Raw genomic sequence first — 57,671 nt, 5'->3', positions numbered from 1 at the left:
GTAAGTGACCCAATTCTCCCTATTATGTGTTAATCCATGCATAGGTTCATTGTGCTCTATGCAGACGCCATCGCTCTGACCTTCTTCCAAAAACAGTTAGGGTTATCCCTCCGAAACAGGATAACCCTAACGTTACTAATTTGCTTGCATTTTCTCTGGTAACTCGAGTATGGACTCTATCAATGTGTCGAGTTTTGTCTCCACACGATGTAACAAATAAAAAGTTACAGCAACAGGAAACCCGACATCCGTGATGAGTGCGATCCAAGTTTGTTCCATAACGCTAGCTCCTCTCTATTTAAAAGTGTATAGTTTGGAAGGGAGTCGCTGTGATAGCAACTCCCTTCCTTTTTTTCTTACAATTCGATATCCTCTACATTACGCTCTACAAGACGTGCACTCTTGATTGCAACTAAATCCCCACCGCTTGAGAAGAACGCATTTTGCGCGATGATGGTATCCATTGCAGCATTAATTGCTACAACATCAACAGGTTCCACTGGGCTATCAAGGGACACTGTTACCACTTTACCTTCTTCATTTTCGAATTTAAGCTCAAGTACCTTCATGAAATTCACCTCCTGTCTGCTAGAATTTTTACAGCATCATTAGTCTGCTGTAATTACTTCCGTGTCGTTACGTTTCACTTCAAATAATGGTAATTGTTGAAGTGGTGCTAACGCTTGTGCGATCAATAGAATCTGATCAGGAGTTGCATTTGTTTTTACATTGTTGAATGACTTTGTCTTGAAGACTTGTTTTCCACTGATTGGATCTACACCATTGTCGAACACTAACTGCATACGTGAATCAGTTCGTAATGCTTGTGCCATGTGTATCACCTCCTTTCACTACTATTATCCAAAGTTAGGAGTGAAAGGTTGGGTTTTAATTTGATAAAAGCATAAAAAAACAGGAACCCGTATAATACCTGCTATTTGGCATATACTAATTCCTGTTTCTTTATAAATTTTGTTTTTTGTCGATAAGCCTTTGTAATCGATTAATAAGTGGCCTTCTTCCTTTTAAGACGACACCAGTTAATTCTGCAATAATTTGGATTGCAATTAAAACTGCTACAAATACGATTAATGAGGCTAGCATTGTCGCACTACTGAAGAGAATTGCCATAATACCGAAAAATGCACTGAATAGGTAAATAATTAATACAGCACTTCGATGGCTAAATCCTAAATCAATGAGTTGATAATGGATGTGTTTTCTGTCAGGCGTACCGATACTTTGTTTGTTAATAACCCTTCTTATAATTGCAAATACAGTATCTAATATAGGTACAGCAATCACAATAATTGGGATAATAAAACTAAATAAAGCAACATTTTTAAATAAACCTAACATAGAAATAATAGCAATACTATATCCTAAAAATAACGCACCCGTATCTCCCATAAAGATTTTTGCCGGATAAAAGTTATGGTATAAAAACCCTAAGCAACTTGCCACAAGAATTGTAGCTAAATACACGACTACCCATTGTGCATCCATTACTGCCATAATTAAAATACTTGTTAATCCAATTGATGATACACCTGCCGCTAATCCATCTAGGCCATCAATAAGATTTATGGCGTTTGTAACACCTATAATCCAGAAGAAAGTAATTACATACGCAAATCCCTCTAATTGAACTGTTCCGACAAATGGAATTGTAATCGCATTGATTAACAATCCAGACCACATCACTATAGCTGCAGAAGCAATTTGACCAATTAGTTTTTGATATGGCTTTAATGTGAGGAGGTCATCTAATAAGCCTGTGACAATGATGATTGCCCCACCAATCAAAATTGCTGTCATGTGTGGATGACTTGGTTGCAAATAGAGCAATCCTGCAATTACACCTGTAATGATTGCTAATCCACCTAAATACGCTTTTGTACCTTCATGTTTTTTTCTTTCATCTGGTTGATCTATTGCATTAATTTTAAAAGCTAATCTTCGGTAAAGTGGAGTTGTTCCAAGTGACACAACTCCAGCTATAATAAACGCGAGTACTAGCTCAAGTATACTGTACATATTGACACCTACTTAGGTTAGTTTCTTAATTTTACGTCATATTATTCGTTACTCACAGAGTAATTTATGGAGGTTATAAAAATAATTAATCTCTTGTAAATAAATCACGTGTATATACTTTTTCTTGTACATCACGTAGTTCATCTGTTAAACGATTAGCAACAATCACATCTGATATCTGTTTGAATTCATCAAAGTCTTTGATTACTCGTGAATTATAGAATGAATCTTCTTTCATAACTGGTTCATATACAACAACTTCAGTTCCTTTTGCTTTAAGTCGTTTCATGATACCTTGGATAGCTGATTGTCTGAAATTGTCGGAATCAGTTTTCATCGTTAATCGGTAAATTCCAACAATCGATGGTTGACGAGATAAAATACTATCCGCAATATGATCTTTTCTCGTTCTATTAGCATCTACAATTGCGCCCATTATATTATTTGGAACATCTTTATAATTTGCCAATAATTGTTTTGTATCTTTCGGCAAGCAATAGCCACCATAACCAAAAGAAGGATTATTATAGTGGTTCCCAATTCGTGGATCCAGACTAACTCCTTCAATAATTTGCTTTGTATCTAATCCACGCACTTCAGCATACGTATCTAATTCATTGAAGAATGCTACACGCATTGCTAAGTAGGTATTCGCAAATAATTTAATTGCTTCTGCTTCTGTGGAGTTCGTAAATAAAATTTCGATATCTTCTTTTATTGCACCTTCTGCCAGTAAGTTTGCAAATACTTTTGCACGTTCTGATTGTTCACCTACAATAATACGTGATGGATAAAGATTATCGTACAATGCTTGACCTTCACGTAAAAATTCAGGAGAGAAGATAATATTTTCTGTATTGAATTTCTCTCTTAATTCCAATGTATATCCTACTGGTATAGTTGATTTAATTACCATTACCGCATTGGGATTAATAGAAAGTACTGTATCTACTACATTTTCTACACTTGATGTATCAAAGTAATTCTTATCTGGATCATAATTGGTTGGTGTTGATATAATCACATATGTTGCATCCTTATAAGCAACTTCTGGGTTTGTTGTAGCATGTAGATTTAACTCTTTTGTAGCAAAAAAATGTTCAATCTCTTTATCAACAATTGGTGATTTTCTTTCATTTATCATATTTACTTTGTCTTCCATTATATCTAGTGCGATTACTTCATTATTTTGAGCTAATAAGATAGCATTTGACAAGCCAACATAGCCTGTACCTGCAACAGCGATTTTCATAAAATATTACTTTCCTTTCTTTCTATATGGAATATTTGATTTCAAACAATACTTTTTTAGTATAGCATATATTTGTACAAATAATGAACACAAATAATCCCACACATATTCCACACTTATTATAGTTATATTACAATACAATTATAAATTTAAAATTTAATTTACGTTAGTCATATATTGTAGTAAAATGTAAATTAGTTTGTAATCATAATGGGGGAAGGTACATTGAATCAAATCAATAAGGAATCAAAATCAAGAATTATTGTTAAGAAAAAAAAGAAAAGTAAAAAGAAAAGAATATTTATATATATCCTAATATTTTTGTTATTAGTCATTGGTGGAATTACAGCATATGTCGTGTCATTATGGAATAAAGCGGAAGACGTTGCAAACGAATCCTATGAATCGGATGGTAGAGAAAAATCAGACTACAGAGACACTATTGTAGATCCAGCAAAAGATCATGTGTCTATTTTATTCGTTGGTATTGACTCTAGCGAAAAGAGAAACAATGGCACTCATGCATTATCTGATGCTCTTATCCTAGCTACATTAAATATTGATGATAAGAGTGTAAAAATGTTGAGCATACCAAGAGATTCTTATGTGTATATGCCTGATACAGATGAATACGACAAAATTACACATGCACATGGAAGAGGTATAAAAGCAACTATAGAAACAGTAGAGAATTTACTAGAGGTTCCTGTTGATTATTATGTGAGGCTAAATTTCAATGCATTTGTTGATGTTGTTGACTCATTAGGAGGAATTACAGTAGATGTCCCTTATGAATTTAGTGAGCAAGATTCTAATGATTCGAAGAACGCAATTCATTTGGAAGCAGGGATTCAAGAATTAAATGGAGAAGAAGCTTTAGCATTAGCTAGAACAAGAAAATTGGACAACGATATTGAACGTGGAAAAAGACAACAAGAGATTATGAAAGCAATCGCGAAAAAAGTTGCTAGTGTAGACTCATTATTAAAATTAGATGAGAGCATGGAAGCAGTAGGTAAGAACATGTCTACTAATTTAACATTTTCTGAAATGCAAAGCTTAGTGAAATATGGATTATCTAGCGAACTAGATATAGAGACTCTCAACTTATCAGGTACGGATTTATGGACTAACCGTTATTACTTACAACTTAATGAAGAAGATTTGCTTAATGCAAAAGCTATACTTAAGAATCATTTAGAACTTGAAGGTACATCAGATAATTTAGAAAATACAACTGAAGTTCAATAATAGATTTATATGAAAAAAAAGCACACTTATTAGTAGTCGTTATACTATAAAGTGTGTTTTTTCATATTTAGAAGGGTTTAACCAATAAAATTGTTGTTCAATCCTTATAATGGTATAAACATAACATTAGCAGTAAATAATTAATTTAAATTGTACATTAGACTTGTAAATGTTTAGAAGCGTATAGGGTGATTTTATAACGCAGAATTCACAGTAATAATTATTCTCAAACAAACAATCCGAACTAAATTAATAGTTCGGATTGTTCAACAGTTAAAAACTTTATATTTCATTTGAAATTTTGCTTATTCAGTACGGAAATAGAAAGCTTCAAAATCATCATAATCTTTCGATGAGTGACGATCTTTTACATGAATACTAAATTTATATTCTCCCACTTCTGTTGGAAGCCATTTAAATGTATCATTAGTGGAATAATCATTTAGTACAACCCATTCCGTTTCATTAGGAGGAAGTACCCAATACTTATATTGACGTTCTGTTCCACCCGTCGCATCTGCCTTAATTGTGATTTCCCCAGTTGTTTTATCGTAATTATGGGTTACTTGTGTCATTGATACTCCATCTACTATCTCGTAGAAGAAAGCTTCGTAATCATCATATGCTTTTTTAGATTGGCTATCCTTAACATGCACACTTATTTTATATTCGCCAACTGTTTTAGGTATCCAATTATATTCATTAGATGTAGAATAATCCTTTAATACCTTCCAGTTTTCTCCATCAAAAATGTGGAATTTATATAACTTGGATGAACCACCTGTTGCAACTGCTTTTAAATTTACTGTAGTATTAGCAGCTTGTGGACTAGTATGATTTAGTTCTACTCTATTAAATACAACCGGATTATCTTTGATATTATAGTATATCGCCTTATAACTATCATATTCATTAGATGATAAACGATCTTTCACATGAACTACAAGTTTATAGTTACCATCCTTAGGTTTCCAGTTTAATTCATTGGACGTACTGTAATCTCTTAGTACCTTCCATTCCTTACCATCAAATACATGGAATTTATAAAGTTTTTCATATCCACCTGTGGCGTTAGCTGTTAATTTTATCGTTTGACCTTCAAGTTGAGGACTTTGATGATCCGTGCTTAAATTAGTAGCAACGACTGGTTTAGTTAATACTCTATAATACATTATACTGTAAGTATCATATGCTCGATTGGAGTTCTCATTTTTTCCATGAATACTGAATTTATAATATCCTGGTTTAGTTGGTGTCCAAGTAAGTACTTCTTCTTTACCATAATCTTTTAGGACTGTCCATTTTTCGCCGTCATAAACGCTAAATTTAAATTGACGATTCTCCCCACCATTCGCATTTACATTTAATGTAATCGTCTCATTTATATATTGTGGACTTGTGTGGCTTACAATAATATTATTGATTTTTAAAGGCACAGGATTAATTGTATAATTAATCTCATCCGTTACTATTGTTCCCCCAATTTTTTTATAAAGCTTTAATTTATAGTTGCCAGATAAAATCGGAATCCAATCAACATAATTCACTTTGCTATAATCTCTAATGACTTTCTCATTGCCATTTAAAATATAAGAAAATTTGTACTCAGCATTTTCAACATTTACTCCTGTTAATCTGACAGTTGAATAGACATCTTGAGGAGAAACTTTACTTGCTGTTAAATCTATACGAGTTTTGATTTCAAAATAACTCCATATATGTTCATCATACTCATCATTAGAAGTATTATCCTTCACATGAACACTTATTTTATAATTCCCTGGCTTAGAAGGTTTCCATACTGTTGAGTTATCTGATTGATATTCAGTGATACTTATCCACTCTTTTCCATCATAAACCCAGAATTTGTATTGTTTTTCACTTCCTCCTGTTGCATTAACTGTTAATTTAATGTCCGTATTAATTAATTGAGGTGTAGATTTACTAAAATCTAAACTATTAATCTTAATTGGACTTAACACCTTATAATAAAAAGCTTTATACGAATCATAACTATTTGTAGAATTACTGTCTTTTACATGTACACTTATTTTGTAATTTCCTTCTTTTGGCGGACTCCAATTAAACTGCGAATTAGTAGAGTAATCTCTAACCACTTTCCATTCTTTACCGTCATATACATTATATTTGTACATTAATGTTTTTCCACCTGTTGCACTAGCATTAAATTGAATTGTTTTATTTTGAATTTGTGGACTTTGTTTATCCATTCCAACTGATGTCATATGAACTTCTTCCACAATTTCATATTCAAATGCTTTGTAAGAATCATAATTTTTATTAGATCCTGCATCTTTAACATGTACACTTATCTTATACTTACCAGCTTTTGTTGGTCTCCAAGAAAAGCTACTTTTAGACGAATAACCTTGCGCCACAATCCAGTTCTTTCCGTCATAAATATTGAACTTGTACTGAGGATTACTACTTCCTTTTGAAGAAGCTGTTATTTTAATTGAATCATTCTCTTGTTGTGGGCTAGATTTATCTGTACTTACACTAGTCATCTCCGCGCTGCTAGCAATACTAAGAGAACTAAGTATATCTTCAGCTACTAACTTCGCAGTTTTATTTTGTATAGTTGGATTCGATATTTTTGCTAATTCGGTTGGGTTGGATACAAAACCATTCTCCATTAGCACTGAAGTCATATTCGTATGTCTAGTAACATATAAATTATGATCTTTACTTCCAGTAGAAGTATACATTCTGTTATAACCTAAACTTGCAAGACTATTAGCAATTTTCAATGAAAGTTCTTTACTTTTTTTTGCTACAGGTAATGGTGTTTTATCATCGTATGCGATTGCATTATTCATACTAATCGAGTATGTGGAACCATTCGAAGCTCTATACCAGAACATACTAGGATTTCTTGTTTCTTTCACATACGGATACGTTCTTCCTGTAGACACATTCTTTACATAAGCATCCCCACCCATATTGAGGTTAGGTCGATATGTACTATAATGTGTACTAATACCATTTGCACTTTTACTACTATTTGCGTCATGATGCACGCTTAAAAATACGTCTGCATTTAAACCATTTGCAAAATTTGCTCTTTCTTCAAGTGAAAGATACCGGTCATTCGTTCTTGTCATAGTTACCTTCACGCCATATGACGTGAGGTAACTATATATTTTATTGGAAATTTGCATATTTAAATCTGCTTCTTCATATGTTTTTCCATATAAGAAACCAATGGCACCAGGATCTTTTCCACCATGACCTGGATCAATCACAACATGCGGTGCACTTGCGGATATACTCTTATCAAATGTCGGTAATGTCCATATACCCAATACAACAACAAATGATAAGACTATTTTCAAATAATTGAAATTCAACTTGTAAACCCTCCAATTGTTACTCTAGTTGTTTAGACAAATCGCCTTATTTAGTAAAGAAAAATGCTCCATGATCATCATAAGTTTTTGAAGAATTAATATCTTTCACATGCACACTAAACTTATATTCACCTGCAACTTCAGGAATCCATTTAAACACTGAATTTGTTGTGAAATCTTGTAATGCTATCCACTCACTAGTATTTGGTTGCAAAACAAAATATTTATATAGGCGCTCTGTACCACCTGTTGCAACTGCTTCAATAGTTAATTCTCCTGTTTCTGCATTAAATGAGTGGTTTACTTTTGACATACTTACCGAGTCTACAACTTGATAAATGAATGCCTCATAGTCATCATAAGCATTTTTAGAATCTTTATCTTTTACATGAATACTAAATTTGTATTCTCCTGATTGATTAGGGGACCACGTATATTCATTTGAAGTACTGTAATCTCGTAAAACCTTCCATTCTTTACCGTCATAAACATTAATTTTATACAATTTAGTAGAACCACCTGTTGCATTGGTTTTTAACGTAATTGCTGTATTCTCTGCTTGTGGACTAGCATGGGATAATTCCACACCTTGAATATTAACAGGCGTACTAACTATGTCGTAAAAAATTGCTTCATAGCTATCATATTCATTTGATGAATTTCTATCTTTTACATGTACTACTAGTTTGTAATTTCCATTAGATGGAGTCCAATTAACCGTATTGGACACATCATAGTCTCTCAACACTTGCCATGTCTTTCCATTAAATACATGGAATTTATATAATTTCTCGCTTCCACCTGTAGCATTTGCTGTTAAGCTAATTGTTGTTCCTTCTTTTTGTGGACTTACGAGACTTGGTACTAAACTAGTTACTCTAACAGGTACATCAGTTATATTGTAGTAAATATATGTGAAGCTATCGTATTCTTTTGTTGAATTACGATCTTTAACATGTACTACCAATTTGTAATTACCATTTGAAGGTTTCCAATCATATACATTAGAAGTATTATAATCACGCAATACTTTCCATTCTTCACCATTGTACACATGGAATTTATATAACTTCTCGCTTCCACCTGTAGCATTTGCTGTTAAGCGAATGGTTGTTCCTTCTTTTTGTGGTGTTGCTAGATTTGTTGTTAATGATCTTGCAATAACATCTTTAGAATAGATTGTATAATTAAATACTTTATAGTGATCGTATGCGTTCTGAGACCCTGCATCTTTCACATGAATACTAAATTTATAGTCTCCCTCAACTGTAGGGTTCCACGCAAACGTGTTGCTAGAGGAGTAATCTCTCAACACTTTCCATTCATTACCATCAAATACATTAACTTTGTATTGCGGGTTTAAGCCACCTGTTGCTATGAATTCAAAGTTAATTGTGCTATCTGTGTATTGAGGGCTATTTACATCCATTTTTATATTACTCAATACAGGTGCTTCTACAATGGAATATTCTAATACAGAATAATCATCATATGGTTTTAATGAATTCTGACTTTTCACATGTACACTAAATTTATAATTTCCTGCTTTTGTAGGCTTCCAATCAAATGTAGGGCTTGTATTATAATCTCTCGCTACAATCCACTCATTACCATCAAATACATTAAATTTGTATAACTTTGTTCCATTACCGATAGCATTTGCTGTAAGTCTAATTTCTGTATTGGTAGTTTGTGGACTAAGTTTATCTGTAGAGACATTCACAATGTCTACAGGTTCAGCATCAACTACATAATCAAATGTCTTATAATCGTCATAAGCTTCCGTTGAATATTTGTCTTTCACATGAATACTAAACTTGTAGTTTCCTGGTTTTGTAGGTTTCCATGCATATGTGCTCTCAAAAGAGTAATCTTTTAATACCTTCCATTGTTCACCATCATACACATTGAATTTATATAACATTTCATTTCCGCCTGAACCTACTGCATTAATATTAATCACTGTTCCTTCAATTTGTGGAGAAGGTTTATCAGTAGATACGCTTGCCAATTTTACTGGTACTTGTAATAAAGATTGATCTGTTACAATAAGAGTACCTGGATAATAGAAGTTTAATATGGAAGAGTAATTCTCTTTATATGGATTATAACGACCTTCTAGTGCACCACCAGCCATTACGTATGCACCAAACTGGCTCATACCAATTCCATGACCAAATCCCCCACCATATATTGTAAACATCGTGCTACTATTCCCTACAGATTTAACATAAGGTCCATACATAATGGATGAACCAACTATTGATCGAATAGAATAGGAACGTTGTATTAGATCATAGTCGAATTCTTCAATCTTTCCATTTTTCATTCGATAAGTATTATTCGCTTTATTTTTCAATATATATTTAAAAGAAATCTTACCTTGCAGTACATCCGTATCTGAAAATTCAGTTGTAAAGGATACGTTAGTAATCTGCGTAATCTTCATCTCATAATCTTCATTTATTAGATTATTATTTTTCATCCAATTCTTAATTCTTGTAACAATTCCTCTGTCATCAATCTCTGCAGCTTGATTCCACCATGATCCAGGATTAGATGTATTGTATTTAGATAAATCGATTTGCTTTTTGGTTAAAGAAAAATTCCAATTCACTCTATTATTATTAGGACTTGCACCTTGACTAAGAGCATCATACGGGTCACTTCCACCTTTTAAATAAGAAATTAGCGAAGTGTAACCAGATAATGAACCCCATGAATTCACATTAGAAAGCTTCTTTCCTCCATTAGAGGAAGTATACACAGCATTAGATTTTATTGATCTACCGTTATACGTAATGATTTGTCCTTTAGTTTCTTCAACAGCTTTTGTCGAATTTTGATAACCATCGTTGAGTCCCCAAGTATATCCCTCATAAACTTGATAACTCACTGTATCATTGATATTCGATGAGTTTAAATAATTTGTTGCATAAGTTCTAGCTGCTACTGCTTGTGCTTTAAGTGCCTCTAGAGGCCATGACCTATACATTTCAATAGGTACAACCCCTTTTAAATAATCAGATAATGGCAATGTATTACTTGGTCTAATATAGCCATTATTATCTATTCCAAAAGTCATTGTACCTAAATATGCTCGGCCATTAATCAGTATATAATTGTCTCCACCATATACTTCTGGTTCTACTTTAAAAGTTGATCCATAACTTTTCACACGAGTGTTATTTAAATATAAGTTTAACGAGTTTCCTTCTTTTTTTATTGTATAATTCTCACCAGATTTAAGAGCATAATTATCCGATGCTACCGAATGTTCTCCGCTAAATTGCATAGTGATTTGTGTTTTGTTTCCCAAGAAATTTACAAGTTTCACTGTGATTAAACCAGTGTTTGCAGAAATAGGTAGCGAAACAAACAAAAATAAACCACTAAATATAACCAACGATAATAATACTTTTTTCAACATTCAACCTCCTAATCTTCCATTAATTATGGTAAAATAGACTCAATTTATAAAAAATGATAATTTCTTATTTTCATATATCCTAATCTATTTTACTCAAAAACTATAATAACACACTCTTCTAAATCCTTCCATACGTCTTTTAATTTTATAGACAATTTTTTTCAAATTATTACTTTTTAATTATATTTCGTTCGACATTGAAGCAATAGAAAAAACCCATAGATTTAGTAGAAATCTTTGGGTTTTTACCTTGCATATTCATTTATACAAATTATTTAGTATCTAGCAGTAACTGTGCAAATTTGAAATCTACCTCATTATCTATATCAATTGAATGTTTTTGATCCATTATATATGCATGACATTTATTATAATAGAAATTTTTATAGTTTAAAAAATAATTCACCTTAGCGAGGTAAATTGCTCCATTTAACCTATAATACGAAGGTAAGTCTTGTCTTCTCATCGTCCATGCATCTGAATCAAAAAAAGTATCCATGCTTAGCGTCTGATCTAAAGTATTTGTCAATAATGGGGAATGTTCTACTTCACACACACTTACAATTGCATTTGCTTCTTTTTCAATCAATAAATCAGTAGCAGCTGCAATATCCGTTTTCATACGTAAAGGAGATGTTGGTTGTAAGAGCATAAAACAATCATATTCTCGCCCCATTTGTTTTAATCGATTAATAGTATAGAGTATGACATCTGTACTAGTAGCCTCATCAGTAGATAGTTCACAAGGGCGTAGAAAAGGACAGCTTGCCCCATATTTTCTAGCTATTTCTGCATATTTTTCAGAATCAGTAGAGACGAGTATATCATCAAATATTTCACTTTCGACTGCTGCTTCGATTGTATGTGCAATCATTGGTTTACCTGCTAATTGTTTAATATTCTTATCAGGCAATCCTTTAGAACCACTTCTTGCAGGAATAATTGCTAATATCTTTAAACCTTTATACATATTAGATGGAATCCTCCGATTCTATATCATAGAACTGTTTTTTTATTTCAATGCCCTTTTTAAAGTGAAAATGAATTGCTTCAAGTATTTTTTCAGAAACATTTCCTTCACCGTACGGACTATTAACCTTTTGTATTTTTTTAGAAACTTCTACAGAAGTAGCTTGTTTAATTGTGTGTAATATATCTTCCTTTTCTGGTTTACAATTATACACAGAGTCTGCTTGTATTCTTCCTTTTTGTCTATCACCAATGTTAATTGTCGGAACGTGAAAAGATGGAGCCTCTAAGATACCACTTGAAGAGTTTCCTATCACTAAATGGCAATATTTCATTGCACTTAAATATCGAAGTTGTCCCATTGAATCAAAAGCAATTACGCGATCTTTATTCCGTGTCACATATTGATCAATTAATTCATTAATACTTCGTCCATCTGTATCTGCATTGGCTTTTGTAAAAATAAATTTCCAATCTTTCAATTGATCAATTGCTTCTAATAAGTTTGTAAATTGTTGTACAGTCGTGCTGTTTTCTAAAGTCACTGGATGAAAAGTTACTAACGCAAATTGCTTATCTAACTCAAATTGTATACTTTCTTCTAATTTTTCTTTAGATAATAAAGAAAGTGTTTTGATATTCTCAATGCCTATGGCTCCTACATTATATACTCTGTCAGGATTTTCTCCTAATTGAATTACTCTATTTCTATATGTATCCGTACTTGTGAAATGAAGATAGCTCATCTTAGTAATCGAGTGACGAAAGGCTTCGTCAAAAGCACCTTCAGTCGTTTCTCCTCCGTGCAAATGCGCTATTGGTATTTTAAGAACACTTGCTACACTAGCAATGGATAACATTTCAAATCTATCACCCAAAATGATTAGCAAATCAGGACTTAATCTCGCTAAGGATTCAGATATACTAATTGTAGCTAAGCCCATTGATTTACATATCCCAATTCCAGAATCTGAACTCAATAATATTTCTACCTTATCGTTTACATGAAATCCATCTTCTTCAATTTGATGATAAGTAGATCCAAACTCTGGTGATAAGTGCATTCCTGTAGCAATGATTTGTAATTCTAAGTTTAAATCTGCTTGAATTCTTTTCATTAAAGGATACAACAACCCATATTCTGCTCTTGTACCCGTGACTACACAGATTTTTTTGGTCATAACTGTATCAGCTCATCTTCCTCATAATCTTTAGTTGCAATAGTCCCAATAATTTGATCCCAATTCATTGGAGAAATACCATCTCCTGGTCTTTTGATTGTGAGATTATCTTCCGTTAGCACTTCACCTTTTGTAATCTTCTTGTTTGCCACAATACTTTTCCGTACAATTTCTTTATTACTTTTCTCAGAAACAGATGGTTGCTTTATGCCGTTACCCAATGCTAATTCTACATTACGTATCTTTTCAACCATTTCTTTCAATTCCATTGGATCGAGACTTGCTGCATGATCAGGACCTTCCATTTCCTTATCTAACGTAAAATGTTTCTCAATAACCTTCGCGCCTAAGGCTACTGCTGCTACGGGGATTTCAATTCCTAAAGTATGGTCAGAATAACCTACATCCACCTGGAACGATTGCTTGATTGTATTCATTGCTAATAGATTTACATCTTGCATAGGAGTTGGATATTCTGTATTACAATGTAAAACTGTAATGTTAGAAGCACCATTCTTCTTTAATACTTCTAGAGCCGCTTCAATTTCTCCAAGAGTAGCCATCCCTGTAGAAATAATAATTGGCTTATTTAATTTTGCTATTTTTCTCAAATAAGGAAGATTAGTTATTTCACCTGATGGAATTTTAAATAAATCAATACCTAATTTATTTAAATCATCAATACTTTCTAAATCAAACGGAGAAGACAAAAATAAGATACCTTTATTTTCAGCATACTTTTTTAATTCTATATGTTTGTCCATATCGAGTTCTAGCTTTTTTATCATATTAAATTGATTTTCATCCGCATCCGTTGTCTTAGATTGATATGCTGCTTTCTTAGCCGTTTTGGTTACTAGCTTTTCTGCTTTAAAACTTTGAAATTTTACTGCATCTGCTCCTGCCTCACTTGCAACATCAATTAGTTGTTTTGCAAGTTGCATATCTCCATTATGATTTACGCCTGCTTCAGCAATTATAAATACTTTACTCATTTGATCCTACCTCCTTGCATGGATTTCCAAATGCTTTTTTATTATCATCAATATTTTTAACGACAACACTACCTGCACCTATTAAGCAATAACTACCAATTTGTACACCCTGAATAATAGTTGAATTCGTTCCTATATGTGTACCTTCTCCTATAAACACTCCGCCACTAATAGTTGTCCCAGGAGCAATATGACAATAAGACTCTATTGTAACATCATGTTCCACTATCGCTCCTGAATTCACAATTACATGATCACATAGTGAAGCATTGACATTAACAATCGCACCTTTTCCTATAAAGATTCCACTACCTAATGTAGTGGAATCTGAGACAATAGCTGTAGGATCAATAATGTTTGGCATATGAAATTGCTCATTAATTATTAACTGTGATATTTTATATCTTAATCGTATATCTCCAGTACTACCAATTGTATTAAAAGCATTTTGAATTCCTTTTTTACGATATAATGCCATATCCTTATCTTCGCCAACAATTTCGACACCTAATATACTCTTACCGATATTATCTTTTGTGTCTAATATACCGACAATATTAAATTGATTGGTAGCTTGTATGGAATCAATTACACTTCGGCAATGTCCACCACCGCCAATTAATAAAATATCTTCCATTACTTAACCCCTAATTTTTCCATCATTTTTTCCATTTCTTTAAATTCGCCCATATCTAACCATGAATTTTCACTCACTGGATAAACTCCAACTTTTTCATTATTTCTTATATACAGATTAATTAAATCAGTAATATGGAAAAATTGTTCTTCAGGAATATCATCTAAACAACTTGCTTCCAAAATATACATACCTGTATTAACTAAATAATCATACTCAGGCTTCTCCATCATTTCTTTTACTTTACTATCTTCATCTAGTTTTACAATTCCATATGGGATTGTATAGTGTTTTAACGATGTAATTAAAGTAATTTTATTGTTACTTTCTTTATGATACTTCATCATATCTGCATAATTACCGTCAATTAAAATATCGCAGTTACTTACAAAAAACGTATCTTTTAGTTGATTCTTCAACATATATAGACTACCAGCTGTACCCAATGGCTTTGTTTCTTCTACATAATCTACTGTATAATCTTTTTCTAAATCCTCAAAGTACGCTCGTATCATATTCTTTTTATAATTTACCGTCATATAATAGGATTGACACCCAAATTCATGAAATCGATTGATGATACGTTCAACGATTGGTGTTTCCCCAATTGGAATTAAAGGTTTCGGAATGATCTTCGTATAAGGTGCTAATCTAGTCCCTTTTCCCCCAGCCATAATGACAACTGGATTTTTTAAAGAATTATGATATCGTTTCGTTTGAAAACGATCATTCCAAAAAATTATGTCCTTCACTTCCATGTAATCATCTACAACAGGAATAGCTTCAATCATTTTAGATTCTAATATTTCTTTAGCACGATAGCTTTCTCTTTCATTCACATATTTAGGAGATTGATTCATCACTCGTTCAACAGTGTCATTTAAATCTCCATTTTTTAATATCCAACGTCTTATATCACCGTCAGTCACAATTCCTTGTAATTTGTTCTTTTCAACAACTAATAATATCTTTTTCGCCGTCTGATCTAGTTTTTTAATTGCATTTTTTATTATCTCATCTCTTGAAACAAAAATTTCCTGTAAATCCATAGAATCTCCTCTTTTCATGTCTACTTAAGATTCCTTATTTCATTAATTACTTGAAGCACATCTTCCTTCGTTAAATTTGAGCTACATGGAATATTTAATATTTTTTCTATCCATATACTAGCGTTTGTAATATGATACGATTGTGCATTCTGATAAGGTTTTTGCTCGTGAATCAGACCCCAAATTGGACGGGTTTGAATCTTTTTCTCTTCTAACTTCTTCAGAAGTGTATCACGACTTAACGAGAATTTAGATTCATCAATTACTAATGAATAAAACCAGTAATTGGGACGAATATCCTTATTGAAATTTAAAATGTCTAATCCATCAATTGATTGAATATGTTCTTTATAGACATTATAGTTTTCTTTCTTTGTTTCGATAAAAGATTCTAACTGTTCCAATTGCGCAACACCTAATGCTGCTTGTAAATTCGTCATCCGATAATTATAACCAATTTCATTATGGACATAATACAACGTATCATCTTTCGCTTGTGTTGATAAGTATCTAGCTTTATCGGCCATTTCACTATCTTTTGCAACAAACATACCTCCGCCGCCTGTTGTAATAATTTTATTACCATTGAAAGAATATACACCAAAATCTCCTATTGTTCCTGCATAGCTTCCTTTATACTTACCATCTATGTAATAAGTACCTAACGCTTCTGTTGCGTCCTCAATTACTTTTAATTGATATTTATTTGCGATGTTCATAATTTCTTCCATATTAGCCATATTGCCAAAGACGTGAACAACTATTATTGCTTTGATAACTCTTTTTGTATTGTTGTTCACTAATCCATCACTTGTTAATTGACATTCTGTTTGGCAAAATTGCTCTAATTTAACTGGATCTAAACACAATGAATCATCGCAATCCATAAATATAGGATTAGCGCCTAAATAGCTAACAGGGTTTACTGCTGCAATAAAAGTCAGTGTCGGAACAATTACTTCATCATTATGTTGTACATCCGTTAATGTTAATGCCAAATGCAGACCAGCAGTTCCACTTTGACAAGCTACAGCATTATTTACTCCTACGTATTCTGCAATATTCTTCTCGAATTTGTTGATAAATGAGCCCCCTGTAGAAACCCATTCATCATTTATTGCTTCTGATACATATTTTAATTCGTTTCCTTTTAGATTTGGCACGGATAAAGGAATCATTATTCAGTCTCCTTTAAATATTGTAAATATCTGTTTTATATTTATCTAAATTATTTCTTAACCATTCAATCGTTTCAGCGATACCTGATTCTAAATTGTACTCTGGACGCCAATTAGTTAATTGCTTTATTTTTTCATTCGAACCTAACAATCGATTCACTTCGCTTTTTTCTGGTCTTAATCGTTCTTCTTCCGTAACAATTTTAGCATTAGGATTAATTTGGCGAATTAATTCGTCTGCCAATTGACCAATTGATATTTCATCTTGTGTAGCAATATTTATTTCTTCGCCAATAGTATTTTCAGATTTAGCTATTTCTATAAATCCACGTGCTGTATCCTTTACATAATTAAAGTCTCTAGTTGGAGATAAAGAGCCTAATTTAATTTCTTCGTTTCCTGCTAGTAGTTGTGTAATAATTGTAGGTATTACAGCTCTTGCAGACTGTCTCGGACCATATGTGTTAAAAGGACGTACAATTGTTAATGGTGTTTGAAAGCTTCTGTAAAAAGATTCTGCAATTCGATCTGCACCAATTTTAGTAGCTGAATACGGTGATTGACCTTGAAATGGATGTTTTTCATCAATAGGAACATATTGAGCAGTACCATATACTTCTGAGGTAGAAGTTACTAGAATTCGACTCGTATCTAAATCTCTAGCTGCTTGCAATACATTTAATGTACCTTTTATATTCGTATCCACATAAGAATCAGGTGAATGATAACTAAATGGAATCGCAATTAATGCCGCTAAATGATACACCTCATCGATACCCTTCATGGATTCTTTCACCCCATTAGGATCACGAATATCTCCTGTAAATACTTCAATTTGATCTAATACTTTTTTATCTAATGTATCTAACCATCCCCATGTATTAAAAGAATTATAATAAGCAAATGCTCTTACATCATGTCCTGCTTTCACTAATTCTTCTGTCAAATGGGAACCAATAAATCCATCCGCACCTGTTACTAATACTTTTGCCATAAAATAACATCCTCTCAATCATTAATTTTTACTTACTCGCATTCTCCATGGCATTGGATAAACGCGTTGTGCTAATATCCATGATAATATAAAAGTAATGAAGAACGACAATGTAGTTGCTTGTGCAGCTCCTAATGTACCATTCCATTTAATAAACCAATAATTAAATATAATATTTAATATAGCAGTTACAAATGTTAAAAAGCTCAATATTCTTGTCTTTTTCACATAGAATATCGGTCCACTAATCATTTTGTACATACCATTAAATGCAAAACCTAAACTTATCCAGAAAATAAATTGTACTGAATCAACAAACGCTTCGCCAATAAAAATGTCTACAATATATGGCGCTAATAAACTTAATAGTAATGTAATAATTATAATTAATATGAAGTATATATAAGATATCTTCACAATTTTCACTTTAATCTGATCTGTACCCTTTTTAAGATTGCTAAATAGATATGGTATCCATGCCTTATTAAATGAATCTTGTAGTAACTGTATAATCATACCTATCTGGTAAGCAACTGTATAGATACCTGTTTCACCTACACCAATCATATTCGTAATAAAAATTCGATCTGTCATCGTGATTAAAAATGCTCCTAATGCATGCGGGATAAGTGGAACTCCATAACTAACTATATCTTTCGCATATGCATTATTATAAGTAAATCCGACACGTTCTCTTTTTATTACAATGATAATGCCGATAATTGCAAATAAAAGAATCGCAATAACTTGACCATTTACTCTGCCTTGCCAGCCTTGTGACAAGCCAACTACTAACAATAAAGAAACACTGACATTCATAATTGTTTGTGAAATTTGGAATATCCCAAATAATATAGGTTTCTCCCGTACTCTCCACAATGTCAATGTAATTTGTATCAAGCTATTTCCTAAACCTGCCACAACAACAATTAATAAATATTGTTGTGGAAATGCTGATAATTCTGAAATAACATCAGAAAAAATAAGAAATATCAGCAACACTGCAAAAGAACTTGCCACTAGAATATACAAAGCTGTTGATAAATATACACTAAAATCTTTATCTTCATCATAGAATTTTCTACTTATTGACGCATTACTATTTAACCCCATGAAAGGAAGCACAATTCCTATTAAGACACCGAACATTGAAACAATCCCGTAATCAGTAGGTGTTAAATAAACAGTTAGTATTGGCAATAAGAAAAATGGGATTGCACTATTAATGATATTAGCAAAAGTGTAAATTCCAGAATTCCTAATTAAACTTGAATTTCTCAGTTTTTTTATCATGTTTATACATCTTCATTTCTATTTTATTAATGAAATTTCTCTAATGATTTGCACTCTTCATAATGCTCTATATCTCTATATTTAAATACTTTCGCTGGATTTCCTCCTGCAATACCATACTTAGGAATATCAGATACTACAACAGCACCTGCTTGAATAATCGCACCTTCCCCGATTGTTACTCCACCTAGTATTAATACTCTTGATCCAAGCCATACATTATCTTCTATCATAACATTTTTTGTTATATATGTAGAATCATAAGGTATGCTATCCCCTTTATCATAATTGTGAAATTGTGTGATTATCAGACAATCTGTTCCAGAATGAAAGTTATCCCCAATGGAGACAAGTCCTTTCCCTGTTATCTCCATACCATTAAAATGACAATTCTTTCCTAATTTTGTGTTTGATGTCAGGAAAGTTTTATTATTAACATAAAGAGGTTCAACATATTCCTTTATCGTACGTTTCACCTTCTTAGTATAAATAAACCTTTTTAATTTCTTTATATATTTTCTCATCTCATTACCTCTTTTATGAGTTATAAAAAAACAATTAATACTATTCAATACCTGCAAATAAGTCATTTATTTGAATATGATTATCTGTTTTTTGATTTTTTAGTAAATAATCAATTGTTTCTGCTGCAGTATTTACTAAAGGTACATGATGTTTATCATGTAGTACTTTCATCATTTCGTAACTTGGTAGTGTTACTATAATAGGCTTCACTTTAAAAGCGATTGCCTCAAAAATAGCTGTGGAATTTACACCAATTACAAAGGTTGACTGTGCAAATAAGTCATATAAAGGTGTTTCATTTTCGATTACTGTTACATTTGGTAATTTCTCCATCTCTACCAACATATTGTATTCTTTCTTCCAACGACCAAATTCGCCAGGATGTAACTTATATACAAAGCGATATTTAGGAAGTTCTTTTGCTACTAGGAACATCATGTCTGATAACTTTTTTCCAATTGTCCCTTGTGAAATAATTGTTACTTGATTTTGCTCTTTATTCACTTTCATTTTTGAATATGAATCAATATGTTCTTTTAAGTAGGAATATCCAATATAGTTTTTTTGAGTATTCTTCGGCAATCGAGTAATATCTTCCCAAAATTTACCGAACATAAGAATTTCATCAGGAAAATAAGGAACATCATTATTGTACGGAAAGTGATATCCGACATGAAATGGCCCCATCACACCATGTTGAAACTCGATAACTTTTATACCTAGCTTTTTAGCTGCTGCTACGTATGGTTTAAGTGTATAAGAAACAACAACATATAATCTCAGTGGTTTCTTCATTTTTAAGTACCATTCGAATACACTAGAGAGTGATACAAATTCAGTGTATTTATTTTTTGCAAGTTTACTAATATTAATTTTTTCATTAAAAACACTTTCAAAATCGCGTTCTATTTTCTCTAGAATAAGTTGAATATCTTGTGATAGTTCGATTTTCTTGAATTTTTTCACTACACTGTTAGTTACAGAAAAAAAGTCCATGGTTGTATTTGTAGAGATAGAAGATTTATTGTATTTGCCTACATATTTTCTCTCAAGTAACAGATATTTCTCTTTCTTCATATCTTTGAAGAAAAAATGTGTGTATGGATCTATTTCCATGTCTTTAAAAAGAACTTTCCTTGGATGATCAATTATTATATTATCTCTTTGTTTTTTCAATAGAGGATTTTTAAAAATAGCATTCCAAAACGTCTTAATTATCCTTGATAATTTTTGAGTTTTAGGGGTTTGTAAATGGACTGTTTGAATTTTTTGTTTTTTACTTACTAACTCCAAAAAAACGTAGAACCTAATTATATTCCAAATATAAACTTCTTGATCTTTTAGTTGTTGCAAGTTGTATTTCTTTTCAAAAGTGTAAAATCTATCCACCAGTTCTTCATAATTTAAATCTTGCTGCATATAAAATACCTCTTTCTATCGACACAAATAGTATTCTCTACCATACAAAATGTAATGATTATACCCTATTATATATTTTCAATAAAATCTTCTAATACACTCAATAATTGAGCCCTTTTCGAATTAAACGGTTCAGGATTAAAATCTTCTATTGCTTTAATAACACTCTCTAATTCTTGATCATCGTTCCAAACAAGTACGTGGTTGTTTTGTTCAAAAACTGATGCTAATTCTAATTGGTGATCATCATTATGTTCACCGTATTTTTTCAAGCGTGGTACAGCTATTACTTTCTTTCCTTTTTTTAATCCTGTTATAACTGAACCTGTTCCAGCATGAGTTATAATTATTGATGCTTTGTCATAGAGCTCATCCATTTCTTCATACGTCACAAAATCTTTAATTTTTAAAAATTCACTTTCAAATGGAGTATTTCCTGCCTGTACTAATATATCCTCTTCAATAACATTCCTTTTTTTTAATTTCTCTAATTCCACCAATAACCTCTCGAATGGTAATTCATGGGTTCCTAACAATACTAATATCAATAGATTGTCCCTCCGTATACTGCTTTAGGATAAAATTGTTTCATTGATTCCCATTGAACAATAAATAAATCTGCTATCGGATATATTAATTTACCAGAAAGATTTGGGCTAGATGATTTAGCAAAACTTTCAATATAAATTACCTTTTTTCTGAACAATTTTGCGATATAACACATAGGTACTGCAGTATGTGCGCCAGTTGTAATTATTACATCTGGCTTCTCTTTAAGGAAAATAAAAAGCGATTTTATAATATTGAAGGAAAATTTAAACAAGTATTTAATCGGGTAGTTTCTACCACCATATACCAAAAAAGACATCGGATGCTGTTTTTTCATTTCCTTTGTTATATAAGAACTCTCTGTAACTATATGATAGTCATAATTACTAAATAGCGGTTCTAATTGTAATAATTGAGTCAAATGTCCACCTATGGACGAAATTAGTAATAGTTTCTTTTTCCTCATTATATAACTCCCTATTGTATTATAATATCTTTTTACTAAAGTTCTGTAATATTACAATACCTTTTTAATAAAGAAATAAATTCTTTTTAGTATTTTTCTAATTTTGTAATATATAGTTAATTTGATTTTTGTAAATCCAGTAATAACGTATATCTCTTTTAGTTTCTCTCTTTTGTATTTTTTATCTACATGTATATTTGATAAAATACTAAATATTTTTTCTATTCTTTTGATAATTAATCTCTGCTCACTCACTGATTGATATTTTTCAAACAATCTCTCCATCTGCTTTAGCACAGTTAAATAAGAATCAAAACTTTTTATTGATGCTGTATCCTTATATGTCGTCATAACAGAGTTCTCTCTATAGCGTCTTTTGTAATAATCTTTAGGATCATATTTCACACTACTAACATTTAAAAAAACTTCTAATGTAAAGAGCTCGTCTTCATATAAGATTCCACTAACAAACCTTATGTTCTTTTGAATAATGATTTCTTTTTTCACAATATACAAACAAGGTGATGTGGAATAAGCTACTAGATTTTTTTCTAAAAATTCATTTTTATTATATACTCGATTAGAATCAAAATATCTTTCAAAATTATATTGATTTTTAACAATATTATAATTTTTATCTGCTGAAAATGGTTGTGCTGAAAATCTAATTAAATCAAGAGCATCTCTTTCCATTGTAGCAATTAAGTTTTCTATTGTATCAGGTAAAATATAGTCATCTGAGTCAAGAAAATATAAATATTTTCCTTTTGAATTATCAATACCTATATTTCTACACACTGCTTGTCCTTTGTTACTTTGTGAAAACATGTAGAAATTATCATATTCCTTATTATATTTTTCTAAAATCAATTTACTATTATCTGTACTACCATCATTGATCATTAATACTTCTAAATTCGGATATGTTTGATTTAAAATTGAGTTAAGACATTCTTCTAAATAATCTTCTACATTATATACAGGAATAATAATAGATACTAATGGTTTCATATATAAAGCCTCTTCCAATTTATTGTTTTACTTTATAGTAAAAATCTTTTACTACAATAAAAAATATGTCTTTTACCTTTTTGTTAGTAATTGTTTCTCTATATATACGTAATTTTTCTCTCGTACCGAATGATTGATTAGAGATTCCAATTCTTAAATTTTCATCTAATATTATCATAAATTTATCTTTATTAAATATACTATTTGAATTTGCCCATTCTTTCAATTTATTTATAACTACAGGAATATTATCAATATTCTGTATCGATTTTGGATTTTGAGAAAAAATTTGATTATAAATAAATTTTTCTTCTTCTGTCAGGTTAATTCCATAATAATTTAATAAGTCCTCATGTATTCTACTTATAAGTTTATTTCTTTTTTCTAATTTCTCTTGTTTTGAAACCTTTGTAATGTTCTCATGTCCTGTTCTGTATTTTAACAAGTAATCTTCAACCACTTCAATTTTTCCAACTTTGGACAATTGCGCCCAAAATTCATAATCTTGGGATACAAAAAAATCTTCATTGTATGACAAATTATTCTCTTTCACAGTAGAAATTCTCACCATTGAAGATGGATTAGAAATAGGTGTAAAATACAATAACATCATTTTTATTTCATCCGCTTTAGTATATCTCACAGAGATCTTCCGCTCATTATTGTCTGTAAATTTAATATAATAACTCCCGATAGCATCAATATCGGGGTTATTTTCTAAATAGTTTACTTGTGTTTCAATTCTAGTGGGCATTGCAATATCATCCGAGTCCATAATCGCCATATATTTCCCTCTAGCTTCTCTCAATCCTACATTTCTAGTATATGGTATTCCTTTGTTTCCTTTATTCTGTAACAACCTTATTCTTGGGTCGTCAATTGACTGTATAAGTTTTACCGAATTATCAGTAGAACCATCATCAACTAATAAAAGTTCAATATTATTATATGTTTGATTCAATATACTGTTGATTGATTCTTTTAAATATTGTTCACTGTTAAAAACAGGAATAAATATAGTTACTAGTGGTTTTTTCATATCAACACCTCTATCTATTCATTACAATTTTTTGATGAAGTGGCTACTATCGTATACAAGTACGAAAAAATAACAGCAAAGTATATTCCTGAAGAAGGGTTTAAAAATATATGGCCAGCAAAGGCAGCAATCCCTACACCCATACCTAACTGAATAGCACTAATAAAAACACGCGCATCGAATTTCTTAAATTTGTTTTTAAACAAAGAATAAACAATAATTATACCCATTATAAGAAATGGTGCAAATAGTAAAATTGATCCTAATATTCCGTATCCAAAGAACAAATCTAAAAAGTCCATTTCGATTAATTTCAACTTTTCCGGATAATTTCCACCAGGCCCCATACCTAAAATCCATTGCGATAATGGAGCTTCTTTCCAATCTTGTATGGCATTATCTAAAAATTGATCTCTTCCACTTAGAACTTTATTTGTCATGACCTGTTCTTTAATATCAAATTGATTTTCATCTATTTCTTCTTGAGTAGGTTCTTGATTTCCCTCTTCATTCGGTTTTACTTCTTCTACTTTTTTATCATCATCACTAAACAGTGAATCCAAACCAAGATTGTTACCTACTGCTGATTGCGGTACATATATCATCGCGAAAATGGATATTAGTAATAAAAAACATAAATTTAACCATTCTTTTTCTTTTTTAATTAATCTAATTAGAACCACAAATAAAGTTATAGCTATACCTATGATAATCGCACCTAATCCCACTTTAGTTCCTACAGTAAGTAACGACCATATAGTTATCGGTACTAAAAAGAATAATAAAAGCTTATATGCGACCTTCTTACTATTTATCAAATGCAACAATAAAATACCAAAGGATAACGCTAGTAATGCACTTAAATCATTTGCAGAGAAAAACCATCCTGAGTGTCCTTCTTTCCCAGGATAATCATAGCTTGAATTCCCTGTACTTGTCCATTCAGCTAACAACATGATTAAGTTAATTACGAATATATTGAGTACAATCAGCTTCTCTACTACATTTCCCCATTTTATCTTTGATTTTATAGAAATAAACACAGTACTATATATAAGTAACATTTCTATTACATATATGGTCTTAATTCCATAAGTAACTTCTTGCATCAAACTATATGGATCTTTAACTAAGTAATTATTAATTGTATTTGCTACTATAAATAGTGATAATAGTATAATGTATATTAATTTCACAAAATTATTTTGAACTTTATTATTTACTAATAAGTATATTAGTCCAACTCCCATCGCAAATACTCGCACCAGTAGCGAAAAGGAATTTCCAAAGTAAGACACGAAATCTAAAATAGGTTGAATTCCAATAAATGCAATAAAAAATATTTCTATATATCTTGTTATTTTTTCTTTCTCATACCTCTTCTCGAACATTTCTCTCCCCCTAATTTTAAAAAAATGCACATACATTAAAATATTATACATCACTTATATTATAAATTCGACAAAAGATTTAAGTTATTTTTCAATTTTATTAGTATGCCATTTTACATAATACTCTATTCCAAAATACTAGCAATTTCACAAATAAAAAACACTAAAGAAAAACAATGATTCTTTAGTGTTCATTTATAAATATTCGAATTTAGACATTAGTTTTTGGCAGTCTTTTTAAAGCCGATCAACTTCAAAATCGGATAATAATTTTCATGAATTAATCCTGTTAACTCTACAATTAACTCCACAATTAACAATAAACTAATTATAATTACAGCAGCACCCCATAATGTTGCCTCAGTAAATATTACTGCCGATATACTAAACAAAGCCGCCATAATATAAATAATTAACACTGTTTGTCTATGTGAGAATCCTAACCTTAATAAACAATGGTGCAAATGTAATTTATCTGGTGACGATAATGGCTTTTTGTTTACAATTCTTCTAACTATTGCGAATAGTGTATCGATAATTGGTACAGCTAATATAATAATTGGAACTAGTAATGAGAACATAGCAATATTTTTAAATAACCCTGATACCGCTAGTACACTAATCATATATCCTAAAAATAATGATCCACTATCACCCATAAATATTTTTGCTGGATGAAAGTTAAATACTAAGAACCCTAAAGTACTACCTAATAGAATAAAACCTAATAAAGCAATTAGTGGGTTTCCCATAGTAACGGCCAATATAGAAATAGTAAATATAGCTATTGAAGAAACTCCCGCTGCCAAACCGTCCAAACCATCTATAAGATTAATAGCATTCGTTATACCTATAATCCAAATAATTGTAATAGGTATAGCAAAATATCCAAATTCTAATCTATCAATAAAAGGTAATGTAACAAAATCTATTCTAATTCCACCAAGTACAGTAATTGTCGCAGCTATAAATTGACCAATTAGTTTCGTTTTAGGAGAGATTTCCTTAATATCGTCTAAAACGCCTGTTAAAACTATTATTAACGCACCTAACAATATTGGCCATGCTACAATTGTTTTTGATATAAAAAACATACTACCTATAAAGAAGCTTAAAAATATTGCTAATCCTCCTAGTCTAGGCATGATTCTTTCATGAACCTTACGAGCATTTGGTTTATCTGTTGCACCGATTTTAAAAGCAAATTTAATGACAATTGGTGTTAATAATAATGTTATAACAAAGCAAGTAATAGTTGCTAAATAAAGCATATCTCCGTAAACCTCCATATTGGATAATTAAATTTATTTTCATAGTTTACTAATAAAATATTTTACAATATCCTGAAATATTATAAACAAAATCTATATTAAAAGCAACATTTATCCTAATTTCATCGTAAAAACTTAATAATATAACAAAAGAAAACCTATAACACATTATCAAATGTGCATAGATTTTCTTTCTTGTTTCATTCTTATGCCTTTCTAAACTTCCCTTTCACTTTCTCTGATAAATTATCAAAGAACGTATAAATTACCGGGATTAACACCAATGTAAATATACTTGATACAGTCAAACCGAATATAACCGTAATTGCCATTGGTTGTTGTGTTTCGGCGCCTTCTCCGTAACCTAATGCTAGTGGTACCATTGCGAGTATTGTCGTTAATGTTGTCATTAAGATTGGACGGAGACGTGTTTTTCCTGCTTGCATGATTGCTTCATATCTGTCCACACCCCGTCTTCTGACAATGTTAATGTAATCGACGAGAACAATCGCATTATTTACAACGATACCGGCGAGCATAATGACCCCAATGAACGCTGTAATGGATAGTGGTTGACCTGTAATGAATAGTCCACCAAATACCCCAATTGCTGTTGCAGGCATCGAGAACATGATGATAAATGGAAATAGGAAATTCTCGAATTGTACTGCCATTACGGCATATACAAGGAAAATCGATAACACTAATGCAAGAGCTAAATCAGCAAATGCTTCAACCATATCCTCCGCTTGCCCACCAATAGAGTAAGAATAATCATCACTTGGGAAAGACATGCTTGCTAATTTTGCTTCAATATCTTCTGTAACACTTCCTAGATCACGCCCTGAAATGGCTGACGTAACATTTACAGTACGTTGTTGGTTTTCTCTTGTAATCGATGCAGCACTTTGTTTTTGTTCAAAGTCAGCAATCGTTAATAGCGGTAATTGTGTACCTTGTTGATTTTGAATCATTAAATTCTCTAGGTCACTGATGGATTCACGTTCATCTTCTGGATAGACGAGCTGCACATTAATCTCATCACCCGCTTCACGATATTGCATGATCGTTTGGCCAGTGAAGCCGACTTGAATTTGACTCATTACTTCTTGATAGGTGAGACCATATTGTGCCGCCAACTCTCGATTTACAATAATGTTCATCTCTGGTTGTGTTTCTGAAACAGATGTAGATGGATTATAGACACCATCAATTGTACTTATATCTGTAACTACTTGATTCGCTAATTCTTCTAGCACTTCTTGTTCTGGTCCTGTTAATTTAATTTGAATTGGATCACCTGTACTCATCCCACCAGAACTCATTGTACTTACAACAATTTCTGCTCCTGCAATAGATTGCATTGCTTCATCCATTTCCTGAACGATTTCATCTGTTGATTGCTCACGTTCATCTTTTGGTACTAATTGAATTTGATACGATGCAGAGGATGAACCCGACATAATTGCTTGAGACGGATCTCCACTACCAACTGTCACGTAACTTACATCAATCACATCATCATATTGATTGATTTTTTCATTGACTTGTTCTGTTATTTCTAATGTCTTCTCTTCTGCTGTTCCAACAGGTGTTTCGACAGTAACCGCAATCTGCCCTTGGTCCCCTTCAGGAATAAAGGCCGTTCCGATAAATGGCGTTAAACAAACACTACCGATAATCGCAACAACCGTAATCGCAATCGTTGTTTTACGGAACTTCAGCGCTTTTTCTAATACTTTTGCATATCCATTTGATACTTTATTTAAGAAACGATCAAACCAATATCTTCTACCAGTTTCGTCTGTTAATTTGCTTAACAATTTAGACGAAAGCATTGGTACTAAAGTTATTGCAACAATTAATGATGCAATAAGTGAGAACGAAATCGTTAATGCTAATGGCGTGAATAATTCAGATGCAATTCCATCAACAAAGACAATTGGTAAAAATACTACAAGTGTTGTTGTTGTCGATGCAATAACAGCTGGTGCAAGTTCTTTTGCCCCTTTAATTGCGGCATCCTTCAATGAATAGCCACGTTGGCGATAGGATACGATATTTTCTAATATAACAATCGAACTATCGACCATCATCCCAATACCGAGCGCTAATCCACCCATCGTTAAAACATTTAATGTTTCCCCAGTGAAATATAGTAAAACAAATGTTGATACAATCGCAATTGGAATCGATAGACCGATAACCATTGTCGCACGGAAACTTTTTAAGAAAAGTAATAATACGAGTAAGGCGAAAATACCACCAAAGATCATATTTTGGATGACTGAATTAATCGATTGTTTGATAAAGTCTGCTGTGTCCACAACCATTTTCAACTCGACACCATCAGGCAGATCTTTTTGTAATGTATCAATCGAATCAATGATATTATCTGATACCTCTACTGCATTTCCATCTGATTGTTTTAAGACACTAAGCACAACAGCTTCTTTATCATTCACAAGTGTCGTTCCATTTTTCTGTGTCGTATCATCAACTGTCGCGACATCTTGTACTTTGATTTGCGCGCCTTGTGGTGTTTGAATGATGGTATTTGCGATATCATCAACAGAATCAAATGTCCCATCAATACGTAACTGTAAGTCTTTATCCCCTTTTTGGACTGTACCTGCAGATGCAGATTGACTCGCACCACCTAATGCTTGTTGAATGAATTGGATAGAAACGCCATATTGATTCATTGCCTCTCTATTCAGTTCTAGATTAATGACACGCTCCTCGCCACCTTCGATATTGACAGATGCTACGCCACCTTGACGTTCAAAGTATGGCTTCACTTGGTCTTCAGCAATACTTTGTAGTTGCGTTGTGTCACTACCAGTTAATCCCACCCAAAGAATCGGTAATTGATTCGGGTTAAAACGTAAGACGCTCGGATCATTTGCCCCATCTGGTAAAAATGATTTAACTTGGTCCACACTTTCTCTTACTTCTAATAATGCATTATCTAAATCCGTCCCATTTTGGAACATAATAATGACTAATGAAGCGCCCGATTGGGATTGAGATTGAATGGTATCCACACCTTCAATCGAGCTTAACGCACCTTCAATCGGTTCAGAGACGAGTGACTCGACTTCTTGTGGTGCTGCATCTGGATAACTTGTCGCAACAACCGCAATCGGCAATTCAATCTCAGGGAATAAATCAATTGCTAAGTTACGAACAGATACGACACCCATTGCAATAATAGCGAGGACAATCATGATTACCCCAACAGGGCGTTTGACGGCTGTACTGACTAACTTCATGATTATTCCTCCTCTGCTATTTCTATTTTGCTACCATCAGATAATGTTAATTGCCCATTCGTTACGACTTGAGCTCCTTTTTCTACCTCTGCTTCGATGGCAGTATGTGTTGATTGTGTGGATTTTACAGTAACTTCTACTTTCTTCGCTTTGTTGTCTTCCACTACGTAAACAAATGTCTCATCATTTGTTTCGACTAAAGCACTTGTTGGGATTAATTTTGTTTCTTTGACAACAGTTTCTGTGACTTCTACTGTTGCAACAGCACCTGCTTTTAGATTCGCTGATTCATTGTCAATCGATAATTCAATCGCAAAAAGGCCTGTTTCTCCAGCCATTTGTGCAGTATTTTCTACTGTTGCTTGGTATGTTTCTTCTTCATTATTTTGCATACGTACCGTTACTTCTTCGCCTTCTTTAAAAAGGTCTACTTGCACATCTGGTACTTGTAACTGTACTGTCAATGTGTCTAAATCCACAATCGTCGCTAGTGGCTCTTGATTCGATGCAATCGATCCTTCTTTTGCAGTTAATTGTGCAATGGTGCCATCTGCAGTTGCTTCAACCGGGATATTTCCTTGTTGTGTTTGAATTGTTGCAATACTGTCGCCTTCTTCTACTTCATCACCATTTGACACTTCTAATTCTGTCACTTCACCTGCCATTTGAACCATGATTGGTATCGTTTGGTTAGGCATTGTGCGACCATAAAACGTTCGAACAGTATTTAGATTTCCTTCTGTCACTTCACCAACTTCTACTGTTGTCACACGGTCCTCTGCTTTTTCCGTATCTTCTGCATTATTTTCTGAACATGCAGCAAGTGTAATAATTGTAAATACTAACATAATGAGTAATTTACGCATTAGTATTGTCCCCTCTCCTCTATCTTTTGAATAATACTTTTGATTTGTGTAGCAATTGCTTCTTCTTGTTCCAATTTTTCAATCATTGAATAGACGATAATCATTTTCGGATGCATTTTTTGTAATTCTTCTTCGATGACGATGACCGCATCTAATAGTTCTAACTTATTCTCCAAATTACTTCTTTTAATTTTTGTTCTTATTTTCTCTAGTTGTGTATGGACGTTTGAACAATCAAATTGCAGTGTTTGTATATGAAATAGTGGCTCCTCATTTGCCTCTATTTGTTTTTGAACGAGTATATCAAATTGTTGCAGAATATTTTTGGCTAAGTATTTTGGATCAAATTCTAATTTATGAATCGCGATCCATTTAAAATAACTTCCGACTAATCCATCGAGTTGGATTGTTACATCCACAATATATGGTTTGACCTTATCTCCATACATAGCGAGCACTCTCTCTGTCGTCCAATCAAATGTCTGCTTATGTACTTTCGCAACAAGCCCATCCATTTTGTCACCAATATGAATATTATCTCTAAAATGCATGAGCAAATATTCCTTATGGTCACGGAAAAGTGTCATAATTTCTTCGAGTTGACGTTCGAATTGTTTGAATGGGTCACTCTCTGTATCGATTACCTTTTCTAACTTTTCAATAATGACTCGTGTATAAAATTCAAAAATAGAAATGAGTAAGTCATCTTTTGATTCAAAATAAAGGTAGAATGCCCCTTTGGATACATTCGCGGTTCTTGCAATTTCAGAAATCGACGTTGCATGAAATCCCTTCTCAGCAAAAAGCTTCATGCTTACTTCGATAATCTTTTCCTTTTTCTTATTCATAATTTGTAAACCTCGCTTTCCTTCATACGAACGACATAGCCAAATGTTTCACAAATGTATAACAAAATCATAGAATGACCGGTCAGTCAGTATCTGATATGAACTATATCATGATAAGAAATGGGGCGCAAATTATTTGTCTTAAGGTAAGAAATACATAGAAAAAAAGCCCCCTAAGCATAGGAAGGCTTCCGCATTCATTATAATTATTGCTCGTCTTCTTTTTTCTCATCTTCGCCATCAACGGCATCTTCCATATTTTGCTCTGTCTCATCTAGTCCTTCTTCAACAGAGTCACCTAGATTGTCGTCTTTATTTTCCATGTCACCATCTGGTTCTTGTTGCGTCTCTCCAGTTTCATCTGTTGCTGGTTCTTCTTCCATTGGTGCTTCATCATCTGCAGGTGCTTGCTCATCTGTTGGCGCTTGTTCTTCAATTGGCTCTTCTTCCTCTTCATTAGAAGCACAACCGAAAAGTAAACCTGTTGATAATGCAACCGCACCTAACATTTTTACATATTTCCATTCCATTACACATAGCCTCCTTTCCAACGTATCTTCTTCGTTAGGATAACCAGTTTCGGAATGAATTATGCTAGTGGCGAAATTATTTTTTTGTAGATCCCGTCTTTTCCATTTGCATAGATGTACTTGCCGCGAAGAAAGACAGGACCAATGATGCGTTTGCCAAAGTTATCTACTAATTGGATTTTATCTTTTTGCGCATATGTACGACCTTTTTTTCGATATCTAATTAGTTCATTTCCAAGAGCAAGTCCAATTAATCCATTCTCATCAAATGCGAATTGTTGGATGCTCGTCTCCCCTTCGATACGATAGCTCGACTTTACTTTCTTCTTTTCATTGAGTGTGACAATTTTGAAATCATCATAATAATAAAATTGAACATGTGTACTGCTCGTGACATTAAGCGCATAGCTATCGATTATCGAAAACTTCCTCGCACCCCATAATTTCTCCCCACTTTTATCAAATGCAATGACACCATCACTTCCAATTGGCTCTTCCCAACCAAAATTCCCAAAAATACCTTCATCAAAATATCCTACCCAAATCGTATCTGTTTCATCAATTTGCATTTGCTCAATGCCGTCACCAAGCGTAAATGCTGAAATGAGTTGTCCATTCGGATTGTATATTCTTGCATTGCGCTCGATTACTGTACCTTTCTTCTCGCACCTCGATTGAACAAGGAGAATCGTACCATCTGAAAACATATCCACTTCTGTCGGAATAAAAGCAATGTTCTTTATTTCTATTGTATCTGTATTTTCCTCATCTATTATACGTATTGTCCAATTCGCCTTTTTTACTGGCCGCTCAAAATAATCTAGCTCTTGTTGATCTGTTTCAATCAAGATGAGTTTTCCCTCCATTGTGATCTGCGCTGAGATGAAGTTACGTGTTGAGTGATATGGGATTATTTTTGTTAATGTCATCTTCTCCATAGTAAACTCCCTTTCCATAGAAAAAGCATACCAATCTCCTGATGGGGTATGCTCTCTTCTATCTATTACTTCACTGCAAATGTAATCTCAGCTTCACAAGCTAATTCGTCGCCTACTTTTGCGACTGCTTTGCCTTTACCAATTGGACCTTTGATTCGGATAATTTCTACTTCTAGTGAAAGTTGGTCGCCTGGCTTTACTTGACGCTTAAAGCGACATTTGTCAATCCCTGCAAGGAATCCAATTTTCCCTTTGAATGCATCTTTACTCAAGATAGCAACAGCACCTACTTGGGCCAATGCCTCAACAATAAGAACACCTGGCATGACAGGATAATCTGGGAAATGCCCTTGGAAAAATGGTTCGTTGATTGTGACATTCTTGATTCCACTTATTTTGTTTTCTTCTATTTCAGTTATACGATCAACAAGAAGAAAAGGGTAACGATGTGGAATGGTTTCTTTAATTTGTTCGATATCCATTATGTATCTTCCTCCTATTACTTCTCTACACGGACAAAATCAATAATATGTTTCCATGTTTCTAAACGTAAGACATCAAGGGGGCTTCCATCTCCAAGTACACTAAATCCGACAATTAAGCCAATAACTAGTGCAAACAAGCTACAAAATAGAATGATTAGAACTTTTAGCCAGACAGGAATTAACCGGAGAACGTAGACTTTCTCCTTCTTTCGCTGCTTCTTCGTTTCTTTTTTTTCTAATTTTGCATCTTGCCTTCTTTTCTGATTCTTATCGGTTTGAACTGTCTTCTCTTCATTTGACATTAGAAATGGCTCCTTACCTCTTACTTAACGTAATTGATTAATTAATCCTTGCATTTGGTCATGCATAGAAATAGATTTCGCATTGAATTGGTATGCACGCTGTGTCTCAATCATTTCAGTCATCTGTTCTTGTATACTTACATTAGATGCTTCTAATGCTCCAGCTCTTACATTCAATTCATTCACTGGAATATCCTCAATAATTTCCGCTTGGTCGTAGGATGCAAGTGTTAATTCTGACAGTCGATACAGATTATCACCAGTACTTTCTAATAGACGTGGACGAATTGCTTGGACAACACTTAATTGTGCTTCTTGCGTTGCGACACCATTTCGCGTTACCATCACTTGTCCATTCTCCCCGATTTCAAGTGCTTCCATATTGTCTTCTAATAGAATTGGACCATTTGCACCGAGTACAGGATTGCCATCACTTGATACAAGCATCACTTGCCCGTTATCCATTGGACTTAAGTAAAAGTTCCCTGCACGTGTATAACGTGTTTCTGTCGCACCATTCTCTGTTACACTTACTTGAAAGAATTGATTGTCTTCAAGTAAAGCAACATCTAAGTTCCGATCTGTTTGTTGCAACGAACCTTGGGAGAAATTGATATTCGTATGACCAAGTCTCGCCCCAGAACCTAGTCGAATGCCTTCTGGAGTTAATCTTGTCGGATTTGTTTCATCGTTCCCTATTTGTTGCATCAATAAGGATGAGAAATTCGCTGTACGTTGTTTGTATCCATTCGTATTCGCATTCGCTATATTATGACCAATATTGTCTAGCTTCTGTTGTAATTGGGCCATTGTGACAGCTGCCTGTATATTCATCCTGCTCATCTTATTTCACCACCTGTTAGCCTAGTCGGGCAATTTCATTGACTGCTTTGTCTAAACTTCTGTCATATGCTTGTACTACTTTTTGATTTGCTTCAAATGCTCGATATGCTTGCATCATCTCAGTCATTGTCTGACCTGTATCCACATTCGAACTTTCTAGATAACCTTGTTGGATTTCAAATTGTAATCCCGCTACCGCTCTAGCATCTTGAAGAGCGCCTTCTTCTACTTCAAAAAGGTCTTCTCCATTTTTAATTAAATCATTTGCGTTCGCTGTGTATGTAACACTTATTGGTATCTCTCCATTTTCTAGTTGAAGTAACCCTTCAGGTGTCACTGTAAATGCTTGTCCATCAGTATTGATTGGATTTCCGTTCGCATCTAATACATAGTAGCCTTGGTTTGTTGTTAAATTACCTTCTCCATCTACAGTGAAGTTCCCATTACGTGTGTAACGAAATTCCCCATCATTGTTCTGGACTTGGAATAGAACCATTCCTTCTTCGTCAGGTATTGCACCTTGAATGAGTGCCATATCTGTTGTCGTACCTGTCTCACGTAAAGTCCCTTGTGTAAAATCAGGAATTGTTTCTTGGACATAGACACCTGTATTGATTGCGCCAATCTCTGTCATTGTCAGATGCTTTCTATCTGAACTTACAGGCAATTGAGTATTTTCCATTCGTTGTAGTAATAACTCTGGAAATGCGCGTAATGTCGCTTGGTCTTGTTTGTAACCAGGTGTCAATGCATTTGTCATGTTGTTTGATAACACTTCTTGTTTCCGTTGTTGTGCCATCATTCCAGATGTTGCTGTATAAAATCCTCTTAACATAATTCGTCTACCTCCTGTAAGTTATGATGGTCTATGTATTACACAATGGAGCGTTCTAATTTATCAATATTATCCAACATAATGCCTGTCCCTTTTGCAACACAGCTCATTGGCTCTTCTGCTAGCAATACAGGTACTTTTAATTCTTCTGCTAATAATTGGTCAATTCCATGCAATAATGCGCCACCACCTGTTAAAATAACGCCACGATCAATAATATCTGCTGATAATTCTGGTGGTGTTTTTTCTAGGACTGTTTTAGCACTTTGTACGATGACTGCAATCGACTCTCTTAACGCTTCTTCTATTTCCTCTGAATGGATGGTAATCGTACGTGGAAGACCATTCACAAGGTCACGACCACGAATATCAATCTCTTCACTACGCGCTCCTTTGAAAACTGTCGCCACATTGATTTTGATATCTTCTGCTGTACGCTCTCCAATTAATAATTTATATTTACGTTTTACATATTGAAGGATTTCTGCATCGAATTTATCGCCAGCCATTTTGACTGATTGTGCTGTAACAATATCCCCCATAGATAGAACTGCGACGTCCGTTGTTCCACCACCGATGTCTACAACCATATTTCCGCTCGGTTGGAAAATATCCATACCAGCACCGATTGCTGCGATTTTTGGTTCTTCTTCTAAGTACACTTTCTTCCCACCAGATTTCTCTGCAGCTTCACGAATTGCTTTTTGTTCTACTTTTGTAATGTTTGTTGGGCAACAGATTAACATTCTTGGCTTAGATAAGAACCCTTTTACATTAATTTTGTTAATAAAATATTTCAGCATCGCTTCTGTCACATCAAAGTCAGCGATTACTCCGTCTTTTAGTGGGCGAATTGCTTCAATATTTCCGGGAGTACGACCAACCATACGACGAGCCGCTTCTCCTACTTCTAATACTTTACCTGTATTGCGATCCATCGCAACAACAGATGGCTCATCAAGAACGATGCCTTTCCCTTTCACGTGGATCAGCACATTCGCTGTTCCTAAATCTATTCCGATATCTCTTGATAACATAATAATTTGATCCTCCCAGCATAATCATTGCATTGTCATGTACTTTTATATATGAAAAAAACAGATTCATTTCTTATGATTGAACAAAATATCTCTAATTATATATAATAGCACAAAATATTTTTTTTAGTTACTAATTTTGTTGAAAAAAGGAAAATAATTTATCGAGCTTTGTCCATTGTATGTAGTAACAGAAGTTATGTAATAAGAAGAGGATCAAATGGTTGATTATTTGAGCATTAGTGAGTCAGAATGCGGTGATTGTGGAGGTTCTTTTTTACCATGTAATTGATACTTCATCTTCGTTGCCTCGCCACCTCTTAAATGTCTAATTGCTTTATGATGACTAAGTATTTCTTTGACTTCATTCGCAAGCTCTGGATGGATTTCTGGTAGCCGTTCTGTTAAGTCTTTATGCACAGTGCTTTTGGATACACCAAATTCTTTTGCAATTACTCTAACGGTTTTCTTTGTTTCGACAATATGCTTCCCGATTTTTATTGTACGTTCTTTAATATAATCATGCATGCTCCACGCCTCCCTATGTTGTCGGTCTAAGGTGTGAACAGAGACAAGCTAATCTGTTATTCATTTGTAGGGGAGAATGATAGGTGCTAGAAACATCTGTTAAAACAATATTCTCACCTTAGACAATTGTTCATGATTTGTACCATTGTATTAGCTTGTAGCATGCTTTATGCCAATATTTTGGTGGAGATGTTGTTTTAGATGGGTGGTGGATGTGTTGGGTGGGATTGTTTCGGGGACGCGGGGATTCTCTGAGCCACGTGGGGATTCTCTGGACGACGCGGGGATTGTCTGAGCCACGCAGGGATTCTCTGGACGACGCGGGGATTCTTTGAGCGACGCAGGGATTCTGTTAATTGGAAGTTTACAAACTGCTTTTAATTAAATAATTAATGATGGGTTTTAATTAATTTCAACATGGGGGCGTGTGGAATTCGTGCGTCGCTCATTTTATTCCTGCGTGGCGCGTGGATTCCCTGCGTCGCTCATTTTATTCCTGCGTGGCGCGTGGATTCCCTGCGTCGCTCATTTTTTTCCTGCGTGGCGTGTGGATTCCCCGCGTCGCTCATTTTATTCCTGCGTGGCACCCAGATTCCCTGCGTCATCCACATAATCCCTGCCTCACACACCTAACCCCACGTCACACAAAAAAGCAGCACGTACCACTCTTATGGTACCATGCTACTTTTTCGTTTACCCTACATCCCCAAAGTCTGGATCTACACATTTCCTATAAGACTTTACGTGCATTCCTATTAACTCCTTTTTCCAAAAAAGTTTTCGCTTATAATCCAACCATTTCTGTTGCATGTAATGGTAATTTCGCAAAGAAATGGTCACCTCTTTGTTCCATAAACCCTTCGAATGAATGAATAAAGTACTTCTGGTTATTTGTCGCAAGTCCAAGATAATATTGTGTAAAAGGCGTTTCTACAGAAAGTTGTTCAAGTATGTTTCTCGCCTTCATTTGGTTTCCCTTCGCAATTTCAATATGTGCCTGTTCGATAGGATTTGTTGTCATAATCCCTTCAATTTGTCCAAAATGTGCACAGATAAATGGTTTTGCAAAGTCGGCGATATAACTTACAATTTCCTTGTTTTCTAAACGTTTGGCTAGTAGTGTTGCTTCGTCAATATGATAAATTGCTGCTTCAAAATCTTCATAAATATAACTTAGTCCTAAATAAATATGAAGTTTCGCTTTTTGAAGTGAATAGTCTGGATGTTGTAGAACACGATAGGCATGTTTTCTCGCTAGTATTAATTCATTTCGTTTCCAATAATACATAAACAAAAGTATGTGTGTTCTTATGTTGAAGGATGTCGCTAGTAGAGGATTGTCGATCTTTTGAAGTAATGTTTGAATTTTGTTTAAATAATAACCTAGTCTGTCATATTGCTTACGTGTGATATCTATTTCTGCATACAGGAAATAATGTAAACATTGTAATCCTAGGTCACTCGTCAAAATACTAGGTGTCATTTCAATGATTTCATCTATCTTTCTATTAAGACTAGCATGTGACATATGCTGATAATAATTGGCATAGAGGCGATTCAATGGATTGTCGCTTTCTTTATTTATATGTATGAAGTAAGTTAATTCTTCATGACAACCATGTAAATAAAAAAACTCTAGTGCTAATCTATTATCTAAATTAGAATGACTCTGTTGACAAAAGTCTTTCACTAATTCAATCATTCGACTTTCGTCATTCGACAACTGAACCATCGAAATAAATTGGTGTAGCTCTAAACCTGTTCTTGATTCTAAATACGAATTGATTATCCCGTCATATCTTTTTGAATTTCCCATTTTTCTTCCCCTTTCACAATTACTAATTATTTCACATTCGAGAATTTTTTCAATAGGATTTTCATCACATTCGTTCGTCAAATACTCAGTTAAATCGACAATTCCGACAAATATTGTTCGAGGAGTTACAGCATTCGTGCTAATGTGAGATATTTAGGATTAACATTACAAAAAAATAACCCAAGGACTAGTTTACCTAGGCTTGGATTATTATTCGTTACTATGCATTTTTTGTAGATTCTGCAGAGGAATGAGTATGCTCATCTGTTGTTTCATTTTCTGCATCGTCTTCAGTGTCCGTTTCTTTGTCAGATTCTGTATCTGTGTCTGTTTCATTGCTTTCGTCTGCATCTTGCTCATCTGTTGTATCTTCTGCATCTTCGTCCACATCTACGTCTTCTGATTCACTTTTCGATGGTGCTTTGATTGTGTTGATTGGTTTGTTTAAAAATGTTTCTGGATTAATCGGTTCGTCGTCTTTACGAACTTCAAATTGTACATGGATACCATTTTCTGCGCCTAGATTACTTTGGCCAGCAGTTCCTAGTACTTGCCCTTGTTTTAATTCTGTTCCTTCTTCTACTAATACTTCACCTAAGCTAGCATAGTATGTTGCGATTCCTTCGTCATGCACCATTTTTACCATCATGCCCCAGAGTGGATCTTGTTTGATTTCTGCTACTGTACCAGATAATGAAGCCATCACATCAAATGCTTGTTGATCAGCAGTCGTAATTGCAATCCCATCACTTTGTTTGTACTTATTTTGATATAGGATTAATGCTTTTTCTTGTGCTGCTTCATCTGCACTGTAATCGTAGAATTTTGTTACAATGTCCACTTGTAAATCTTCAGCGACTGGTAATTGTAGCACTTCTTGTTGCTGCATAACTGGCGCTGCATCATCTGTACCTTGGTTTTCTGATTCAGATTCATTATTTAATTGATTACTTAAATCTTCCGCTAGATCTGCACCTTGATTTGCGATATTTTGGTACCAAAGAACGACAGATAAAAGCAGTGCTGCTACACCTAGATAAACTGCTGGAAAGAACCATTTTTTCTTAAAGAGACGTTTCCAACCATTTTTTGAAACGTTTTTGTTTTCCTCCATTTTTCATCACCTCAGCAACCATTCTGAACAAATGAAGGAAAAATTATACATGGATAAGAAAAATTTTTTTGTAAATGATAAGTAAGTTTGCTAATTTGTTGATTGAACGAGCAAAGTCGGCGCTGCTTTTTCTAATGTTTCAATTGTCGTCCCCTTATAATAATAAGTTAGGATATCTTGGTATGTCTTTCCCTCTAATGCCATTCCATGCGCACCATATTGACTCATACCGACACCGTGCCCATATCCTTTCGTTGTAAAAACAAAATGATCATTCTTTCGCGTTATTGTGAAATCATTGGACGGAAGCTGTAACTTCTCTCTCACTTCTCTTCCTGTAAAAGTAGTGCCAGCAATTGTAGCTGTCTTCACACGATTGCTATCTGTTCTTGTTATTTGAAAATCTGCTGCATTACTTCCTAATGTCACGCCTAACTTTTGTTCCACTTCTCCTACCGTTAAAATTACTTGATCAATGAATTTAGGTGATAACTCTTCATCCCAAGGGCTTTCCACTATTCGCAAATATGGCAATTCATTTTGCCAATAATCTTCTGAATTCTCTGTGTAGCCATTACTTGTCGAGAAAAAGGCTGGTGTAATTGGTTCAGCATTATATGTGATAATTTCTCCTTGTGTTTCTGAGACGGCCTGGGTAATTTTGTCGATTTTCCATTGATAATCCTGTCCCCACACTTGACGTAATTCATCATTATTTTTAAATACTTGATGTTGGACTGTATCTGTCACATCCGCGCCACCAGGTAATTCCTCTGCATTCTTTTGCATGAGAAAACGAACAATGTATGTTCTTGCTGCTAATGCTTGTGCTTTCAGTGCTTCTAATTCAAAGTCTGCAGGCATTTCAGATGCTACAACATGAACGACATATTCTTCAAGTGGAATTTTCTCTACTTCATTTGTTGCTGTCCGTAGCACTTGTACATGGAATGGTGATTCTAGTGCGCTCACTTGTTTCGCCTGTGCTTCTGTTGTCGTTGCATTCGTTGTTTCGATTGAGCTTGCTACCGTTCCTTCTCCTTTAAATGGAATCACAACAATTGTCGGGAGGAGAAACATAATACATAACAATGCAGATGCTAAAATGATGGTGGGAACTTTCCAATTAATAGTACTTTGTTTTATTTTCCGTTTTGGCATGTACAACCTCCTCTAATCTTTCTATTCTATCTATATTGTGTAAAATGAAAGATTAGAACTATGTACATGCTCTATTTTGATAGAAAAGCATAAAAGCGTAAGCGTCCGTTTAAAAACGTAGCAACTAAATTGAAAATAAAAAATAAAAGACTAGCTCTATGCATCATAATCTATGCATAAAAGCTAGTCTTTTTCTTATTGTACTTCTACTTGCTTATATGTTACTGTTTCCATAATTACATCATCATTCACTCGTTCGATATCTGCTCCTAATTGAGCGAATTTACCTGTAATATCTACATATCCTCGATCAATATGATGTAAAGATGTTACTCTTGTCATTCCATCAGCCACTAGTCCTGCTAAGATAAGAGCTGCTCCTGCACGTAAGTCTGTTGCAGCAACTTCTGCACCTTGTAAGGAACCTGGACCCTCTACAATTACACTACGGCCTTCAATCTTTAATTTTGCATTCATACGACGGAATTCTTCTACATGCATAAAGCGATTTTCGAAAACTGTCTCTGTAATGACACTTGTTCCACTTGCTTGCAACATCAGTGCCATCATTTGTGACTGCATATCTGTTGGGAATCCAGGATGTGGTAATGTTTTAATATCTGTTGCCTTTAATTTCTTTGGTCCAATTACACGGATACCAGTTCCTTCTTCATGAATGCGGACACCCATTTCTTCCATTTTCGACACAACCGAACGTAAATGGTCAATTTCTGCATTTTCGATTAAAACATTCCCACCAGTGATTGCAGCTGCTACCATAAATGTACCTGCTTCTACTCTATCTGGGATAATCGTGTGTTCTGCACCGTATAATGTATCTACACCTTCAATTTTGATTGTTTCTGTTCCAGCGCCGATGATTCTTGCACCCATTTTATTTAGATAATTAGCCAAATCTACTATTTCTGGTTCTTTTGCGGCATTCTCAATTGTTGTTCTACCTTTTGCTAATGCTGCAGCCATCATAATATTTTCCGTTGCACCAACACTTGGCATATCTAAATAAATCTTCGCACCTTTTAATCTACCATTTGTTGTTACTTCCACAAATCCATTTCCGACATGGACAGATGCTCCCATTGCTTCAAAACCTTTTAAATGTAAATCGATTGGGCGTGATCCAATCGCACAACCACCCGGTAATGCCACTTTTGCATGGCCATATCTTGCTAGTAAAGGTCCTAAAACCAATACAGATGCGCGCATTTTTCGTACATATTCAAAAGGTGCTTCTGTAAATAAGTCTTCTGTTGCATCCACTACTACGGTATTATTATCGTAATTTACATCTACATTCATATGTTTTAATACTTGATTGATTGTATGCACATCTGCCAATGCAGGTACATCATGAATAATACTTTTTCCTTTGCTTGCAATTATACTAGCAGCGATGACAGGCAAAACGGCATTCTTTGCACCTTCTACTCTCACTGTGCCATTTAATTGCCTTCCGCCACGGACGATGATTTTTTCCAAGGTTCATTCTCCTCTGTAGTCCATATTCATTATTATTAATATTCAATAACTAGGATAGGTGTTCCTATTATGAGTTCTGTTTGATTGTCTTCGGTATTTTTTACTGCTATATGGGCATTCTGCTTATAATCGTCCATCACAATCGTTTGTTCCCATTTCGGTGTATAACCTGTCCATGTTGAAAAGTTCTCGTCTGTCAATTGGTTACGTGTGTCAATTTGTAATTGTTTAGTTAGCTTTTTGATTAAGCAAACAATATCCATAATACCATCATTCAAAGCTTCAATACAAGAAAAATATTGCGCATTATCTGTAAATAATTCATTAGTAGTCCGATTAATTTTTTCCATATAGTCTTTTTGTACTTCTTTTGAATATTTCGATGACGATATTTCATACATAATCTGATATCGTTTGTCATCAATAGCCACAATTACAATAGATTCGCTCACTTCTATTTCTTTATGGGTGTCTTCGGCAATGTATTTTTTTACACCTTGTTCATTGGTAGATTCTTTAATTTTGTACCCTTCTAATTTCCCTATGAAACTATGAATATCTAAAATAGTTCTATTTTCCCTAATCATAAGTTGCCATTTTTTTAGCTTGAATTGTTGTTCCGTAATAGCCTCATACATATCGTCAATTGGTTGTAAAACATCCGTCTGGCTTGTTGCTAATGTTTCTCTCCAAAGTAAAGTTGTCGTGATTATAAAAATAATGATACCAATATAAAATTTATTTAAATAGTTCATTTCTCCACACCTCTATTATTTTAGTTACTAGAAGTGTTGGCATAAAATGAACTATTTAAACCATTATTTCTTCGACAATTTTATAACTTACTAGTTTACGAGAAAATATAAATTAATTGTTGAGACCAATTTAATATGTCTAAAAAGAAATTACTAACAGTAGTTCCAATTGCAATCGTAATAAAAATGATTAAGACCCTTGCTTCAAATACTCTATTTTTGTGAAATAAGTCATCAAATTTCACCGCAAGTAGCACTTTCCATGTAAGTACAATAAAAAATAAATGGGAAATGAACCCGACCAAGCTATCTTGTAACAATTGTTGTTCTAACATGTGTACACCCTCCTTTATTTTTTTCGACATTATTATCTATTTCCCGGGAAATGGGGTAATAAAACGACAGATTCATTGGTAAAATTTGTTGTATTATCGGAAGGGCACGACGCAAGAATAATTTTAGCCACGCAGGGATTATCCGAGCCACGCACGAATTATCCGAGCCACACAGGAATTCCTCCAACCACGCACGAATTATCCAAGCCACACAGGAATTCCCCCAACCACGCACGAATTATCCGAGCCACACAGGAATCCCTCCAACCACGCACGAATTATCCGAGCCACACAGGAATCCCTCCAACCACGCACGAATTATCCAAGCAACAAAGCAACATCTTCTCCCACACCACAACCTAATTCCCCAAAGCATCCTCAAACAAATCCCTCACAAAAAAAGGTTGCCATCAACGATTGTTGAAGCAACCTTTTTGTTTACTTGTTCTCGACTACGTTCAGACGATTTAAAGCACGCTTAAGTGCTAATTCTGCCCGTCTGAAGTCAATTTCATCTTGTTTAGCTTGCAAACGACGCTCTGCACGTTCTTTTGCAGCGCGGGCACGCTCAATATCAATATCATCTGGACGTTCTGCTGATTGTGCAAGAATCGTCACTTTGTCAGGACGCACCTCAAGGAAACCACCACTTACGGCAATGCGTTGTGGATTTGCTCCCTTTAAGCGTACAGAACTAATTGATAATGGCGCAACAAGTGGAATGTGCCCTGGTAAAATACCAAGTTCTCCACTCTCTGCTTTACAGCTAACCATTTCAAATTGATCTTCCAGAACAGGGCCATCCGGAGTAACAACACTTACTGTTAGTGTATTCAACAGAACCCCTCCTTAGGCGAAAGTGCTTGGAATTACGCCATTTGTTTTGCTTTTTCTACTACTTCTTCAATACGTCCAACTAAACGGAACGCATCTTCTGGAAGATCATCATATTTACCTTCAAGAATTGCTTTGAATCCTTGTACTGTTTCTTTTACAGGAACATAAGAACCTTTTTGGCCTGTAAATTGCTCAGCAACGTGGAAGTTCTGAGATAAGAAGAATTGGATACGACGTGCACGAGCAACTGTCAATTTATCCTCATCAGATAACTCATCCATACCTAGGATTGCGATAATATCTTGAAGTTCACGATATTTTTGTAATGTACGTTGCACTTCACGAGCAACTGTATAGTGCTCTTCCCCAACGATTTCAGGGTCAAGTGCACGTGATGTTGATGCAAGTGGATCTACCGCTGGGTAAATACCTTGCTCAGATAATTTACGATCAAGGTTGGTTGTTGCATCTAAGTGAGCGAATGTTGTAGCAGGTGCCGGATCCGTATAGTCATCGGCAGGTACATAAATCGCTTGGATTGATGTAACAGAACCTTTATTTGTTGATGTAATACGCTCTTGTAATTGACCCATTTCCGTTGCAAGTGTTGGTTGGTAACCTACGGCAGATGGCATACGACCTAATAGGGCAGACACCTCTGAACCTGCTTGCGTAAAACGGAAAATGTTATCAATAAATAGTAACACGTCTGCACCTTTTTCATCACGGAAATATTCCGCCATTGTAAGTCCAGTAAGTGCTACACGCATACGCGCTCCTGGTGGCTCGTTCATTTGACCGAATACCATTGCAGTTTTTGAGATAACGCCTGAATCTTTCATTTCATAGTAAAGGTCGTTCCCTTCACGTGTACGCTCTCCTACCCCTGCGAATACGGAAATACCACCATGCTCTTGTGCGATATTGTTGATAAGCTCTTGGATTAGTACGGTTTTACCTACACCCGCACCACCAAATAGACCAATCTTACCACCTTTGATATATGGAGCAAGTAAGTCTACTACTTTAATACCTGTTTCTAGAATTTCTGTTTCTGTTGCTAAATCTTCAAACTTAGGTGATTCACGGTGAATCGGGTCACGGCGTACATCTGTAGCCATTTCTTCATCTAAGTCGATTTTTTCACCAAGTACGTTAAATACACGTCCTAAAGTTGCATCCCCAACAGGAACAGAGATTGGTGCTCCTGTATCAATTGTAACAGCACCACGTTGGATACCGTCTGTAGAAGCCATTGCAATTGTACGTACTGCGCCATCACCTAAGTGTAACGCAACTTCTAGTGTCAATTCATGTGCTTGTCCTTCCACTTGATATTGCACTTTTAACGCGTTATATATTTCTGGGAGATATCCGTCTTCGAATTTTACATCGATTACTGGTCCCGTAATTTGCGTAACGTATCCTTTAGCCATCAAATTCCCTCCTAACTGATTCATTCATTGCCTGTTAAACATATCAATCTATTCTAATGCAGCTGCACCACTAACAATCTCGGTGATTTCTTGAGTAATAGCAGCTTGTCTTGCACGGTTATATTGCAATGATAGATCTGCAATAAGTTCGTCTGCATTATCTGTCGCACTTTTCATTGCTGTCATACGAGCAGCATGTTCACTTGCTTTACTGTCAAGTAGTGCGCCAAAGATTAAGCTCTCTGCATATTGTGGCAATAATACATTTAAAATTTCTTGTTGATTTGGTTCATATTCATACATGCTTGTTGCACTTCCAACTGATTTTTCTTGTAAATCAGTAAGTGGCAATAATTTTTTCGATGTAACTTGTTGAGAAATCGCACTAACAAAGTGATTGAAGAAAATCACTAATTCATCAATTTCACCATCAATAAAAAGCTGTACTGTTTCAGATGTTAAATCTTTAATATCTGAGAAGCTTGGTTGATCAGATAAGCCTGTAATCTCTTTTAATACTGGAATGCCGCGTTTTTTAAAGAAATCACGACCCATTCGACCTACTGCAATGACAGTATATTCATCTTGTGATTGATGGCGATTTTGAATGGTGCGGTATACTTCACGAAGTACTCCACTGTTAAACGCACCAGCAAGTCCACGATCTGATGTAATGACAAAGTAAGCTGTTTTTTTCACTTCACGTGATTGAAGCATTGGGTGTTCTGCATCTTGTGCACTTGCCGCAATACTTGAGACAACTTCTTTGATTTTGTTACTATATGGATCGAATGCTTTAGCAAATTCTTCTGCTTTGCTCAATTTCGCTGCAGATACCATATGCATTGCTTTCGTAATTTGCTTCGTTTTTTGTGTAGAGGTAATCCGTGTCTTAATATCTCTAAGTGATGCCACGTTTCATTCACCGCCCTTTCCTTCTCACAAGTAAGAAGTACTTACTTATTTTCTTTCCGATAAGCGGTTGTTCAAAAAGTGAGATAACGAGTATCTTCCTTTTTGAACACGCACTTTCAACGTTCTTATTCAGAAACTACGAATTGTTTTTTGAATGTTTCGACTGCATCTTTCATTGCTGACTCATCTGCTAATGCACCAGTTGTACGAATGGTTTCTAGGATATCTTTCTTGTCTTGATCCATCCATGCTAAGAATTCCTCTTCAAAACGAGTGATATCTTCTACTGGAATATCATCTAAGTATCCTTTTGTTAATGCAAAAATAATCATAACTTGCTTCTCTACAACTAATGGCTTGTGTAGACCTTGTTTTAACACTTCTACTGTACGAGCACCACGGTTCAATTTCGCTTGTGTCGCTTTGTCTAAGTCACTACCAAATTGTGCAAATGATTCAAGCTCACGGAATGACGCTAAATCTAGACGAAGCGTACCTGCAACTTTTTTCATTGCTTTAATTTGTGCAGAACCACCAACACGTGATACAGAAAGACCTGCGTTAATCGCTGGACGTACACCAGAGAAGAATAAGTCAGATTGTAAGAAAATTTGACCATCTGTAATGGAGATTACGTTAGTCGGAATATATGCAGAAATATCCCCTGCTTGTGTTTCAACAAATGGTAATGCAGTTAATGAACCGCCACCTCTTGCATCACTAAGCTTAGCCGCACGCTCTAGTAGACGAGAGTGTAAGTAGAATACATCTCCTGGGAATGCCTCACGACCTGGAGGACGACGTAATAATAGAGAAAGCTCACGGTATGCGTTCGCTTGTTTTGTTAAATCATCATATACAACTAATACGTGCTTGCCATTGTACATGAACTCTTCACCCATAGATACCCCAGCATATGGTGCTAAGTATTGAAGTGGTGCAGGCTCACTTGCTCCGGCAGAAACAACGATTGTATAATCTAATGCTCCGTATTTACGTAGAACTTCTACAGTACCACGAACAGTTGAGTCTTTTTGACCGATTGCAACATAAATACAGATCATATCTTGATCTTTTTGATTTAAAATTGTATCAATCGCTACAGTTGTTTTACCTGTTTGGCGGTCACCGATGATTAACTCACGTTGCCCACGACCGATTGGTACTAATGCATCAATCGCTTTAATCCCTGTTTGTAATGGTTCATGAACAGATTTACGGTCCATAACTCCAGGTGCTGGTGATTCGATTGGACGTGTTTTTGTTGTTTCAATAGGTCCTTTACCATCTACAGGTTGTCCTAGTGGATTCACGACACGACCGATTAATTCCTCACCTACTGGCACTTCCATAATACGACCAGTACGACGAACTTCATCCCCTTCACGAATTCCTGTGTAAGGACCAAGGATTACGATACCAACATTTGATTCTTCCAAGTTCTGTGCCATACCCATGACACCATTTGAAAATTCAACTAGCTCACCAGACATAACGTTATCTAACCCATGTGCACGTGCGATACCGTCACCGATTTCGATAACTGTACCAACATCGCTTACTTGGATGTCTGATTCATAATTTTCAATTTGCTGTTTAATCAGTGCACTGATTTCTTCAGCTTTAATGCTCATGCCAATTCACCCCTATCATCTATTAATTGACTACTTTTATTTGACGTTCCAGACGATTCAATTTACCTTTTAATGTGCCGTCATATACCGTATTACCAATTTTGACTTTGACACCACCGATAATTGTTGGATCGACTTCATTTGTTATATTCAATGCTTGTATATTTAATTTCTTCACAAAAGTTGCTTCAATCGATTGTTTTTCCACATCTGTTAATGGGCGAACAGAATATACTGTCGCTTGTTTTGTTCCTTTTGCATCATTTGCAAGAGTGACAAAATCTTCTACCATTTGTGGAATAATCGTTTCCTTATGGCGATCCACAAGTAAGAAAAGCGTATGTAAAACATCCCCACTGAAGCCTTGGAATGCTTCTTTAAGCAATGCTTTCTTTTTTTCGTTTTCTACTTTTGGATGTTCTAAGAATGTAACTAATTCTTTGTTGGATGTGAATACTTCTTTCACTGTTACTAATTCTGTTTCAAGAAAGTCAAGCGTCTGTTTTTCTACACCAATTTGAAAAAGAGCTTCTGCATAACGTTTTGCCACATTTGCTTTACTCATCGCTCTTCTCCTACCTCTTTGATGTAGTCACTGATTAACTGTTCTTGGTCTTGGGCATTGATTTCTTTTTCAATCACTTTAGTAGCGATTTGTACAGATAATGTTGCCACTTGTGCTTGTAATGCTTCAATTGCTTTCTCTTTTTCACGTGCGATATCTTCTTCTGCAGATTTCTTCAGACGAACTGCTGCCGCTTCAGCTGCTTGGATAATCGCTTGTTCTTGTTCTTGTCCAGCTTTTTTCGCATTCTCAATAATTTGCTGTGCTTCTTTACGAGTTGCACTTAATTGTTCATTGGCTTCTTTTGCTGCTTTTTCCGCTTCTACACGGTTACGTTCAGCTGTATCGATTTCATTGGCAATATAATTCTCACGCTCTTCCATTTTGTTCATTAATGGTCCCCAAGCGTATTTTTTTAATAACCAAAGTAATACCGCAAAGCTGACAAGTGCAAATAACATATCTCCAACTCTAAAGCCACCAATTGCTGCTTGAATGACAAGTTCACTTGCGAATAGTTGCACAGTGTTCACTCCTTCCTATAAAAAAAATATACTCTATATTTGATAAAACGCTTATATTCATCCATTCATTTCTTTACTTCTTTACAAAGGAATGGCGAAGGTTGTCTTAGACGAACTTCGCCATTCTATCACACATTAAAAATTTATTAGCTACCCATTACCATGAAGGCAATAACTACGGCGAAAATTGGAATCGCCTCTACTAGTGCTACCCCGATGAACATTGTAGTTTGAAGTGCACTTCTTAATTCTGGTTGACGTGCAATCCCTTCTACTGTACGACTTACGATCATACCGTTACCTAAACCAGCACCAAGTGCCGCTAAACCAATTGCTATTGCAGCTGCTAAAGCTCCCATTATTTGTTTCCTCCTTTAAATGTATAAAAAAATATATTAATTATTTTAATGGTCTGAACTCACTTTATGAGACATGTAAACCATTGTTAACATAGTGAAAATAAATGCTTGAATTGCTCCGATAAATAAACTGAATCCTTGCCATGCCATCATCGGAATGATTGCGACAAATGTAAGTGGAGCTGCGGCAAACGCCATTTTTGTAATTAGGCCTAACAAAATTTCACCAGCAAAGATATTACCGAATAAACGGAGACCTAATGTCATTGTGTTCGTAAATTCTTCAATAATCTTAAATGGTAGTAAGAAAGGTACTGGTCGAACATAATCTTTTGTATATTCTTTAAATCCTTTGACCTTCACACCATAATAATGTGATAACACTACAACCATTGTCGATAAAGTTAAGGTGATTGCGGCATCTGATGTAGGTGATTTCCACCATAATGTATGGCCGAATACCCCCATCGTAATAACACCTAAAATGTTACTTACGAAGATATACGTAATTAATGTTAATCCTAATGGTAAGAAAACTTTTCCTGTTTTCCAATCCATCGTGTCATTGATAATGCCTTTAACAAATTCAATGATCCATTCCATAAAATTCTGAAACCCAGTCGGCTTCATTTTTAAGTTTCTTGCTGCTAATACACAAATAATAAATACGATAACAGAAGAAACGAATGTCATTAAGACAGTTGATAAGTTGAAATCTAACCAGGAAATCCCAAATAGATCTTCCAACAACGGTGATTCGTGATCCAATTGCTTCACCTCACTTCCCTTTGCTAGTTTGATTATGAAATAACATAAAATCTATCATAATAACAACATAGGTTGTCATTAATCCCAAAACAACAGCTATAAAATGGAAATATTCTTCAAAACGCATTGCTAGTAACACTGCTAGAGCAGCGGTTGCAAGTCTCGTAAATGTACCAATTCCAGATGCTCTTCTTCCTTCTGAAATAGCTTTACCGAATCGATCTACTTTACGTTGCATAATCCATAGGTTATAAAAGCTTAAGCTTGTCCCTAGGAGGAGTCCGAGGAAAATACTTTGGTATGGTGTAAATCCCCAACCAAGTACAAATAGTGCAAGAAGATAGAACATCCATTTACGTTGACGGGTTATCATATTTTTGTATTGGCTCATTTTTCTTCGTCTCCCGTAAAATCTCTAACGAAATGAATCATTCCATATAAACCGGCTCCTAGCCCTAATAGCAGCCCGATTACTAAACATAGTGGTGCTGTGGCAAAATGCGCATCTAAACTTTTACCAATCCACAATCCTACTAAAGGTGGTCCTATTAGATAAGATAATAGTGTGCTATAGATTGCAAATCCACTTAAATTAGAACGCTGATCAGGTTTCTGCAATTCTCTCACTCCTATGTGAAATAAACACATTGCCTGAAAGTTATGTATAATTCCTTTGCCTAAGCATATGACAGAATTCGATGCAATGATAAATGTCACACATCTGAAAACCTTATCATCCACACTAAGATAGCATACAATAGGGCACCACTATTGTCAATCGATTTTACAGACAATTCACAAGATTATACGTACATGCACAAAGGGATGTACGCTCATCCCTTTGAAATCAAAACTTTTTTACAAAATTGACAAATTCGAATAAAATGTGACAATTGTTTCGGTTATCGAAATATCTTGAACATACTTCTTTTTTCAATCATTACACAGCTGGTTCGATTTGGATAATAGACTGATATTGGTATTCTTTTTCTCCTGCTTCTATTGTAATATTTGCTAAGTATGTTCCACTTGTTGGAACATCTTTGATTGCTAATTCTCCTTCTAACACTCCTTGATTCACACCATCCTTTTTTACAATTGTTTGAATAAACTCCAATGTGTTGCTGTCATATAAATCAATGGTAACTTTACTATTTTGTTCGACAATATATAGTTGATATTTATAATGGTCATCAAAAAATTCCAAATAAAAGTCAAGTCCCATTGCCATCGGTATCTCTGCATGTTCTGTTAACCAAAGATATGGTAATGTATAGCCATTTAATTGAAGATATCCTTGTACAAATGCCTCCTCTGTATAGTGTTCATTCTTCACAACTTCGATTGCCACATCCTTCTTTTCTCCAGGTGCTAATGTAAAAGATGCTGGCAAATAAAAGCGAATCTCTTTCTTTTGCTTTGGCTGTTGAAAGGAATACGAAATCGTTCGTTCAGACACATTCTCGATTGTTAGCATATGCGTCATTCGATTCGACATACCTTTGTTCCGTCCTAGTTGAATCGCATTGTTGTATATGAGGGTGTCTGTTCCGATTGCTTCTTCAATATCCATTTTGCCCGCACCTTGTTCATTTGGTTGGAATGCCTGAAATGGATCTGCTGTCGTTAATAATGCTGCTTTCATTTGGCTTGGTGTCCAGTTTGGGTGCGCCTCTTTAAGTAATGCAGCGGCGCCTGCTACATGTGGTGCAGCCATACTTGTGCCATTATAGGCATCATATCCACCTGGAACTGTGCTTAAAATACTTGCTCCTGGCGCGACAATATCAGGTTTTATCGACCAATTTACTGTGACGGGTCCCCTAGAACTGAAATCCGTAATGGTATCTTCTATTTCTTTCTTCTCTATCTGCAAAAAAGTCCCTGCATTTTTATCTAACCATGCTCCGTCTTCTTTCGTAATTGCTGCAACTGGTATTGTAATTGTTGGATCAATCGCTCCTTGGAATATTCCTTCTTCATTATTTACAATGAGTAGTCCCATCGCACCAAGTTCTTCTGCTTTTTTCGCTAATTGTGTAAAAGGAATTTCTCCACGATTCACGATTAGAATGGTATTGTACGGAACCTGTCCTCTCACTTCCTTTTCATGAATAAAGTTAAAATCTTTTGTAAACTCCCATTTTTTTGTCCCTTGCATTGGTAATAGCTCGATTTTTTTGTCTGCAAATGGGGCATAGATATACGGAATCTCGATTTGTGGCGTTGATGCACCTACAGAAATAACAGAATCTGCTGTAGCTGGTGAACCAATTGTCCATGGGTTTGGGCCTGTGTTTCCAGCTGCAATCACAACAGTAACCCCTTCTTCTGTTGCTTTATTAACAGCTACAGATGTTGGCCAATCCGGTCCATTTATTGTATTCCCAAGTGACAAATTCAATATATCCATCCCATCTTTCACAGCACGCTCGATTGCTGCCATTACTTGGACACTTGTCCCACTACCACCAGGTCCAAGTGCCCTGTAAGCATACAACTCCGCATCTGGCGCCACCCCTTTCATCTCCCCATCTGCACCAATGATTCCCGCAACATGCGTGCCATGTGTCGTAGGAATGCCTTGTTGTGGTACGGTTTCCATAGGATCCTTATCAAAGTCTACCAAATCAAAGCCACCACGGTAATTTTTCATCAAATCGGGATGCGTATAGTCGATACCTGTGTCAATCACCCCAATTTTTACACCTTTTCCTGTATAGGGTAGGTTATCTGGAATAATAAACGGTACACTTTCATTTTTAGGTATTTCTGCTTGTGTTGTTTGATATGTAGTGACGGGATATGTCTTCTTTATGAAGTCTTCTTCTTCGATTTTGATTAAATCTCTTCTAGTTGTCTTAATCGCTATCCCATTGAAAATCGTGTCATATACTGCAAGGACTTCCACCCTTGGATGATGTGCTTCCACTTCTTCAGCAATGCTATGTGGATCACCGTCTACTTCAATGATATAAGAAAGAGGTTGGTCGACTGAGGATAGTAACATAAGAATGAAAAATAATTGCATCACTTACACACCTTTTTTTGTTTAGTGTGTGTGATTGTCTTGGTTTTTATCCAAAAAAAGAGTCCTGAATAACTCAGGACTAACTTGTGACTGTTGTTTTATTTATTTGTTTGAAGAAATGATTGAAACTAAGTTTATTATTTTGTACCAAATAAACGATCTCCTGCATCACCTAGACCAGGAATGATATATCCTTTTTCATTTAACTTTTCATCTAATGCGCCTAAGTAAATATCTACATCAGGATGTTCTTTTTGAATGACTTCCACGCCTTCTGGTGCTGCAATTAAACACATTAATTTAATGTTCGTTGCTCCACGTTTTTTCAAAGAATGAATGGCATCATTTGCTGATCCCCCTGTTGCAAGCATTGGATCGATTACGATAAGGTCGCGCTCTTCAATATCTGAAGGCAGCTTAATATAGTATTCGGTTGGAGTTAATGTTTCTGGGTCACGATACAAACCAACATGCCCAACTTTAGCTGCTGGAATTAAACGAAGCATTCCATCAACCATTCCAAGACCAGCACGTAAGATTGGAATTAAACCAATCTTTTTCCCACTTATCACCTTAGTCTTTGCTTCCATTACAGGTGTTTCAATTGTTGTTTCCTCAAGTGGTAAATCTCTAGTTATTTCAAATGCCATTAATGCAGATACTTCATCAACTAATGCACGGAATTCCTTTGTCCCAGTGTTCTTATCACGTATGTACGTTAATTTGTGTTGAATAAGCGGATGATCTAGCACATAAACTTTACTCATTCACGATCTCTCCTTTTTATCTTAGTTATACCCTAGCTGTAAATGTTCATCCTTCAAATTGTACTGAAAAAAATAGGATGTTTCAAGTGATAATGTTGGAATGGAGGTTTTATTTTTTTGGTGAGAGGGGGATTTGTGGTGATTCAGGGATTCCTTGAGCGACGCAGGGATTATTTGCACCACGCTGGGATTCTCGGAGCGACGCTGGGATTCTCAGAGCCACGCAGGGATTCCTCGAGCCACGCTGGAATTCTCAGAGCCACGCTGGAATTCTCAGAGCGACGCAGGGATTCCTCGAGCCACGCAGGAATTCTCGGAGCGACGCAGGGATTCCTCGAGCCACGCTGGGATTCTCAGAGCGACGCTGGAATTCCTCGAGCCACGCAGGGATTCCATTAATCAAGAAATTAATAACCTGATTTTTATTAAATAATTAATATCGGTTATTAATTAATCTATGTGTGGTTTGCTGTATTCCCTGCGTCGTTCATGGAATTCCTGCGTGGCTCCCATATTCCCTGCGTCATTCACGGAATTCCTGCGTCATACAATCCAAAAAAATCCAAACAAAAAACACCCCTATCTAAGGGATGTTTTCATAGAAAATTAAATTAACGTTGGTAAAGTGGGAATTTTGCTGTTAATGCTTGCACACGTCCGCGCGCTTCTTCTAATGCTTCTTCTTTATCATGATTTTTCAATGTGAATGCAACAATGCGAGCTACTTCTGCGATCTCTTCTTCGCCAAATCCACGTGAAGTGACTGCTGCAGTACCGATACGTACACCACTTGTTACAAATGGGCTTTCTGGATCGAATGGAATTGTATTTTTATTTGTTGTAATTCCAACTTCATCTAATGCATGCTCTGCATCTTTACCAGTTAGGTTTAGACCACGCACATCAAGAAGTAATAAGTGATTGTCTGTACCACCGGAAACAACACGAACTCCTTCTTCTTGTAATACTTCTGCAAAACGTTTTGCATTTTTGATGATATTTTGGCCATATTCTTTGAAAGATGGGTCTAATGCTTCTTTTAATGCTACCGCTTTTGCTGCGATGACGTGCATTAATGGACCACCTTGCATACCAGGGAATACAGTTTTGTCGATTTTTGGACCAAATTCTTCTTTACATAGTACCATTCCACCACGAGGCCCGCGTAATGTTTTGTGTGTTGTTGTTGTTACAAAATGTGCATGTGGAACTGGATCTGGATGAAGACCTGCAGCAACAAGACCTGCAATATGAGCCATATCTACCATAAGTAATGCGCCAACTTCATCAGCAATTTCGCGGAATTTCGCGAAGTCAATTTGACGTGGATACGCACTCGCACCAGCTACAATTAATTTTGGTTGTACTTCTTTCGCTTTTTCTAAAACTTTATCATAATCAATTTGTTCTGATTCTTCATCTACACCGTAATCTACAAAGTTAAATAATTTACCACTGAAGTTTACAGGACTACCATGAGTCAAGTGACCACCATGACTTAAGTTCATACCAAGTACTGTATCGCCAGGCTCTAATACTGTGAAGTATACAGCCATATTTGCTTGTGCTCCAGAGTGTGGTTGTACATTGACATACTCTGCACCGAATAGTTCTTTCGCACGGTCACGAGCTAAATCTTCCGCTACATCGACATGCTCACATCCACCATAGTAACGACGTCCTGGGTAACCTTCTGCATATTTGTTCGTCAAAACAGAACCTTGTGCTTCCATTACTGCTTCTGAAACAAAGTTTTCTGATGCAATTAATTCGATTTTATCATTCTGACGCTTTCTTTCGTCTTCCATTGCTTGGTATAATGCTGGATCAAAATTTTTAAGATGTTCCATTATTGTTCCCCCTTAACCATTTTGGTGTTTTTTCATGCAATCATTCGTTATTTAAATCATGTATTTATAAAATAACACGTAGTTCGTAAAAATTCTAGACTTTTTACGAATAAAAAATAAAAATATGCACCATTCATTCGTAAATAATGAGTCAGGTGCATATTCCCTTACATTCCTACAATTTACATTAAACGTAGACTGCTCTTGGTCCACCGATTAATTTTGGTCTTGTTTTTGCATTTGTCACACGTGCATTTGCTGCATATTTCGTGGCAAAACGAAGCGGAACAGCGACACGCTTTAAATGCATACCAATCATTGTTTCTCCGATATCGATTCCCGCATCTGCTTGAATTGATTCGACAACAATTGGTTCTTTTAATTGTTTATACGCGTATGCAGCCATAGATCCACCAGCTTCTCGTACTGGTATTACCGCTACTTCCTCTACAAGCTGCTTAATCTGATCACTTTTCTCGATAACAATTGCCCTGTTAAGGTGCTCGCAA

General features: G+C 34.9%; 55 protein-coding genes (1 of these 55 only partly in view). 1 reads left to right on the top strand and 54 read right to left on the bottom strand.

Going from position 1 to position 57,671, the window contains the following annotated elements:
• Positions 1 to 135 precede the first annotated feature (135 nt).
• From ACFOZ1_RS01930 to ACFOZ1_RS01910, 5 genes are all read right to left on the bottom strand, one after another.
• Positions 136 to 279 (bottom strand): YvrJ family protein, encoded by a 144-nt coding sequence (locus tag ACFOZ1_RS01930; RefSeq protein WP_390195263.1) that lies wholly within the window; start codon positions 277 to 279, stop codon positions 136 to 138.
• A gap of 77 nt (positions 280 to 356) precedes the next feature.
• A complete protein-coding gene (locus ACFOZ1_RS01925; RefSeq protein WP_390195261.1) occupies positions 357 to 569 on the bottom strand; it encodes a DUF2922 domain-containing protein in 213 nt (70 codons plus the stop codon).
• A 39-nt stretch (positions 570 to 608) separates the two neighbouring features.
• On the bottom strand, positions 609 to 833 hold the full coding sequence (locus tag ACFOZ1_RS01920) for a DUF1659 domain-containing protein (RefSeq protein ID WP_390195260.1): 225 nt from the start codon (positions 831 to 833) through the stop codon (positions 609 to 611).
• A 130-nt stretch (positions 834 to 963) separates the two neighbouring features.
• A complete protein-coding gene (locus ACFOZ1_RS01915; RefSeq protein ID WP_390195258.1) occupies positions 964 to 2,037 on the bottom strand; it encodes a glycosyltransferase family 4 protein in 1,074 nt (357 codons plus the stop codon).
• 85 nt (positions 2,038 to 2,122) lie between these two features.
• Positions 2,123 to 3,289, bottom strand: a complete 1,167-nt coding sequence (locus ACFOZ1_RS01910) for a nucleotide sugar dehydrogenase (RefSeq protein ID WP_390195257.1) — start codon at positions 3,287 to 3,289, stop codon at positions 2,123 to 2,125.
• A 225-nt stretch (positions 3,290 to 3,514) separates the two neighbouring features.
• Here ACFOZ1_RS01910 and ACFOZ1_RS01905 point away from each other — a divergent pair, with 225 nt between their 5' ends.
• The gene (locus ACFOZ1_RS01905; RefSeq protein ID WP_390195255.1) at positions 3,515 to 4,540 is read left to right on the top strand and encodes an LCP family protein; all 1,026 of its coding nucleotides are present in this window, start codon (positions 3,515 to 3,517) and stop codon (positions 4,538 to 4,540) included.
• Between the two features lie 305 nt (positions 4,541 to 4,845).
• Here the strand turns inward: ACFOZ1_RS01905 and ACFOZ1_RS01900 are convergent, their stop codons facing one another.
• The 49 genes from ACFOZ1_RS01900 to ACFOZ1_RS01660 form a co-directional block, all read right to left on the bottom strand.
• Entirely contained in the window at positions 4,846 to 7,911 is a 3,066-nt protein-coding gene (locus ACFOZ1_RS01900) for a triple tyrosine motif-containing protein (protein WP_390195253.1), read from the bottom strand.
• 46 nt (positions 7,912 to 7,957) lie between these two features.
• The gene (locus tag ACFOZ1_RS01895) at positions 7,958 to 11,338 is read right to left on the bottom strand and encodes a SpoIID/LytB domain-containing protein (RefSeq protein ID WP_390195251.1); all 3,381 of its coding nucleotides are present in this window, start codon (positions 11,336 to 11,338) and stop codon (positions 7,958 to 7,960) included.
• Positions 11,339 to 11,612: 274 nt separating this feature from the next.
• On the bottom strand, positions 11,613 to 12,311 hold the full coding sequence (locus tag ACFOZ1_RS01890) for an acylneuraminate cytidylyltransferase family protein (RefSeq protein WP_390195249.1): 699 nt from the start codon (positions 12,309 to 12,311) through the stop codon (positions 11,613 to 11,615).
• A 1-nt stretch (position 12,312) separates the two neighbouring features.
• Entirely contained in the window at positions 12,313 to 13,491 is a 1,179-nt protein-coding gene (gene neuC / locus ACFOZ1_RS01885) for a UDP-N-acetylglucosamine 2-epimerase (RefSeq protein ID WP_390195247.1), read from the bottom strand.
• The gene (gene neuB / locus ACFOZ1_RS01880) at positions 13,488 to 14,486 is read right to left on the bottom strand and encodes an N-acetylneuraminate synthase (protein ID WP_390195245.1); all 999 of its coding nucleotides are present in this window, start codon (positions 14,484 to 14,486) and stop codon (positions 13,488 to 13,490) included. The genes neuC and neuB overlap by 4 nt, the downstream gene beginning before the upstream one ends.
• Positions 14,479 to 15,123 carry an acetyltransferase gene (locus ACFOZ1_RS01875; RefSeq protein ID WP_390195244.1) on the bottom strand — a complete coding sequence of 215 codons (645 nt, stop codon included), beginning with the start codon at positions 15,121 to 15,123 and terminating at the stop codon, positions 14,479 to 14,481. Before ACFOZ1_RS01875 ends, neuB begins: the two co-directional genes overlap by 8 nt.
• Entirely contained in the window at positions 15,123 to 16,172 is a 1,050-nt protein-coding gene (locus ACFOZ1_RS01870) for a nucleotidyltransferase family protein (RefSeq protein ID WP_390195242.1), read from the bottom strand. Before ACFOZ1_RS01870 ends, ACFOZ1_RS01875 begins: the two co-directional genes overlap by 1 nt.
• A 20-nt stretch (positions 16,173 to 16,192) precedes the next feature.
• Positions 16,193 to 17,350 carry a LegC family aminotransferase gene (locus tag ACFOZ1_RS01865; RefSeq protein ID WP_390195240.1) on the bottom strand — a complete coding sequence of 386 codons (1,158 nt, stop codon included), beginning with the start codon at positions 17,348 to 17,350 and terminating at the stop codon, positions 16,193 to 16,195.
• Between the two features lie 13 nt (positions 17,351 to 17,363).
• Complete coding sequence (locus ACFOZ1_RS01860) at positions 17,364 to 18,344, bottom strand: NAD-dependent 4,6-dehydratase LegB (protein WP_390195238.1); 981 nt, start codon at positions 18,342 to 18,344, stop codon at positions 17,364 to 17,366.
• Positions 18,345 to 18,365: 21 nt separating this feature from the next.
• Entirely contained in the window at positions 18,366 to 19,637 is a 1,272-nt protein-coding gene (locus tag ACFOZ1_RS01855; RefSeq protein WP_390195236.1) for a lipopolysaccharide biosynthesis protein, read from the bottom strand.
• 26 nt (positions 19,638 to 19,663) lie between these two features.
• Complete coding sequence (locus tag ACFOZ1_RS01850; protein WP_390195234.1) at positions 19,664 to 20,161, bottom strand: acyltransferase; 498 nt, start codon at positions 20,159 to 20,161, stop codon at positions 19,664 to 19,666.
• A 40-nt stretch (positions 20,162 to 20,201) separates the two neighbouring features.
• Positions 20,202 to 21,581 (bottom strand): capsular polysaccharide export protein, LipB/KpsS family, encoded by a 1,380-nt coding sequence (locus tag ACFOZ1_RS01845; protein WP_390195232.1) that lies wholly within the window; start codon positions 21,579 to 21,581, stop codon positions 20,202 to 20,204.
• Between the two features lie 68 nt (positions 21,582 to 21,649).
• The gene (gene pssE / locus ACFOZ1_RS01840) at positions 21,650 to 22,129 is read right to left on the bottom strand and encodes a PssE/Cps14G family polysaccharide biosynthesis glycosyltransferase (protein WP_390195230.1); all 480 of its coding nucleotides are present in this window, start codon (positions 22,127 to 22,129) and stop codon (positions 21,650 to 21,652) included.
• On the bottom strand, positions 22,126 to 22,596 hold the full coding sequence (gene pssD, locus ACFOZ1_RS01835; RefSeq protein ID WP_390195228.1) for a PssD/Cps14F family polysaccharide biosynthesis glycosyltransferase: 471 nt from the start codon (positions 22,594 to 22,596) through the stop codon (positions 22,126 to 22,128). Before pssD ends, pssE begins: the two co-directional genes overlap by 4 nt.
• Positions 22,597 to 22,647: 51 nt before the next feature.
• A complete protein-coding gene (locus ACFOZ1_RS01830; protein WP_390195226.1) occupies positions 22,648 to 23,607 on the bottom strand; it encodes a glycosyltransferase in 960 nt (319 codons plus the stop codon).
• A gap of 19 nt (positions 23,608 to 23,626) precedes the next feature.
• Positions 23,627 to 24,646, bottom strand: a complete 1,020-nt coding sequence (locus tag ACFOZ1_RS01825) for a glycosyltransferase family 2 protein (protein WP_390195224.1) — start codon at positions 24,644 to 24,646, stop codon at positions 23,627 to 23,629.
• Positions 24,647 to 24,660: 14 nt separating this feature from the next.
• Positions 24,661 to 26,037, bottom strand: coding sequence for an O-antigen ligase family protein (locus tag ACFOZ1_RS01820; protein ID WP_390195222.1), 1,377 nt, complete (start codon positions 26,035 to 26,037; stop codon positions 24,661 to 24,663).
• Positions 26,038 to 26,255: 218 nt separating this feature from the next.
• Positions 26,256 to 27,308, bottom strand: a complete 1,053-nt coding sequence (locus tag ACFOZ1_RS01815) for a glycosyltransferase family 4 protein (protein WP_390195220.1) — start codon at positions 27,306 to 27,308, stop codon at positions 26,256 to 26,258.
• A gap of 206 nt (positions 27,309 to 27,514) precedes the next feature.
• Positions 27,515 to 30,583: an efflux RND transporter permease subunit gene (locus tag ACFOZ1_RS01810; RefSeq protein WP_390195218.1), complete on the bottom strand. Its 3,069-nt coding sequence runs from the start codon at positions 30,581 to 30,583 to the stop codon at positions 27,515 to 27,517.
• Positions 30,584 to 30,585: 2 nt separating this feature from the next.
• The gene (locus ACFOZ1_RS01805) at positions 30,586 to 31,449 is read right to left on the bottom strand and encodes an efflux RND transporter periplasmic adaptor subunit (protein WP_390195216.1); all 864 of its coding nucleotides are present in this window, start codon (positions 31,447 to 31,449) and stop codon (positions 30,586 to 30,588) included.
• Positions 31,449 to 32,297 carry a TetR/AcrR family transcriptional regulator gene (locus ACFOZ1_RS01800; RefSeq protein WP_390195214.1) on the bottom strand — a complete coding sequence of 283 codons (849 nt, stop codon included), beginning with the start codon at positions 32,295 to 32,297 and terminating at the stop codon, positions 31,449 to 31,451. Before ACFOZ1_RS01800 ends, ACFOZ1_RS01805 begins: the two co-directional genes overlap by 1 nt.
• Before the next feature lie 206 nt (positions 32,298 to 32,503).
• Positions 32,504 to 32,827: a hypothetical protein gene (locus ACFOZ1_RS01795; RefSeq protein WP_390195212.1), complete on the bottom strand. Its 324-nt coding sequence runs from the start codon at positions 32,825 to 32,827 to the stop codon at positions 32,504 to 32,506.
• 59 nt (positions 32,828 to 32,886) lie between these two features.
• Positions 32,887 to 33,675: a hypothetical protein gene (locus ACFOZ1_RS01790; protein ID WP_390195210.1), complete on the bottom strand. Its 789-nt coding sequence runs from the start codon at positions 33,673 to 33,675 to the stop codon at positions 32,887 to 32,889.
• Between the two features lie 155 nt (positions 33,676 to 33,830).
• Positions 33,831 to 34,247 carry a 3-hydroxyacyl-ACP dehydratase FabZ gene (gene fabZ / locus ACFOZ1_RS01785; protein ID WP_390195209.1) on the bottom strand — a complete coding sequence of 139 codons (417 nt, stop codon included), beginning with the start codon at positions 34,245 to 34,247 and terminating at the stop codon, positions 33,831 to 33,833.
• Positions 34,248 to 34,264: 17 nt separating this feature from the next.
• Complete coding sequence (locus ACFOZ1_RS01780) at positions 34,265 to 34,552, bottom strand: DNA-directed RNA polymerase subunit beta (RefSeq protein WP_390195207.1); 288 nt, start codon at positions 34,550 to 34,552, stop codon at positions 34,265 to 34,267.
• A 24-nt stretch (positions 34,553 to 34,576) separates the two neighbouring features.
• Complete coding sequence (locus tag ACFOZ1_RS01775) at positions 34,577 to 35,395, bottom strand: flagellar hook-basal body protein (RefSeq protein WP_390195206.1); 819 nt, start codon at positions 35,393 to 35,395, stop codon at positions 34,577 to 34,579.
• A gap of 16 nt (positions 35,396 to 35,411) precedes the next feature.
• Positions 35,412 to 36,230: a flagellar hook-basal body protein gene (locus ACFOZ1_RS01770; protein WP_390195204.1), complete on the bottom strand. Its 819-nt coding sequence runs from the start codon at positions 36,228 to 36,230 to the stop codon at positions 35,412 to 35,414.
• A 38-nt stretch (positions 36,231 to 36,268) separates the two neighbouring features.
• Positions 36,269 to 37,267: a rod shape-determining protein gene (gene mreB / locus ACFOZ1_RS01765; RefSeq protein WP_390195202.1), complete on the bottom strand. Its 999-nt coding sequence runs from the start codon at positions 37,265 to 37,267 to the stop codon at positions 36,269 to 36,271.
• A gap of 228 nt (positions 37,268 to 37,495) precedes the next feature.
• On the bottom strand, positions 37,496 to 37,795 hold the full coding sequence (spoIIID, locus tag ACFOZ1_RS01760; RefSeq protein WP_390195200.1) for a sporulation transcriptional regulator SpoIIID: 300 nt from the start codon (positions 37,793 to 37,795) through the stop codon (positions 37,496 to 37,498).
• 784 nt (positions 37,796 to 38,579) lie between these two features.
• Complete coding sequence (locus tag ACFOZ1_RS01755; protein WP_390195198.1) at positions 38,580 to 39,611, bottom strand: AimR family lysis-lysogeny pheromone receptor; 1,032 nt, start codon at positions 39,609 to 39,611, stop codon at positions 38,580 to 38,582.
• A 220-nt stretch (positions 39,612 to 39,831) separates the two neighbouring features.
• Positions 39,832 to 40,725 (bottom strand): peptidoglycan DD-metalloendopeptidase family protein, encoded by an 894-nt coding sequence (locus ACFOZ1_RS01750; RefSeq protein WP_390195197.1) that lies wholly within the window; start codon positions 40,723 to 40,725, stop codon positions 39,832 to 39,834.
• A 90-nt stretch (positions 40,726 to 40,815) separates the two neighbouring features.
• Positions 40,816 to 41,886, bottom strand: coding sequence for a stage II sporulation protein D (spoIID, locus tag ACFOZ1_RS01745; RefSeq protein WP_390195195.1), 1,071 nt, complete (start codon positions 41,884 to 41,886; stop codon positions 40,816 to 40,818).
• Between the two features lie 195 nt (positions 41,887 to 42,081).
• Positions 42,082 to 43,386, bottom strand: coding sequence for a UDP-N-acetylglucosamine 1-carboxyvinyltransferase (gene murA, locus ACFOZ1_RS01740; protein ID WP_390195193.1), 1,305 nt, complete (start codon positions 43,384 to 43,386; stop codon positions 42,082 to 42,084).
• Positions 43,387 to 43,421: 35 nt separating this feature from the next.
• The gene (locus ACFOZ1_RS01735) at positions 43,422 to 44,141 is read right to left on the bottom strand and encodes a YwmB family TATA-box binding protein (RefSeq protein WP_390195191.1); all 720 of its coding nucleotides are present in this window, start codon (positions 44,139 to 44,141) and stop codon (positions 43,422 to 43,424) included.
• A gap of 95 nt (positions 44,142 to 44,236) precedes the next feature.
• On the bottom strand, positions 44,237 to 44,476 hold the full coding sequence (locus ACFOZ1_RS01730; protein WP_390195189.1) for a DUF1146 family protein: 240 nt from the start codon (positions 44,474 to 44,476) through the stop codon (positions 44,237 to 44,239).
• Positions 44,477 to 44,914: 438 nt separating this feature from the next.
• Entirely contained in the window at positions 44,915 to 45,313 is a 399-nt protein-coding gene (locus ACFOZ1_RS01725; RefSeq protein ID WP_390195188.1) for a F0F1 ATP synthase subunit epsilon, read from the bottom strand.
• A gap of 32 nt (positions 45,314 to 45,345) precedes the next feature.
• Positions 45,346 to 46,749 carry a F0F1 ATP synthase subunit beta gene (atpD, locus tag ACFOZ1_RS01720; RefSeq protein ID WP_390195186.1) on the bottom strand — a complete coding sequence of 468 codons (1,404 nt, stop codon included), beginning with the start codon at positions 46,747 to 46,749 and terminating at the stop codon, positions 45,346 to 45,348.
• Between the two features lie 48 nt (positions 46,750 to 46,797).
• Positions 46,798 to 47,664 (bottom strand): ATP synthase F1 subunit gamma, encoded by an 867-nt coding sequence (atpG, locus tag ACFOZ1_RS01715; protein ID WP_390195184.1) that lies wholly within the window; start codon positions 47,662 to 47,664, stop codon positions 46,798 to 46,800.
• 125 nt (positions 47,665 to 47,789) lie between these two features.
• Positions 47,790 to 49,298, bottom strand: coding sequence for a F0F1 ATP synthase subunit alpha (gene atpA, locus ACFOZ1_RS01710; RefSeq protein ID WP_390195182.1), 1,509 nt, complete (start codon positions 49,296 to 49,298; stop codon positions 47,790 to 47,792).
• A gap of 22 nt (positions 49,299 to 49,320) precedes the next feature.
• Positions 49,321 to 49,863, bottom strand: coding sequence for a F0F1 ATP synthase subunit delta (locus ACFOZ1_RS01705; RefSeq protein WP_390195180.1), 543 nt, complete (start codon positions 49,861 to 49,863; stop codon positions 49,321 to 49,323).
• Positions 49,860 to 50,387, bottom strand: a complete 528-nt coding sequence (gene atpF, locus ACFOZ1_RS01700; RefSeq protein WP_390195179.1) for a F0F1 ATP synthase subunit B — start codon at positions 50,385 to 50,387, stop codon at positions 49,860 to 49,862. The genes ACFOZ1_RS01705 and atpF overlap by 4 nt, the downstream gene beginning before the upstream one ends.
• Positions 50,388 to 50,533: 146 nt before the next feature.
• Positions 50,534 to 50,746, bottom strand: coding sequence for a F0F1 ATP synthase subunit C (gene atpE, locus ACFOZ1_RS01695; RefSeq protein ID WP_390195177.1), 213 nt, complete (start codon positions 50,744 to 50,746; stop codon positions 50,534 to 50,536).
• 45 nt (positions 50,747 to 50,791) lie between these two features.
• Positions 50,792 to 51,514 carry a F0F1 ATP synthase subunit A gene (gene atpB / locus ACFOZ1_RS01690; protein WP_390195175.1) on the bottom strand — a complete coding sequence of 241 codons (723 nt, stop codon included), beginning with the start codon at positions 51,512 to 51,514 and terminating at the stop codon, positions 50,792 to 50,794.
• Between the two features lie 10 nt (positions 51,515 to 51,524).
• Positions 51,525 to 51,905, bottom strand: a complete 381-nt coding sequence (locus ACFOZ1_RS01685; protein WP_390195173.1) for an ATP synthase subunit I — start codon at positions 51,903 to 51,905, stop codon at positions 51,525 to 51,527.
• Positions 51,902 to 52,132: an AtpZ/AtpI family protein gene (locus tag ACFOZ1_RS01680; RefSeq protein ID WP_390195171.1), complete on the bottom strand. Its 231-nt coding sequence runs from the start codon at positions 52,130 to 52,132 to the stop codon at positions 51,902 to 51,904. Before ACFOZ1_RS01680 ends, ACFOZ1_RS01685 begins: the two co-directional genes overlap by 4 nt.
• A 322-nt stretch (positions 52,133 to 52,454) precedes the next feature.
• Positions 52,455 to 54,545: a S8 family serine peptidase gene (locus ACFOZ1_RS01675; RefSeq protein ID WP_390195169.1), complete on the bottom strand. Its 2,091-nt coding sequence runs from the start codon at positions 54,543 to 54,545 to the stop codon at positions 52,455 to 52,457.
• 137 nt (positions 54,546 to 54,682) lie between these two features.
• A complete protein-coding gene (gene upp, locus ACFOZ1_RS01670) occupies positions 54,683 to 55,312 on the bottom strand; it encodes a uracil phosphoribosyltransferase (protein ID WP_390195167.1) in 630 nt (209 codons plus the stop codon).
• Between the two features lie 611 nt (positions 55,313 to 55,923).
• Positions 55,924 to 57,162 carry a serine hydroxymethyltransferase gene (locus tag ACFOZ1_RS01665; RefSeq protein WP_390195166.1) on the bottom strand — a complete coding sequence of 413 codons (1,239 nt, stop codon included), beginning with the start codon at positions 57,160 to 57,162 and terminating at the stop codon, positions 55,924 to 55,926.
• 187 nt (positions 57,163 to 57,349) lie between these two features.
• On the bottom strand, positions 57,350 to 57,671 hold the 3' portion of the coding sequence (locus ACFOZ1_RS01660; protein WP_390195164.1) for a TIGR01440 family protein. 221 nt of this gene lie beyond the right edge of the window; only the last 322 of its 543 coding nucleotides appear in the window; its start codon lies off the right edge, out of view — the gene reads right to left on this strand; the stop codon is at positions 57,350 to 57,352.

Source organism: Gracilibacillus marinus, from assembly GCF_042651725.1.
In the GTDB taxonomy this organism is placed as follows: Bacteria; Bacillota; Bacilli; order Bacillales; family Amphibacillaceae; genus Gracilibacillus; species Gracilibacillus marinus.
Note: the sequence above shows the minus strand (reverse complement) of the source record. Positions and strands in the feature narration are given on the sequence as shown.

Bases quoted from the DNA above. Each gene is read 5' to 3' on its own strand.
- ACFOZ1_RS01870 (WP_390195242.1), bottom strand. From the start codon at position 16,172: ATGGATTTACAGGAAATTTTTGTTTCAAGAGATGAGATAATAAAAAAT.
- ACFOZ1_RS01925 (WP_390195261.1), bottom strand. From the start codon at position 569: ATGAAGGTACTTGAGCTTAAATTCGAAAATGAAGAAGGTAAAGTGGTA.
- ACFOZ1_RS01920 (WP_390195260.1), bottom strand. From the start codon at position 833: ATGGCACAAGCATTACGAACTGATTCACGTATGCAGTTAGTGTTCGAC.
- spoIID (WP_390195195.1), bottom strand. From the start codon at position 41,886: ATGCCAAAACGGAAAATAAAACAAAGTACTATTAATTGGAAAGTTCCC.
- ACFOZ1_RS01855 (WP_390195236.1), bottom strand. From the start codon at position 19,637: ATGATAAAAAAACTGAGAAATTCAAGTTTAATTAGGAATTCTGGAATT.
- pssD (WP_390195228.1), bottom strand. From the start codon at position 22,596: ATGAGGAAAAAGAAACTATTACTAATTTCGTCCATAGGTGGACATTTG.
- ACFOZ1_RS01800 (WP_390195214.1), bottom strand. From the start codon at position 32,297: ATGAATAAGAAAAAGGAAAAGATTATCGAAGTAAGCATGAAGCTTTTT.
- upp (WP_390195167.1), bottom strand. From the start codon at position 55,312: ATGAGTAAAGTTTATGTGCTAGATCATCCGCTTATTCAACACAAATTA.
- ACFOZ1_RS01845 (WP_390195232.1), bottom strand. From the start codon at position 21,581: ATGCAGCAAGATTTAAATTATGAAGAACTGGTGGATAGATTTTACACT.
- ACFOZ1_RS01825 (WP_390195224.1), bottom strand. From the start codon at position 24,646: ATGAAAAAACCACTAGTAACTATATTTATTCCTGTTTTTAACAGTGAA.
- ACFOZ1_RS01930 (WP_390195263.1), bottom strand. From the start codon at position 279: ATGGAACAAACTTGGATCGCACTCATCACGGATGTCGGGTTTCCTGTT.
- mreB (WP_390195202.1), bottom strand. From the start codon at position 37,267: ATGTTATCAAGAGATATCGGAATAGATTTAGGAACAGCGAATGTGCTG.
- ACFOZ1_RS01890 (WP_390195249.1), bottom strand. From the start codon at position 12,311: ATGTATAAAGGTTTAAAGATATTAGCAATTATTCCTGCAAGAAGTGGT.
- ACFOZ1_RS01815 (WP_390195220.1), bottom strand. From the start codon at position 27,308: ATGCTTTATTTAGCAACTATTACTTGCTTTGTTATAACATTATTATTA.
- atpD (WP_390195186.1), bottom strand. From the start codon at position 46,749: ATGGCTAAAGGATACGTTACGCAAATTACGGGACCAGTAATCGATGTA.
- ACFOZ1_RS01915 (WP_390195258.1), bottom strand. From the start codon at position 2,037: ATGTACAGTATACTTGAGCTAGTACTCGCGTTTATTATAGCTGGAGTT.
- ACFOZ1_RS01795 (WP_390195212.1), bottom strand. From the start codon at position 32,827: ATGGAATGGAAATATGTAAAAATGTTAGGTGCGGTTGCATTATCAACA.
- ACFOZ1_RS01830 (WP_390195226.1), bottom strand. From the start codon at position 23,607: ATGAAACCATTAGTATCTATTATTATTCCTGTATATAATGTAGAAGAT.
- ACFOZ1_RS01875 (WP_390195244.1), bottom strand. From the start codon at position 15,123: ATGGAAGATATTTTATTAATTGGCGGTGGTGGACATTGCCGAAGTGTA.
- ACFOZ1_RS01810 (WP_390195218.1), bottom strand. From the start codon at position 30,583: ATGAAGTTAGTCAGTACAGCCGTCAAACGCCCTGTTGGGGTAATCATG.
- ACFOZ1_RS01910 (WP_390195257.1), bottom strand. From the start codon at position 3,289: ATGAAAATCGCTGTTGCAGGTACAGGCTATGTTGGCTTGTCAAATGCT.
- ACFOZ1_RS01860 (WP_390195238.1), bottom strand. From the start codon at position 18,344: ATGGCAAAAGTATTAGTAACAGGTGCGGATGGATTTATTGGTTCCCAT.
- ACFOZ1_RS01775 (WP_390195206.1), bottom strand. From the start codon at position 35,395: ATGAGCAGGATGAATATACAGGCAGCTGTCACAATGGCCCAATTACAA.
- ACFOZ1_RS01805 (WP_390195216.1), bottom strand. From the start codon at position 31,449: ATGCGTAAATTACTCATTATGTTAGTATTTACAATTATTACACTTGCT.
- ACFOZ1_RS01780 (WP_390195207.1), bottom strand. From the start codon at position 34,552: ATGTCAAATGAAGAGAAGACAGTTCAAACCGATAAGAATCAGAAAAGA.
- ACFOZ1_RS01675 (WP_390195169.1), bottom strand. From the start codon at position 54,545: ATGCAATTATTTTTCATTCTTATGTTACTATCCTCAGTCGACCAACCT.
- fabZ (WP_390195209.1), bottom strand. From the start codon at position 34,247: ATGGATATCGAACAAATTAAAGAAACCATTCCACATCGTTACCCTTTT.
- ACFOZ1_RS01665 (WP_390195166.1), bottom strand. From the start codon at position 57,162: ATGGAACATCTTAAAAATTTTGATCCAGCATTATACCAAGCAATGGAA.
- atpA (WP_390195182.1), bottom strand. From the start codon at position 49,298: ATGAGCATTAAAGCTGAAGAAATCAGTGCACTGATTAAACAGCAAATT.
- ACFOZ1_RS01820 (WP_390195222.1), bottom strand. From the start codon at position 26,037: ATGTTCGAGAAGAGGTATGAGAAAGAAAAAATAACAAGATATATAGAA.
- spoIIID (WP_390195200.1), bottom strand. From the start codon at position 37,795: ATGCATGATTATATTAAAGAACGTACAATAAAAATCGGGAAGCATATT.
- ACFOZ1_RS01865 (WP_390195240.1), bottom strand. From the start codon at position 17,350: ATGATTCCTTTATCCGTGCCAAATCTAAAAGGAAACGAATTAAAATAT.
- ACFOZ1_RS01770 (WP_390195204.1), bottom strand. From the start codon at position 36,230: ATGTTAAGAGGATTTTATACAGCAACATCTGGAATGATGGCACAACAA.
- neuC (WP_390195247.1), bottom strand. From the start codon at position 13,491: ATGACCAAAAAAATCTGTGTAGTCACGGGTACAAGAGCAGAATATGGG.
- ACFOZ1_RS01735 (WP_390195191.1), bottom strand. From the start codon at position 44,141: ATGAACTATTTAAATAAATTTTATATTGGTATCATTATTTTTATAATC.
- ACFOZ1_RS01850 (WP_390195234.1), bottom strand. From the start codon at position 20,161: ATGAGAAAATATATAAAGAAATTAAAAAGGTTTATTTATACTAAGAAG.
- atpE (WP_390195177.1), bottom strand. From the start codon at position 50,746: ATGGGAGCTTTAGCAGCTGCAATAGCAATTGGTTTAGCGGCACTTGGT.
- neuB (WP_390195245.1), bottom strand. From the start codon at position 14,486: ATGAGTAAAGTATTTATAATTGCTGAAGCAGGCGTAAATCATAATGGA.
- ACFOZ1_RS01685 (WP_390195173.1), bottom strand. From the start codon at position 51,905: ATGAGCCAATACAAAAATATGATAACCCGTCAACGTAAATGGATGTTC.
- ACFOZ1_RS01730 (WP_390195189.1), bottom strand. From the start codon at position 44,476: ATGTTAGAACAACAATTGTTACAAGATAGCTTGGTCGGGTTCATTTCC.
- ACFOZ1_RS01750 (WP_390195197.1), bottom strand. From the start codon at position 40,725: ATGGAGGAAAACAAAAACGTTTCAAAAAATGGTTGGAAACGTCTCTTT.
- ACFOZ1_RS01755 (WP_390195198.1), bottom strand. From the start codon at position 39,611: ATGGGAAATTCAAAAAGATATGACGGGATAATCAATTCGTATTTAGAA.
- ACFOZ1_RS01705 (WP_390195180.1), bottom strand. From the start codon at position 49,863: ATGAGTAAAGCAAATGTGGCAAAACGTTATGCAGAAGCTCTTTTTCAA.